Annotated in this window: 48 protein-coding genes and 1 pseudogene (2 of these 49 only partly in view); 23 read left to right on the top strand and 26 right to left on the bottom strand. The window is 47.3% G+C overall.

The window, feature by feature from the left end:
• The 4 genes from ACYVFD_RS29170 to ACYVFD_RS29155 all read right to left on the bottom strand — a co-directional run.
• Positions 1-2,490, bottom strand: the 5' portion of a protein-coding gene (locus tag ACYVFD_RS29170; RefSeq protein ID WP_461094113.1) for a TonB-dependent receptor. It extends 39 nt beyond the left edge of the window; only the first 2,490 of its 2,529 coding nucleotides appear in the window; it begins with the start codon at positions 2,488-2,490; the stop codon falls past the left edge of the window.
• Between the two features lie 190 nt (positions 2,491-2,680).
• A complete protein-coding gene (locus tag ACYVFD_RS29165) occupies positions 2,681-3,136 on the bottom strand; it encodes a PepSY-like domain-containing protein (RefSeq protein WP_461094050.1) in 456 nt (151 codons plus the stop codon).
• Between the two features lie 82 nt (positions 3,137-3,218).
• Positions 3,219-4,484, bottom strand: coding sequence for a sensor histidine kinase (locus ACYVFD_RS29160; RefSeq protein WP_461094049.1), 1,266 nt, complete (start codon positions 4,482-4,484; stop codon positions 3,219-3,221).
• On the bottom strand, positions 4,481-5,161 hold the full coding sequence (locus tag ACYVFD_RS29155) for a response regulator transcription factor (RefSeq protein ID WP_461094048.1): 681 nt from the start codon (positions 5,159-5,161) through the stop codon (positions 4,481-4,483). The genes ACYVFD_RS29160 and ACYVFD_RS29155 overlap by 4 nt, the downstream gene beginning before the upstream one ends.
• A gap of 220 nt (positions 5,162-5,381) precedes the next feature.
• Between ACYVFD_RS29155 and ACYVFD_RS29150 the strand changes: the two genes are divergently transcribed.
• From ACYVFD_RS29150 to ACYVFD_RS29120, 7 genes are all read left to right on the top strand, one after another.
• Entirely contained in the window at positions 5,382-6,119 is a 738-nt protein-coding gene (locus tag ACYVFD_RS29150) for a phosphatase PAP2 family protein (protein ID WP_461094047.1), read from the top strand.
• An 18-nt stretch (positions 6,120-6,137) separates the two neighbouring features.
• Complete coding sequence (locus ACYVFD_RS29145) at positions 6,138-7,214, top strand: BamA/TamA family outer membrane protein (protein ID WP_461094046.1); 1,077 nt, start codon at positions 6,138-6,140, stop codon at positions 7,212-7,214.
• Positions 7,215-7,216: 2 nt separating this feature from the next.
• Positions 7,217-8,362 (top strand): hypothetical protein, encoded by a 1,146-nt coding sequence (locus ACYVFD_RS29140; RefSeq protein ID WP_461094045.1) that lies wholly within the window; start codon positions 7,217-7,219, stop codon positions 8,360-8,362.
• Positions 8,363-8,371: 9 nt separating this feature from the next.
• Positions 8,372-9,631, top strand: a complete 1,260-nt coding sequence (locus ACYVFD_RS29135; RefSeq protein ID WP_461094044.1) for a TolC family protein — start codon at positions 8,372-8,374, stop codon at positions 9,629-9,631.
• A gap of 15 nt (positions 9,632-9,646) precedes the next feature.
• Positions 9,647-10,597, top strand: a complete 951-nt coding sequence (locus tag ACYVFD_RS29130) for an efflux RND transporter periplasmic adaptor subunit (RefSeq protein WP_461094043.1) — start codon at positions 9,647-9,649, stop codon at positions 10,595-10,597.
• Entirely contained in the window at positions 10,587-13,616 is a 3,030-nt protein-coding gene (locus ACYVFD_RS29125) for an efflux RND transporter permease subunit (protein ID WP_461094042.1), read from the top strand. The genes ACYVFD_RS29130 and ACYVFD_RS29125 overlap by 11 nt, the downstream gene beginning before the upstream one ends.
• 98 nt (positions 13,617-13,714) lie before the next feature.
• Positions 13,715-14,668 carry a YncE family protein gene (locus ACYVFD_RS29120; protein WP_461094040.1) on the top strand — a complete coding sequence of 318 codons (954 nt, stop codon included), beginning with the start codon at positions 13,715-13,717 and terminating at the stop codon, positions 14,666-14,668.
• An 83-nt stretch (positions 14,669-14,751) separates the two neighbouring features.
• On the opposite strand, the gene ACYVFD_RS29115 is transcribed toward ACYVFD_RS29120, so the two are convergent.
• Complete coding sequence (locus ACYVFD_RS29115; protein WP_461094039.1) at positions 14,752-15,468, bottom strand: hypothetical protein; 717 nt, start codon at positions 15,466-15,468, stop codon at positions 14,752-14,754.
• Between the two features lie 711 nt (positions 15,469-16,179).
• Here ACYVFD_RS29115 and ACYVFD_RS29110 point away from each other — a divergent pair.
• Positions 16,180-16,830 (top strand): START domain-containing protein, encoded by a 651-nt coding sequence (locus ACYVFD_RS29110; protein ID WP_461094038.1) that lies wholly within the window; start codon positions 16,180-16,182, stop codon positions 16,828-16,830.
• Positions 16,831-16,876: 46 nt separating this feature from the next.
• On the opposite strand, the gene ACYVFD_RS29105 is transcribed toward ACYVFD_RS29110, so the two are convergent.
• Positions 16,877-18,613 (bottom strand): porin family protein, encoded by a 1,737-nt coding sequence (locus tag ACYVFD_RS29105; protein ID WP_461094037.1) that lies wholly within the window; start codon positions 18,611-18,613, stop codon positions 16,877-16,879.
• Positions 18,603-19,208, bottom strand: a complete 606-nt coding sequence (locus ACYVFD_RS29100) for an RNA polymerase sigma factor (RefSeq protein ID WP_461094036.1) — start codon at positions 19,206-19,208, stop codon at positions 18,603-18,605. Before ACYVFD_RS29100 ends, ACYVFD_RS29105 begins: the two co-directional genes overlap by 11 nt.
• A 175-nt stretch (positions 19,209-19,383) precedes the next feature.
• Between ACYVFD_RS29100 and ACYVFD_RS29095 the strand changes: the two genes are divergently transcribed.
• The 6 genes from ACYVFD_RS29095 to ACYVFD_RS29070 all read left to right on the top strand — a co-directional run bounded on the left by ACYVFD_RS29095 (position 19,384) and on the right by ACYVFD_RS29070 (position 24,243).
• The gene (locus ACYVFD_RS29095; RefSeq protein WP_461094035.1) at positions 19,384-20,235 is read left to right on the top strand and encodes a hypothetical protein; all 852 of its coding nucleotides are present in this window, start codon (positions 19,384-19,386) and stop codon (positions 20,233-20,235) included.
• A 147-nt stretch (positions 20,236-20,382) separates the two neighbouring features.
• The gene (locus ACYVFD_RS29090) at positions 20,383-20,832 is read left to right on the top strand and encodes a hypothetical protein (RefSeq protein WP_461094034.1); all 450 of its coding nucleotides are present in this window, start codon (positions 20,383-20,385) and stop codon (positions 20,830-20,832) included.
• Positions 20,833-20,873: 41 nt separating this feature from the next.
• Positions 20,874-21,683 (top strand): LytR/AlgR family response regulator transcription factor, encoded by an 810-nt coding sequence (locus ACYVFD_RS29085; RefSeq protein ID WP_461094033.1) that lies wholly within the window; start codon positions 20,874-20,876, stop codon positions 21,681-21,683.
• A gap of 49 nt (positions 21,684-21,732) precedes the next feature.
• Entirely contained in the window at positions 21,733-22,338 is a 606-nt protein-coding gene (locus ACYVFD_RS29080) for a PepSY-like domain-containing protein (RefSeq protein WP_461094032.1), read from the top strand.
• Between the two features lie 165 nt (positions 22,339-22,503).
• Positions 22,504-22,803 (top strand): acyl carrier protein, encoded by a 300-nt coding sequence (locus tag ACYVFD_RS29075; RefSeq protein ID WP_461094031.1) that lies wholly within the window; start codon positions 22,504-22,506, stop codon positions 22,801-22,803.
• Positions 22,804-23,247: 444 nt separating this feature from the next.
• The gene (locus tag ACYVFD_RS29070) at positions 23,248-24,243 is read left to right on the top strand and encodes a metallophosphoesterase (protein WP_461094030.1); all 996 of its coding nucleotides are present in this window, start codon (positions 23,248-23,250) and stop codon (positions 24,241-24,243) included.
• A gap of 18 nt (positions 24,244-24,261) precedes the next feature.
• On the opposite strand, the gene ACYVFD_RS29065 is transcribed toward ACYVFD_RS29070, so the two are convergent.
• The gene (locus tag ACYVFD_RS29065) at positions 24,262-25,044 is read right to left on the bottom strand and encodes an ABC transporter permease (RefSeq protein WP_461094029.1); all 783 of its coding nucleotides are present in this window, start codon (positions 25,042-25,044) and stop codon (positions 24,262-24,264) included.
• Positions 25,041-25,952 carry an ABC transporter ATP-binding protein gene (locus ACYVFD_RS29060; protein ID WP_461094028.1) on the bottom strand — a complete coding sequence of 304 codons (912 nt, stop codon included), beginning with the start codon at positions 25,950-25,952 and terminating at the stop codon, positions 25,041-25,043. Before ACYVFD_RS29060 ends, ACYVFD_RS29065 begins: the two co-directional genes overlap by 4 nt.
• A 204-nt stretch (positions 25,953-26,156) precedes the next feature.
• On the opposite strand from ACYVFD_RS29060, the gene ACYVFD_RS29055 reads away from it, so the two are divergent.
• Both ACYVFD_RS29055 and ACYVFD_RS29050 read left to right on the top strand, forming a co-directional pair.
• On the top strand, positions 26,157-27,191 hold the full coding sequence (locus ACYVFD_RS29055) for a sensor histidine kinase (protein ID WP_461094027.1): 1,035 nt from the start codon (positions 26,157-26,159) through the stop codon (positions 27,189-27,191).
• A 12-nt stretch (positions 27,192-27,203) separates the two neighbouring features.
• Positions 27,204-27,914 carry a LytR/AlgR family response regulator transcription factor gene (locus ACYVFD_RS29050; protein ID WP_461094026.1) on the top strand — a complete coding sequence of 237 codons (711 nt, stop codon included), beginning with the start codon at positions 27,204-27,206 and terminating at the stop codon, positions 27,912-27,914.
• Between the two features lie 32 nt (positions 27,915-27,946).
• Here the strand turns inward: ACYVFD_RS29050 and ACYVFD_RS29045 are convergent, their stop codons facing one another.
• Positions 27,947-29,368: a S8 family peptidase gene (locus ACYVFD_RS29045; protein WP_461094025.1), complete on the bottom strand. Its 1,422-nt coding sequence runs from the start codon at positions 29,366-29,368 to the stop codon at positions 27,947-27,949.
• Between the two features lie 199 nt (positions 29,369-29,567).
• On the opposite strand from ACYVFD_RS29045, the gene ACYVFD_RS29040 reads away from it, so the two are divergent.
• On the top strand, positions 29,568-30,695 hold the full coding sequence (locus ACYVFD_RS29040; protein WP_461094024.1) for a sensor histidine kinase: 1,128 nt from the start codon (positions 29,568-29,570) through the stop codon (positions 30,693-30,695).
• Positions 30,664-31,368, top strand: coding sequence for a LytR/AlgR family response regulator transcription factor (locus ACYVFD_RS29035; RefSeq protein WP_461094023.1), 705 nt, complete (start codon positions 30,664-30,666; stop codon positions 31,366-31,368). Before ACYVFD_RS29040 ends, ACYVFD_RS29035 begins: the two co-directional genes overlap by 32 nt.
• A 6-nt stretch (positions 31,369-31,374) precedes the next feature.
• Here ACYVFD_RS29035 and ACYVFD_RS29030 read toward each other — a convergent pair whose 3' ends face one another.
• Both ACYVFD_RS29030 and ACYVFD_RS29025 read right to left on the bottom strand, forming a co-directional pair.
• Positions 31,375-32,082, bottom strand: a complete 708-nt coding sequence (locus ACYVFD_RS29030; RefSeq protein WP_461094022.1) for a LytR/AlgR family response regulator transcription factor — start codon at positions 32,080-32,082, stop codon at positions 31,375-31,377.
• A gap of 4 nt (positions 32,083-32,086) precedes the next feature.
• Entirely contained in the window at positions 32,087-33,124 is a 1,038-nt protein-coding gene (locus ACYVFD_RS29025) for a sensor histidine kinase (protein WP_461094021.1), read from the bottom strand.
• Positions 33,125-33,335: 211 nt separating this feature from the next.
• Here ACYVFD_RS29025 and ACYVFD_RS29020 point away from each other — a divergent pair.
• A pseudogene (locus ACYVFD_RS29020) lies at positions 33,336-35,775 on the top strand (TonB-dependent receptor).
• Positions 35,776-36,038: 263 nt separating this feature from the next.
• On the opposite strand, the gene ACYVFD_RS29015 reads toward ACYVFD_RS29020, so the two are convergent.
• The gene (locus ACYVFD_RS29015) at positions 36,039-36,326 is read right to left on the bottom strand and encodes a hypothetical protein (RefSeq protein ID WP_461094020.1); all 288 of its coding nucleotides are present in this window, start codon (positions 36,324-36,326) and stop codon (positions 36,039-36,041) included.
• 216 nt (positions 36,327-36,542) lie between these two features.
• On the opposite strand from ACYVFD_RS29015, the gene ACYVFD_RS29010 reads away from it, so the two are divergent.
• The 4 genes from ACYVFD_RS29010 to ACYVFD_RS28995 all read left to right on the top strand — a co-directional run bounded on the left by ACYVFD_RS29010 (position 36,543) and on the right by ACYVFD_RS28995 (position 43,128).
• Positions 36,543-38,936, top strand: a complete 2,394-nt coding sequence (locus tag ACYVFD_RS29010) for an ABC transporter permease (RefSeq protein ID WP_461094019.1) — start codon at positions 36,543-36,545, stop codon at positions 38,934-38,936.
• 204 nt (positions 38,937-39,140) lie between these two features.
• Positions 39,141-39,815, top strand: coding sequence for a response regulator transcription factor (locus tag ACYVFD_RS29005; RefSeq protein ID WP_461094018.1), 675 nt, complete (start codon positions 39,141-39,143; stop codon positions 39,813-39,815).
• Entirely contained in the window at positions 39,812-42,580 is a 2,769-nt protein-coding gene (omp85, locus tag ACYVFD_RS29000; RefSeq protein ID WP_461094017.1) for an Omp85 family outer membrane protein, read from the top strand. Before ACYVFD_RS29005 ends, omp85 begins: the two co-directional genes overlap by 4 nt.
• Before the next feature lie 134 nt (positions 42,581-42,714).
• Positions 42,715-43,128 (top strand): EamA family transporter, encoded by a 414-nt coding sequence (locus ACYVFD_RS28995; protein WP_461094016.1) that lies wholly within the window; start codon positions 42,715-42,717, stop codon positions 43,126-43,128.
• 41 nt (positions 43,129-43,169) lie between these two features.
• Here ACYVFD_RS28995 and ACYVFD_RS28990 read toward each other — a convergent pair whose 3' ends face one another.
• From ACYVFD_RS28990 to ACYVFD_RS28930, 13 genes are all read right to left on the bottom strand, one after another.
• On the bottom strand, positions 43,170-43,880 hold the full coding sequence (locus ACYVFD_RS28990) for an outer membrane beta-barrel protein (RefSeq protein ID WP_461094015.1): 711 nt from the start codon (positions 43,878-43,880) through the stop codon (positions 43,170-43,172).
• 3 nt (positions 43,881-43,883) lie between these two features.
• Positions 43,884-44,942: a hypothetical protein gene (locus ACYVFD_RS28985; RefSeq protein ID WP_461094014.1), complete on the bottom strand. Its 1,059-nt coding sequence runs from the start codon at positions 44,940-44,942 to the stop codon at positions 43,884-43,886.
• Between the two features lie 59 nt (positions 44,943-45,001).
• The gene (locus ACYVFD_RS28980) at positions 45,002-45,760 is read right to left on the bottom strand and encodes a LytR/AlgR family response regulator transcription factor (RefSeq protein ID WP_461094013.1); all 759 of its coding nucleotides are present in this window, start codon (positions 45,758-45,760) and stop codon (positions 45,002-45,004) included.
• A 2-nt stretch (positions 45,761-45,762) separates the two neighbouring features.
• On the bottom strand, positions 45,763-46,851 hold the full coding sequence (locus ACYVFD_RS28975; RefSeq protein ID WP_461094012.1) for a sensor histidine kinase: 1,089 nt from the start codon (positions 46,849-46,851) through the stop codon (positions 45,763-45,765).
• Positions 46,852-46,935: 84 nt separating this feature from the next.
• Positions 46,936-47,433, bottom strand: a complete 498-nt coding sequence (locus ACYVFD_RS28970) for an anthrone oxygenase family protein (RefSeq protein WP_461094011.1) — start codon at positions 47,431-47,433, stop codon at positions 46,936-46,938.
• A gap of 179 nt (positions 47,434-47,612) precedes the next feature.
• Positions 47,613-47,981 (bottom strand): DMT family transporter, encoded by a 369-nt coding sequence (locus tag ACYVFD_RS28965; protein WP_461094010.1) that lies wholly within the window; start codon positions 47,979-47,981, stop codon positions 47,613-47,615.
• A gap of 59 nt (positions 47,982-48,040) precedes the next feature.
• Complete coding sequence (locus tag ACYVFD_RS28960) at positions 48,041-49,264, bottom strand: BamA/TamA family outer membrane protein (RefSeq protein ID WP_461094009.1); 1,224 nt, start codon at positions 49,262-49,264, stop codon at positions 48,041-48,043.
• Between the two features lie 37 nt (positions 49,265-49,301).
• On the bottom strand, positions 49,302-50,468 hold the full coding sequence (locus tag ACYVFD_RS28955) for a glycosyltransferase family protein (protein ID WP_461094008.1): 1,167 nt from the start codon (positions 50,466-50,468) through the stop codon (positions 49,302-49,304).
• Between the two features lie 191 nt (positions 50,469-50,659).
• Complete coding sequence (locus ACYVFD_RS28950) at positions 50,660-52,105, bottom strand: metallophosphoesterase (protein ID WP_461094007.1); 1,446 nt, start codon at positions 52,103-52,105, stop codon at positions 50,660-50,662.
• A 124-nt stretch (positions 52,106-52,229) separates the two neighbouring features.
• Positions 52,230-53,663, bottom strand: coding sequence for a hypothetical protein (locus ACYVFD_RS28945; RefSeq protein WP_461094006.1), 1,434 nt, complete (start codon positions 53,661-53,663; stop codon positions 52,230-52,232).
• Between the two features lie 39 nt (positions 53,664-53,702).
• Positions 53,703-56,456 carry a TonB-dependent receptor gene (locus tag ACYVFD_RS28940; protein ID WP_461094005.1) on the bottom strand — a complete coding sequence of 918 codons (2,754 nt, stop codon included), beginning with the start codon at positions 56,454-56,456 and terminating at the stop codon, positions 53,703-53,705.
• Positions 56,457-56,484: 28 nt separating this feature from the next.
• Positions 56,485-57,447: a metallophosphoesterase gene (locus ACYVFD_RS28935; RefSeq protein WP_461094004.1), complete on the bottom strand. Its 963-nt coding sequence runs from the start codon at positions 57,445-57,447 to the stop codon at positions 56,485-56,487.
• Positions 57,448-57,476: 29 nt separating this feature from the next.
• Positions 57,477-57,671, bottom strand: partial view of a hypothetical protein gene (locus ACYVFD_RS28930; protein WP_461094003.1) — the 3' portion only. 1,701 nt of this gene lie beyond the right edge of the window; the window shows 195 of its 1,896 coding nt (coding positions 1,702-1,896); its start codon lies off the right edge, out of view; it ends in the stop codon at positions 57,477-57,479.

Raw genomic sequence — 57,671 nt, 5'->3', positions numbered from 1 at the left:
CACTTTAGCTCCGTTCAGATTACCGATCTTGTAGCTGAAGGTCAGCCGGATGCTGGAATTATAGATATACTGCCGAAAATCCTGATTAAACTGGGCCGAGTTCAGTACCGACGTGAAACCCATGCCGTTCGTGAGAAAATTCTCGGCGGCTAACCCCAAACTGCCCCGCTTATTGGTGAACGATTTTCGGGCTCCCAATGAGTATTGGGCAAACCCAATCCGGTAACCTTGCAACGCGATGTCTTTACCCCTGTAGCCAATGTTGGCCTGAATGGCCCAGCCCTTATCAAATTGTACCTGCGTATCCATTCGTCCACCCCACCGAATCCCTGTATTACTGAGCATAATGGACAGGCCTGATACATCGAGTGCCACCCCACTAATATAGCGGTACATAATATCAATATTCGTATTGACACTCCATCGTGGGGTAATGTTTACGGTAGCAAACAGGTTGGTGCCGTAGTTGTATTCCTTACCAATGTTTGACCGACGACTCACCACTGCGCCAATTAACGTATCCGATCGCTGACTAATCGACTGAATATCATCCCGGTTGAGTCGGGTGTAAAGCGTTAGGTTCAGGTACGTTTTTTTGACGTAGGTGCTATACCCAAATTCAATTCGGTCGGTAATTTCCGGTTTGAGGTACGGGTTTCCGATGGAAATATTGTAGGGATTGGCCGCGTTGAAATTGGGGTTCAAATCCTGAACATTCGGACGCTGAATCCGGCGGTTGTAAGCCAGTTTAAGGGTGGTCGACTCGCTAAGCTTTTTCGAAAGATTAATGCTGGGAACCAATTTGCCATAGTTCGGAATGGAAATTAGTCCTTGGTTCCCTGCAGAGGCCTGTATACTTGTATATTCATACCGTGTCCCTGCCTTAATCGTGATCTTATCACGCGTTGTAAACGTATACGATACATAAGCCGCTCCTATGTTCTGATCATACAATAAAGAACCATCGGGACGCTGACTGTCAACGGTGTAATCTGAGGTTGGACCTGCCAGTAAGTATTGATACTGGCTGTTTACCCTCCGGTAGGTTTCTTTGGCCCCAAACTCGAGTTGCTGGGTTGGACTAATGGGCGTCTGGTAATCCGCTTGCAGAACAAATTCCTGACTGGTGTTAAAATTCAGGTTCCGCTGGCGGGTAGTCAGGATACCTAGCGTATCCAGGTTATTGGCGTCAAAATTATTGGTCAGGTGGTTCTGGCTATACTGCGTGGAGATGCTCAATTCCCGCTGCGGTCCGTCGCCAGCTCCGGGATACGTATGCAGGTAATCGATATTCATATCGACCGAATTCGACAAATCCTGGCTGTTCACATCCCGTCGAGTTGGCGCTTTTACGATATCGCCATTCAATAGACTGGTCGCCAGATGTTGATCACGACTCAGATTACGAACCCCAAAACGGACGCCACCAGTCAGCGATTGATTTTTGGCGATATCGTAGTCCAGGCCCAATGCATACTGCCCAAACAGACCCTTATCGAAGCCGTCCGAATGTTGACGTGTCCGAACCGGCGCAATGGTTTCACCCAGAAAGGTAGTCTGGGCTAAATCCGAAGCCGATGGATTATATATTCCCCGGCCATTACCATTTAGGCTAACACCCAGTTTACCATGTCGAAAACTGCCATTCAAACCCAGCGTAGACGTTCGGTTACCAACCCCACCATCTACATCCAGATGCAAGCCCTGCAACGTATTTTTCTTGGTGATGATGTTGATAATACCGCCACTGCCTTCGGCATCGTACTTGGCTGACGGCGAGGTAATGACTTCCACTGTTTTGATCAAATCCGCCGGAATCTGCCGCAGCGCATCCGCCAGATTTCCCGCCAGAATCGACGAAGGCTTATTATTGATCAGCACCCGCACATTGGAACTTCCCTGCAAGGACACGTTACCCGTCAAATCAACCGAAAGCATCGGCACTTTTTTGAGAATATCCGTTGCGTCTCCACCCTTCGCGGCCAAATCGACATCGGCATTATAGACTAGCCGGTCTACCTTATCTTCTACCAGTGCTTTCGTTCCGGCCACAGTTACTTCATTAAGGGTGCGTGTGCTAGCACTGAGTCGAACTACTCCCAAATCTTTGGTCTGACCTTTTGTAATCACGACGTTGTCAATTGATCTGGCGTTGTAGCCCAGAAAGGAAATTAATAGTTTGTAGGTGCCAGGGGCTAATTTGGTGAGCGTGAACTTACCCTTATCATCAGCAACAGTGCCGTCAACCAGCTTATCGGTAGCTGTAATATACACGGCGATGTTCGCATACTCAACCGCTTTAGTCAGCGATGAATCAACGACGTAGCCCGAAATTTTTGCGTTGCCTTTTGCTGACGTTTCGCCAACTGGAGGAATAGACGATTGGCCTGATTGAGCGGAAACCGATGACCCTGACGTACTGCCCGGAATCTGGGCGAACGTCAGGGCGGTTGTTAGAAAAAATAGAAAAACGGTAGTTTTAAGCCACATCATGTGCTAGTAAATAAAAAACGGGTTGGAAGCGAGGGCAAAATTGCCGCTAGCTGTTGATGAATAGAAAACGATCGTGGCAGATGCCATGTATAGGTGGGTGAATGGCCCGAATGACTCGTTGAATAAAAGTCGTGGTTCGCTAAATGCAGGTCGTTTAACGAACCACGACTTCCGTAACTAAATCTGTTTACTTAATAAATTGACCTTTTTCGTCAAAGATCAAGTCCTTTCCGCCGACTTCGGTTTCATAGGTTTTCTTACCGTTGGCATCTATGAGTACAGCGGCTTCTTTAATTTTCTTGCCTGGATAATGTTTCGTTACATAATCCTGAACAGATGCAGGCAGCGCCGATATGGCGATCGTCGTTTCTGTTTCTAGTACATTTCCATTGGCATCGATCACCAGTGACAATTCCTTTCCATTGTGGGTCAGTCCTGCTTCATAATTTCCCGCTTCTTTCTCCCATTTCACGTCCTTCACACCTGGATATAACCGAGCTACAGTGGCTTTAACAGCCGCTGGCACATCAATCCTAGCTACAGTTATAGCGGGTTTCGAACCAACAACGTAATTCGTCAAGGCAACCGAAGCAACGTGTGCCGATGTGAATATGACCAGGCCACTTATCAATAAGGTGTACATCTGCTTAGTAGTTATGGTTACAGCGCAAACGTACGGCTGGATTCTAAAGCAAATTTGAAGTTGTAGCCAGTACTAGTTTTGCTCAAAAATCAACCTGAAACATGTGCCGTCGCATAGAGGTGGCATAATTGTAGTTGACGGTCATGCCATACTGCGCGGCAATTTCTTTGACTAAAGCAAGCCCCAGACCGGTCGATTGCGGAAGTGCCTGATTGCGGACAAATCGGCGAAAAAGTTGCTCCTCTGGAAAAGGCAAAGGATCTCCTTCATTTGTGATAATAAAACTATTGGTTCCCACTTGAACGAAAATAGAACTGTGTGCGTCGCCATGACGGATGGCGTTTTTGATGAGATTCGAAAAAAGCACCTCGGCTAATTGTCGGTTCAGGTTTCGGGTAGGGCCTACTTTAATCATCCGGTTGAGGGTAATGCCTCGATGTGCTGTATAATCCGAATAATTATCTATTAGTTGGTTGACCAATTCGCCAATATTCACCAAGTCATGGTGGGCAAACTGGTGATTATCAATTTTGGCTAGTAGCAACAAAGATTGGTTCATCGCCGAGAGCCGCTTAATTTCCTGCTGCGACCGGCCAATCCGATTTAGGTCAGCTTCATTTAACCCCGGCGACTGTTGCAATAGGTCTAGCTCGAAGGAGAGTACACTTAAAGGCGTTTGCATCTCGTGCGAGGCATTGTCGGTAAACTGCTTCTGCTGGGCGTACTGATGACGAGTCCGGCGACTCATTTCATCAAGCGACTGACTGAGTAACGTAAACTCATGCACATCACTGACCGGAAACGATGCCTCATCGGGTCCATCGACCCGGTATTGTTGCAATTGATGAATGATCCCGTAGAAAGGCTGCCAAATACGCCGGGTAACTACTACGTCGGCTAGTACCAGCAGGGTTATCACAATCAGGAAACAAACAATGACACCTACCGATACCGTACTGGCGATTTCATCAAACTCCAGATACGATTGCTGAAGCGAAATACTATATGTCTGACCGCCAATGGCATAAGTCGTGCGAAGCATCCGAACCAGTTCCCGCTCATGTTCCCGAGCGGTAAAGGCAACGGTGTCGGTATACGTTAGGGTTGTGGGCACTTTCACGCTAATCCGGGTAATGCGAATGGTAGGGTCCCAGCCTGGTAGGTCGGCGGTATCGGGTGGGTGCAAACGGAGTTGCTCTTTCACCTGGACCAGTTCGCTGGCCAGCAACTCGTCGATTTCATGCAGCATATCCCGGTGGATATAGGCCTTCAGCAGAAAGACGCCCCCTAGGGCAATTGGGAGGGCAGCCAGGAGCAGGTACAGGGTTGTTTTATGAAGCAGTTTCATTCGCCTACCGTGAAAATATAGCCAGCCCCGTAGCGGGTGGTAATGTAATCCGGACTTCCGGCATCCAATAACTTTCGGCGTAGATTGCGAACGTGGGTGTAGAGGAAATCGTGGGAATCGATGCCATCCATAAAATCACCCCACACATGTTCAACAATTACCGATTTGGATAAGAGTCTATTTTTATTGGTTGCCAGAAATAACAGTAGTTCATACTCTTTAATGGTCAACTCCACCGGCTGATTCGTCACCAGCACCTGTTTCCGGTTCGGAACAATCGTAATAGCTCCAAATTCAAGTTGCATTTCCCCTTCATGCTGACGCCGACGAAGGACGGAACGAATCCGGGCATTAAGTTCGGGTAGGTGAAACGGTTTGGTTAAATAATCATCGGCCCCTAACTCTAACCCGGTGAGTTTATCATCCAGTGAGTTTTTGGCCGATACGATGATAATGCCCGCCTGCGAATGAGCCGCTTTCAACTCTTTCACGATTGCCAAGCCGTTACCATCGGGCAAGGTAATGTCCACTACCACACAATCATACTCGTAATCATGCGCTTTCACGGAGGCAGTATGGAAATTATTCGCCGTGGATACGTTGTAGTGCTCGCCCTCCAGATAGTGGCGCATGGCCACCAGTAGCGACGGCTCGTCTTCAATCAGCAAAATTTTCATGGTCCCTGCTTGACTTATTTTTCCAAAGTACAGCCACAAATCTGAATACAATTTGAAGTTGCTTTTGCTCGTCCAGCTGCCTGATCACTGCTGCCCACTTCAGATTTGCTTTAGGTTTCCTTTTTTCCTTTACGGTATTCCTTCCTACTAGTAGGCTTACACCCCACCCTTTCGGCTTTTGACGCGTAGTGACTAATGAATACACCTTACGAATAACGGAATGACAAAACAAACTTGGCGACCCTATTCTTCCTATTACAGCCTGGTACTTAGCAGTTGGTTTTTTCTTTTTTCCCTACTCGCATCATTTGGGCAACCGCTAAATACGGTTTTCCAGCAGGCATCCTGGGATACGATTCCAGATCGGCCCGCTTCGTTTCGATGGGTTGCTCCGAGCGTACTGATTATTGGGGGATTAGCTTTATCGCCTGATTACCCAAACAGCCATTTTGACCGCTTTTATGTCCGAAGCGAGATTCAGGATAAGCTCCATTTCCGCACCCATGCCGACGATTTCCTGCAATATGGACCGGCCGTAACCTGGGCTGGGTTGAGTTTGGCGGGCGTGAAAGGTCGATCACAACCCCTTGACCGAATACTGATTGGGCTACTCGCTTATGGGATCAGTTCAGGCGTGGTGTTAGGGCTAAAACATACGACTAATGAACTGCGGCCCGATGGGTCCAATTATTTCTCTTTTCCATCGGGCCATACGGCCAATGCCTTTACCGGAGCCGCTTTACTGGATCGGGAGTTTAGGGGAGTCAGTCCCTGGATTCCCATCGGTGGCTATGCCATGGCTACCTCAACAGGAATCTTACGGGTCGTCAATGATAAACACTGGATATCGGACGTACTGGTTGGCGCCGGTATTGGACTGCTCTCCACCGAAGTAGCCTACCGTGTTTATCCCTGGCTGAAACGCAAATTGAGTCGGCGAAAAATGGCTTCGTATTAACTCATTTCCCTGTTGATCATGCCCAATCGACTATTGTTCGGCTTGCTTCTCTTCGCTATCCAGGGAAGGGCTCAGGATTCCAGGCCGGATTCTATTCCCACCAAACACACGCAGTTTATTCCGTTACCTGTCGTGTATTACACGCCTGAAACCAAGTTGGGCTATGGCCTTTTAGGCGTTTTTCTATTCAGAACCGATAGTACCGCCCGAACCTCAAATGTGGATTTTGCCATCATCCACACCCTCAACCGGCAAACTGTGGTAGAGCCAACCTACACCGTATTTACCCACCGTGAGCATTATTTAATTCGGGGTATGTTTCTCTACACACAGTTTCCGGAATTTTATTACGGCCTGGGTAATGAGACCACTGACAACCAAAAAGAACTGATATCCTATAAAAGTTTGCGGGCCTACAACCGATTTCTTCGGCAAATCAAACCTGGTTTATTCGTGGGATTGCAGCAGCAATTTTTTAAAACGTTCGATATCAGCCGATCGTCGGAAACACCCTTTCCGACGAATACGCTAATTGGAGGACTAGGTAGCGTCGTGAATGGAGTGGGTGTAGCCGCTGTGCTGGATACCCGGGACAATATTTATTCACCCGTTCGGGGTTGGTACGCAGATATATCCTGTATGCTATATGGTCAGGCGCTAGGCAGTCAGTTCTCCTTCACCAACTATACCCTGGACATCAGGCGGTACATATCCACGTCTCCCCGTACTGTACTAGCGGTACAAGGATTTGCCAACCTGAATAGTGGTGAAGTTCCCTTCAAATTGGCCGCTACGTTAGGTGGGTCATTTTTATTACGAGGCTATTACAATGGTCGCTATCGCGACAACAATGCAATCGCCTTACAGGCCGAGTTACGGCAACGGTTAATCGGACGGCTGGGCGGAACCCTGTTTGTGTCAGCCGGTGACGTAGCGAATGTACTGAGTGAATTTTCGCCAACCGACTGGAAAGTGGCCGGTGGTGCCGGACTCCGCTTCCTGATCAGCCGGAAGGAACACCTGAATCTACGATTCGATGCAGCAGTGGGTCAGCAGACGCATGGTTTTTACGTCAATATATCCGAAGCCTTTTAGTTATGTTGACAAGCCCAATCAACCCAAAGAGTCTGATTCTCATCTGTTTGTTCGCGCTGCTAATCAAGGAGGCTTTTGCGCAATATCCCATGATTTATAGCAATCCTACCGCCCGAACTTTATTATCAGAAGGGCTGGATCAAGTCTATGATAATCAGTTCACTGCCGCCGGAGCTACGTTCGCCCAACTAGAGAAATTAGTCCCGGATCATCCTGCGGTCGATTTGCTGCGGGGTGTCAGTTTATACTACCAATGGTTTCCCGCCCGGACCGACGCGAAACTGAAGAACCGCTGCGTACAGCAGCTAGAACTGGCGGCTAAAAAAGCTGACGATTGGCAAAAGGAGAAAAAGAATACCAACGCGACCGACCACAGTGTGACTGACCGACCCGAAGCCATGTTTTTGTACTTCACTGCTGAGGCTATGTTAGCCAAAATCAGCCATCTTGAACATGAACCGTTCGCAGCGATTCGACACGCTAAGAATGCGTACCCGTATATTCAGAAAGGCAAATCCTTCCAGCAACAATACCCCGATTTCTATCTCTCCACGGGTCTTTACAATTTCTACCGAGAGGTTTATCCGGAAATTCATCCGTTCTACAAAACAGTAGCCTGGGTCATGACGGCGGGTGATAAACAAGTAGGGATGACTCAGCTCCAGATCGCTACACAAAAAGCCCTCTTTGTGCGGACAGAGGCTGTTCTGTATCTGACGCATCTCCTGACTGATTACGAAAATAAACCTGCTGATGCGCTTCCTTACCTAGCTCATCTGGTCATCCGTTACTCCAATAATCCCTACTGGCGCTACAAGTATGCAGAGGCTCTACTGAATGCCAACCAATTAGCCGCACTTCCTCATGAAATCGCCCAATTGATGAATACCCAGCAGCTAGTTTTTCAGCAGATGGCCACCTTGTTAAAATCCCGATACGCTCTGGCAATGGGTCAGCGGTCAATGGCCCAGGCGCTGGCGAAAGAGGTCGTGCAAAGTTCGGTTCGGGACGAATCGGTTCGGGCATATGCCTACCTGATGCTGGCTCGAGTTGCTCGGCTGGAAGGCCAGACTAAACAAGCCAAACAGTACAATAAACAAATGCTTGAGTTGGCCGAATACCCGGTATTACGGAATGAGGCCTTTTAACTACGACGTATGCGATTAGATAAACGATTAGCCTGGCTGGGTATCTGGTTCTTGCTCCAAGCGATTCCTGGCTTTGGGCAAGATACACTGGTTCACCGCAACCTGGCCTATTATCTGGATCAGGGAATGATGAATAGTCCACTGTTGAAGGACAATCTTAACACCATTGTCTTAAATCGGCTAGACAGTCTACTGAACATTGCCATTAATAAACCCTATGTGCAGGCCATCGGTCAGTACCTCTACGCACCGGCTGGTGCTAACTGGGGCTATGATGTCAGTGCAACCAACGGTGGAGCTTTCACAGGTCTGATTCAGGCGAATCGGAACCTGTTGTATCGTCGGAATCTACGAATTCAAAACAACCTGAACTCAGCCCTGCGCGATTCGCTAGTCAATACTGTTCGCATCAATCAGAACGATCTTCAAAAATCCATTGTCGATCTCTACCTAACAGCTTTTCAGGACTATCAGCAGATGGTCATTTTTGGCGATTTGTACCAGATTTTGTCCCGGCAGAATGAGGTATTGAAAGAACTCCTTCGGAAGGCTTTATTCAATCAATCGGACTACCTGGCGTTTCGGGTCGACTGGCAACAGAGCGAAGTAAATTATGAAGGGGCCAAGGTGCAGTTTTTGCAGGATATTTTAGCCCTTAATACCCTCTGCAACATTCCGGAAACAGGTCTGGTACGGCTCGAAAAACCCGACCTCGCTCTACAGGCACGTTTCACACTTGACGACAATCCTTATTTATTACGCTACCGCTATGATAGCGTGATTGTTGAGCGGAATCGCCGGATGGTTGATATTTTTTACCGGCCTTCTTTGGATCTGGTAGCCAATGCTGGCACAAACGCCATTAGCGCGGATCTGATTACCCGGCGATTTGGATACAGCATTGGTCTGAATTTTACCATGCCTATCTACAATGGGAATCAGCGCAAGCTCCAATACCAGAAATTTGACGTATCACAGATTATCATTCGCAATTATCGGGCCCAGTATCTGAACCGATTCAATCTGCAATTACGAACGGTCAATGAGCAATTACGCGTCAATCAGAATCTGATCACCATTACCGAACAGCAAAATACCGACGTCGAAAATCTATTGACGATCAGTCAGGCCAGGCTCTACCGGGGCGACATATCAGCGATTGATTACCTGCTCATCGTACAGCGCTATCTGAATAGTAAACTGACGCTGAATCAATTAATCATTCAGCGGCAACGGTTTATCAACACCTTCAACTACCGCAATTTTTAACCCAGTCCTCAACGTATGACGAACCCGATGTATGCCTTAGGCTTTTCTCTAACGCTGCTCTTGACCAGTTGCGGCTCGTCATCAACGAATGATACGAGTACCCAGGCAACTGCCGATGCGCCTAAACCCAAAACACCCGTTGACGTAACGACGGTAAAACCAGATTCTTTCCGAGTAGAAAAAACCTTTAGGGGCATGACGTACTACCTCACCAGTGGTGATATTAAATCGCCAATTGCCGGTTACGTCACCAAGGTATACGTCAAAATTGGCGATCAGCTCCACAAAGGTTCGCCTTTATTTGGCCTGCAAACCAAGGAAGCCTATGCTTTGGGCGGCAAAAATTACCTGAATGATCCAACGTTGACCAACATCGGTCAGTTGACCATCCATGCTCCAGACGCAGGTCTGGTTACGCTGGTACAGGCGGAGGAAAATGAGTACGTCCAAGACGGCACGGTACTAGCGACGTTTTCGGCCCCCGATATGTTTGTCTTTCTGCTCGAAGTACCCGTCGAGCAGGACACATCCGTCCATGTAGGTAGCGTATGCCGGATTCAATTACCCAATGGTCGGCGCATTGGTGGGCGAATTTCCCGGACACTAGCCCTAACCGATTCGCTCTCCCAAACCGAGCGATTCGTTATTAAACCTGACCATCCGATGGTACTGCCAGCCCGGCTTCAACTGGCGATTACGTTTACCGAACAGCAACATAACCAGGCACAGTCGTTACCTACCGAAGCCGTTCTGGCTAATGAACTCCAGACGGAATTCTGGGTCATGAAGCTGATTAACGACACAACCGCCGTTAAAGTACCCGTCAAAATTGGTCTCCAGCGAGCCACTCGAATCGAAATTTTGAGCCCTCGTTTTAACCCGCAGGATCGCTTTGTTAGCAAAGGCGGATATGGCTTGGCAGATACGGCATCGATCACCATAAATCGCCCTACGCATGTCCGCTGAACAGCCTGGTTTTTTCCGCTTTCGCAAACCCATACTGGGGCTTCTAATCCTGCTGCTAGTAGGTGGCTTATTCGCCTACCGACAAATTCAGGTTTCCTTATTTCCAGAAAAGACGTTCCCCAAAATTAAAGTTATTGCCGATGCTGGGGAGCAGCCCGTCGAGCTCATGATGGTGGCCATCACCCAACCGTTAGAGAACGCGGTTAATCAGGTGGAAGGCGTCGAGATGGTCCGTAGTACCACCAGCAGGGGAAGTTCTGAGCTGTCAATTTACCTCAACTGGTCGGTGGATATGGACGTATCTTTACAACGCGTTAATGCCCGAATCAATCAGATACAGAATACCTTATTACCCAATACGAACCTGTCGGTAGAAAAGATGTCCCCGTCAATCCTACCGGTGATGGATTTCGCGCTCACTTCGAATAGCCGGGATTTAATTGAACTGCGCAAACTGGCCATGTATACCATACGGCCATTTTTGAGCCGGGTAACGGGGGTATCGAATATTCAGGTGATGGGCGGACGCACCAAGGAATACTGGATCGTACTCCAGCCAACCAAACTAGCGAGTCTGAACGTAACTCCATCGGCAATCACAACGGCGCTGGCTGCAACCAATTTTATCCAGGCCGACGGGATGGTATCGGGTTACCACCGCCTGTATCTGACGCTCACCGATGCTACGGTCCATTCCCGACAGGAGGTCGAAAACATCATCATTCGTAGCGATGGACAACGAGTTCTCCGCCTGGCCGATGTGGCAACAGTTGAACTGCATGAGCAACAGGAATACACCAAAATCGAAGCGAACGGCAAAGAGACAGTACTTATTAATGTCGTTAAACAGCCATCAGCCAACCTCATTAGTCTCAGCCAGGGTATTAATCAGAAAGTTCAGGAACTGAAGAAACTGCTACCGGCTGATGTCACGTTGACGCCCACCTATGTCCAGGCAGACTTTGTCAGTGATGCGGTTAAAAGTGTAACCGACAGCATTCTTATTGGATTGGCACTCGCCATCCTCGTTACCAGTTTGTTTCTGCGGTCACTCAAAGCCAGTGCCGTCATTCTCATCACCATTCCAATCATTCTGGCAGCTGCCATACTCGTCCTCTACGTCATGGGGTATACGCTCGACATCATGACGCTAGGCGGTATCGCAGCCGCCATCGGGCTGATAATCGACGATGCCGTCGTCATTGTGGAGCAAATTCACCGGGTAGAGGAAGAACACGAAGGAAAGTCGAATGCCCAAACGATCCAGCAGGCTATTAGTTACCTGTTTCCGGCCATGATTGGTTCATCACTGAGTACCATTGTCATTTTTATTCCCTTTTCGCTGATGAGTGGCGTAGCGGGGGCTTTCTTTAAAGTGCTGGCAGTGACCATGGTTGTTACCCTCACCTGCTCATTTTTGATCACCTGGCTGGGACTGCCCGTGCTATACGGTCTGTTAGGATCGAATACCAAAAAGCGAAACGATACCGCTACGCATCCCGCTATCGGCAAAATCCTCTCCGTTTTCATTCATCGACCCTGGATCGCCCTAGGATTAGTCAGTGCGATGGCGCTTGCTGTTTATCTGATTTATAGCCAATTAGAAACGGGGTTTCTACCCGACATGGACGAAGGTTCAATCGTACTGGACTATCACTCCGAACCCGGAACATCGCTGGGAGAAACGAACGTCATGCTTACCGATGTCGACAAAATGATTAGGACGATACCGGAAGTAGCCACCTATTCCCGGCGAACGGGGGCTCAGATGGGCTTTTTTATTACTGAACCCAATGGGGGTGATTACCTGATTTCGCTCAAAAAATATCGTAGCCGCTCTACTAATGAAGTGATCGATGATCTGCGAAGCAAAATAGAAGCTTCCCAACCGGGCCTGACTGTTGACTTTGGGCAAGTCATTGGTGATATGCTCGGCGATTTGATGAGTGAACCCAATCCAGTAGAAGTAAAAGTGTTTGGGGATCAGCCAGCCGAACTTCGCCCGCTGGCTGACAAAATCGGTAGTATCGTGGCTCAGGTCCCCGGAACGGCCGATGTCTTTAACGGCATCACCATAGCAGGACCTTCGGTGGTTTTTAGCCCAAAATCCAGCGTTTTACTCCAATATGGAATAACGCCCCAGGATCTGCAAAATCAGTTGACAACCTACCTAATTGGCAACGAAGTAGGGAATATTCTGGAGGGCAATCAGTTCGTCAAGATGCGGTTAAAATACCTAGGCATGGGGAATGATTTACAATTGCTCAAACAAAACCCTGTTTTCACCGCCGATGGCCGCAGTCGTCTCCTTTCTGATTTCGCTACCGTACGGATCGATTCGGGAACTGCCGAAATTCAACGAGAGAATCTACAGCCGATGGTTGCCGTAACGGCTAGCCTGTCGAACCGCGATCTTGGGAGTGTAATCAATGAGATTCAGCAAAAAGTAAGCAGTGGTATCCGGCTGGCCGCTGGTCAACACATCGATTACGGAGGGGCCTACGCCCAACAGCAGCAATCCTTCCGGGAGTTATTGATTATTCTGGTTTCAGCCTCCTTGCTGGTGTTCATCGTGCTGCTGTTCCTGTTTAGGGATTTAAAAGCCGCAGGTTTAATTCTGCTGATCTCGGTCCTGGGTGTATCGGGCTCCTTTATAGCCCTGTTTATTACCAAAACCCCGCTCAATGTGGGGAGCTATACGGGCATTATCATGATTGTCGGTATCATCGCCGAGAATGCCATATTCACCTTCCAGCAGTTCGCTATTCACCATCAAACGGCCCCAGTTGCCAAGTCGATTGAGTTTGCTATTTCGGCGCGCATCCGGCCTAAACTAATGACAGCTACCAGTGCCATTATAGCCCTGATGCCGCTGGCACTGGGCATTGGTACTGGTGCTCAACTCCACCAACCTCTAGCCATTGCCGTGATCGGTGGGTTCTGCGCAGCCCTGCCCCTACTGCTCTTGATTTTTCCCGGTCTATTGCGATTAGCGTACAAAGACGAACGAGTTAATTAATCCATTGTAACCCCAATAAACTAAATCAAATTCCTATGAAAGCGTTTTGGATTTCTGCCGCATGTCTCTGTTTAATGGGCTCTTTGTCAGCTCAATCAGTGAATTATCACCTCGTCAAAAAAACCACCATCGGGGGCGAAGGTGGCTGGGATTATCTGATGGCCGATCCTGAAGGAAGTCGAATTTATGTATCGCACGGAACGCAGGTAGAAGTACTGGACCTGAAAAGTCATGAGAAAATTGGCGTTGTCACACCGACACCGGGTATCCATGGCATCACGGTTGTTCCTGGTACATCAGTTGGCTATACAACCAACGGTCGCCCGAACACGGCAACGATGTTCGACACGAAGACACTCAAAGCCATTAAAGAAATTCCGACGGGCAAAAAGCCAGACGCGATTATGTATGACGCTTTCTCAAAGAGAGTATTCATCTTCAATAATGAAGGAGCTAGTGCTACAGTACTGGATGCAACTACAGGCAACATTGCAGGTACGGTTGAATTAGGCGGAGCACCCGAAGCCGCTGTCAGCGATGACCATGGAACGATTTTCGTGAATCTGGAAGACAAAAATGAAGTAGCCGTTTTTGATGCCAAGTCACTGGCGGTAAAACACCACTGGAAGTTAGGCAAAGGTGAAGAACCTACCGGCCTTGCGTTCGACAAGCCACATCACCAGTTGTTTAGCACCTGCAATAAGGTCATGGTCGTGATGGATTCGCAAACGGGCAAGGTGCTGGCCGAAGTACCAACCGGAAGCGGAACCGATGGAGCAGTATTTGATACCTCAACAGGTTCAGCGATTAGTTCCAATGGCGAAGGTACGTTAACGGTGGTGAAGGAAGTGAAACCGGGTAAATTCGAAGCCATTCAAACAGTAACAACCATGCGCGGTGCCCGAACCATTACTATCGACCCTAAATCCAATCACATTTTTGTAACAACCGCCGAATACGGACCCGCACCCGCCCCTACGACAGAAAATCCGCGCCCTCGACCAGCTATAAAACCAGGCACGTTCATGCTGCTAGAGTACACGGCTAGGTAATTATCAACGGGTTACGCAATCCCTTAACTGATGAACTAAGCCGTTCTAGGTTAAGGGATTGTGAACTCAATATTGGAAAGTCACTACCAGGGTTCAATTGGAATGGTAAAGCCAAGATACAGGAAATCAACCCGGTTTCGGAACCGATCATTATGGGTAACCTGGTCTGGATTACTCAGGACCATTTCTGTATTTATCCACTGATAGACAATCTTCAGCCTAAGTTGGTCCGCCAGACGAAACCGAGCATAGACTTCAGTACTGAGCATACCGTAATCATTATCTCCTAGTAGCCGCAGACTAAACCGATGAGGAGTCGCTGTTTGCATCGCGTAGGCTCCCTGAAAGGGTTTCAGGCTGCTTCGACCTGCCGAATCAGTCAGTGTAAATAGGCCGGTGGACGAACTCATCAGCCCTGTTCTGGATTTGCGAAAGATGGTAAAGCCGAGCAAATCTAGACTTGCACCTAATTCCAATCGGCCCAAATGTACCTCCGCTCGAATGCCAATCGTAAGTGCCGTTTGTCCCACCTGATTAAATCGGATGGTATCCATATTTTGTTCCAGCAACGGCGTAAACAGAGCACCTAGCCCAGACGTACCCCGCGTTAATCGCGCCGGAGCGGTATAATAATCCAGATCACGTCCGTAAAAACTGGATAGCCGTCCGGTCCATCCGATAAAAATGGTCTTACCTTGGGCCAGACTGATCAACTCGTAATATGTTAGCGAAGGATTGATGGCGCCGTTCTTAAAGGCAACTCCTACATCAACGCCACCACTCAAGCCGTGTTGGGCCATGGGTTGACCTAGCGCCGGAATTGACATATTGATCAATAAGCCAATAACCCATGATTTCTTGCGCCAACTAAAAAGAAGAACCGGCCTAAAAGTCCGGTTTTTACTTGCCTCCATTTCTACAATGCGGAAACTTCCTATCTACAATAATTAACCTTTCTATTTTTTAGTACGTACTCAACATGCAAAAGGTGGGGTACTGCTTATCAACAAGCTATAAACTTGTAATCCATTATAAATGAGGCTCAAATTAGGAGCAGATTCTAAAGGAATTTTGAAGTTTTCGTCGCCTTAGATTAATCAGAGTTTACTCGTCAAATGGCTTGAGAATGTTAGCCATTTATCCGTAACCAACCCCACTATTTACCAGCTGTATGCGTACTTATTAGTGGGGGTGTTGGGGAGGCCAATACTGCCCTTTGAAAGGTAGCTAAGCCATTCTTACTTGCATGATCCTAAAGGATGAATAGTTACGGGAATCGTTGAGCACACGAAAAGCAGAAAGCCTAATGGAAAACGAAATAGCCCAGTCAGACGACGATAAAATGAACCAGAAGTATCTACCCTTTCTCATCTTTGCCGTCCGTGCGCTATTAGCCTGGGTTTTATTTCGGTATGGTTAAGCCAAGTATGATCAACGTATTTTTCTGGATTTGGCAACCCGTTTTCGTCTACAATTCCGGGCATCAAAGACTGACCTAACCATCATTGAGTATGAATCCAACCGTATGGCTGATCGTCGCCTTCCTGGGATTAAGTCGGTTTGGCTACGCACAGCCAGTTGATGATTGGCATCTTGAAAAAAGCAAGGAGGGAATTCGGGTATACTCAAGGCACTTGATTGGTTCTCGCCTAAAGGAATTGCGTGTACAATGCACCTTTCAGGGTACATTATCTGCCTTGGTAGCCATGCTCTCCGATATTGATTACTACCCCACGTTAATGTACAAGACGAAAGCGACTAAACTCCTGCGTCGGGTCAGTGAGACGGAGCTGTATTACTATATTGAAACGGAATTACCCTGGCCCGTTGACAATCGGGATATGAACGTGCATTTGACATTTTCCCAGGATCCGGCCACGCACACATTGCAGATTCGAATTGCGAAAGCAGCCGACGAGATACCTTCCCAACCCCACATTGTCCGCGTTGCCGAGTGGTCGGCTAGCTGGGAGGTTCATCCAGAACCCAACCAGCAATTACAAATCAATTATCAATGTCAGGTTGATCCAGGCGGGAACTTGCCCACCTGGCTGATCAACTTAACAGCAACAAATGGCCCCTTCGAATCCTTTAAACTACTACGAAAAACGATACTGGAGGCCCGCTATCAAGTCCGTAAATTTAGCTTCTTGACTGACTAAGCTATCTAACCAATTTGGCTGACAAGGGAAATATTTACCACTCACCTCACTTGCCCAGTCGATAAAAAATCTGAAGATTTGCGCCCCAGGAAAGGTCGTCTCGTTTGTAATCAACCGAGCGAAGTTGTGGGCTAATAAATGGTCCCGCCCGAAATTGCCACTTTCGCCAGGATCGTTCCAGGGTAGTACTCAGCATGAGATTCTTAAAAGCATGAACGTGCTCATTACTCCGCGCTAATTCGTGCTCCGACGACCGGCTGTTTTCCCGGTAATCGAAACTAACGACACTACGTCCCCATAGATTCAGGTCCGTGCCGAGTCCTAATCGTAGTCCCCATTGTCGTCCAAATGGATAGTGATACGCTACCTGGATAGGAATCTGAGCAAGGAAAGTCATCTGCTGTATATCCTGAATAGTAGATGAGGAGGGTACCTGTGACGCATACGTTTCTCGGAAATCCTCTTTCTGATGCTCATTAAAGTCTTGTTCGTCCCGGTAGTTAAACCCCTGACTATAGCCTAGTTGTACCCCAGCCTGAACGCTCCAATGACGATTGAGCATAATTTCGCCCAGCAAAGCTCCCCCGGCCTGGTCACTGCCCCCGGTAAGCCCTGTCCCTATCCGGTATTGCGCATTTGGCACCGATAAACTAGGCATCGTCAAATGCCAGCTTCGGCGAGTAGCACGCACAGGTACTACATGCACAGGAATCGATAGCGGGCGACTAGGCAAAATAATTTTCCAACCAGTTGATGTCGTGTTCGTTTGTAAACTGGCTAACGGTTCGGCAATGATCGTTTGGCGATTAGCTTCGGCCATTGATTCGCCTGAATTAGCATTCTCTTTATTGGTAAGCGTGAAATCAGTTGGTAGTTGTCCAGAAATTGCCCCTTGATTCTGTTTACGAGAATAATTTGTTGCTAATTCTCCATGTCCATCATTATTAGAAGGAGTTTGCTCTTTGCCAAAGGCCGTTTGCATTCTAATCTTAGAACGACGGCTATTTACTCGCGCAACAGGCGACAGAGTACTATTTGGGGAATTGCCTTCCACGCCTTCAGTTCCTGCAGGCATAGATTTCAGTAGCGTTTCCGATCTTGTGGATTGGCCTACTTTTTCCGTCGTTGAACGCTCTACCGAAGCAGGCGACAACGAGGCTACTGACTCATCCGATTCCGTTCGTACCTGACCAGATCGCTCACCTCCTTCACTTTGCTGTTTACGTCTTGTCGATGGATTAGCCGTAATTGGTTCATCAGTCCTTGATTCCAAAGGAGAAGATGCTTCCTCTACTTGATTAGAAGTAACTTCTTGGTCTGGCTTAGATAATTTCGTACGCCCCATCGCTAATGAACCAGTAGGCTGGCTTTTGGTCGATGGATTTCCCACTACCTCCTCCAAAGGCTTTGGACTATCGGTTTGGATTGAGGCATTTGGGAATGATGTTGTCTCCGTAGTCTTGCCAGATCGGGTAATGTATACCGTATCATGGCGAATTACACTGCTGGACGAAGCCTGCTCCACTGAGCGATGGGATAGCGAATCAATTGATGACTGTAAATGCGTGTTTCGATAGTTTTGAATTACGTTATACGATAATGAACCGATTAGCAACAGACTCCCCCCTCCATATAGCAATAGTTTGCCCCAACCCAAACCCGGCAGCGCAGGCTTGTTCGCCTTAACGAAACCTTGTATGCGTTCGACGTCACCGGGATCAACCTCGGCGGGCAGGCCCAGCAATTTGCGCCGGAATTCCTCGTCAAATCGTTCAGTTTTCATTGAATCGGTTTTTGGGCCAGGTATATTGTTGATACAAGGCAGGGCAGTATAGTTTTACCATATGTTGCAATTTACGACGGGCATCGCGCAGATTCGACTTGGACGTTCCTTCCTGAATACCAAGCAGATCAGCAATTTCACGGTGAGAGTAGCCTTCTACCACAAACAGGGTGAAAACCATACGGTAGGCCGGTGGCAACTGTTGCACCAACGCCAGAATCTCTTCCGCCGAAATAGCCGCAATAACATCGTCGTTCCAATCAATGACGTCTAATTCATCCAAACTAAGCTGGTTAGCCCACTTCTGTTGCTTCCGGTAATAATCAACCGCTGTATTGACCAGGATGGTTCGTAGCCAGGCTGTAAAAGGCTGCGTTGGATCATACCGGTCTAAATGGGTGAATACCTTCAGAAACCCTTCGTTAATTATTTCCTCTGTTTCGTGTGGATTGGCCGTATAGCGCTGACAGATTCGTTTGGCAAAGCTTAAAAACTGGCTAATCAGGACACGCTGTGCCCGGTTATCACCAGCCAGACAGGCCGTTAGCACACTGGCCAGATCATCCTCTGAAAAGCGAGTTTTCTTTTTAAACAACAAGAGTTGCGCAGATTACTGTGAGACCAACCATCTAGTAGTACGATAGCGGGGAGACTAAGGTGGGGTGTGAATCTGAAGTTTTTCTGAAGTTTTTTTACGGAGCGACCCCACCCGCTTGCCGATCGCTCCGTAATCGTCAATGAAGAGTATCCAATCTTTCTTACTAATTTTTATGAACGCAACTCACCGACTTAGTGGACTTGCCTTGTGCGTGGGCTTGTTGAGTACGCCATTTGTGTATGGACAGGATAACATTATCCTGAAGAACGGCTCCGAAATTCAAGCTAAAGTGCTGGAAGTATTACCCGGCCAGATTAAATATCGCCGTCAGGATAATCCCGACGGGCCGGTTTACACGACAGGTACTTCGGATGTTTTACTGATCAAATACGCTAACGGCACCAAGGACGTACTAAATCCGGCCGCCACCCGACCTTCGCGCATGGCTCCTACTACTTTAGCGCCTACTGGGTCTGGAATTAACAATGCAGCAGGTACACCAGCAATCAATCGATTGGGTTATCATACCGGTCTTTTCAGCCGCTATTTTACCAATGGAGCCGGAGAACGGGTTGGCAATTCGGTCGTACGCACCTTACTGGTTGATCATCCCGATGCCATGCATGCCTACCAGCGTGGGCAGTCCCTGCGCCGTTGGACGTATGCGACAGCCGGTACTGGACTCGCCCTTATTGGCACTGGAGCTGTTGTTGCAGCCGTCGGTGACGGGGGTGGTGGCCAAAATGACAGCAATCGTCGGGACGGGACAACTACGAATTCAACGACTAATACCGACGGCAAAAACGGTTTCGACCGTCGAGGTGATCATGGTTCGGCAGAAGTTGGGATAGCTTTGGCCGGAGGGGGTGTATTACTGGGCGTTGCCGCCATCATCCTCGATCATCGAGCTACGGTGCAGTTTCGACGAGCCGCTGACCGCTACAATTCGACACAACCAACCACCAGCCTCCGATTCGGACCGAGTCAGCGCGGATTGGGCGTCGGTATGGTCTATACATTCTAATTCTAATTCCAATTCTACCATCCTCGCCGGATATTCCTCATTCCGGCGGGGTTTTCATGAATCTCCTCTTGTCTATGCGTGAAATCTCTACCCGTTTTTTTCTAATCTATTCTCCAATCAAATTTTCATTTAACGGTTGATTTACGCATGAAAAACGCATGGTATGTACTGCTGCTTAGCCTGACAATCGTAGCCTGTTCGAAATCGAATGAACCCACGCCCGATGCGGGCAGTCAGGTTGCAGGCACCTATACAATGAGCTATATTGAATCTGACTCGGCGGGTGTCATTTTATATAAATACACGCTTCCGGCCTCCAATACGGCGGGTACCCAAACCTTATCAGGGGTATTGACGGCCCGACGTGACTCGGCAAACGCCGTCTTTCTGACCCAAACGATCAAATTAACGGGTCAAACGGATCAAACAGGCGTCATTGGCGAGATCAGTCTGCGATCAAATGGCGCGGGTTACGATATGTACCTGAATAATCAAAAAATCGGGACGGCTGATGGCAAAACAATCAGTATTGACGATCAACAGACGGACGCGACAACGGGGGTTAAGTACCGGGACGTGATCACAGCGGCTAAATAGTTTCAATATCCAACCTACGTGACTAGTTCATCTCTTAGCCCATGTTACAAGCAATTGCTATCGATTCGGACCCCGCTTCGCTAGAGCGACTGAATTCGTTTTGTCAGCAACTGGACACCTTGGTCCTTATCCAAACGTTTACTGAAACGTCCCAGGCTCGTCTTTATTTACGTCACCAACCCGTTGATTTGGTTTTGATGGATATTCAACTGCCTACTGAATCAGGTGTTGCGTTCTGGCAATCCATTCGAAAACAACGAAAAGGCCATGCCGAGCTTGGGATACAGTCACTGCCGATGGTCATATTTACGACATCAACTCGCGAATACGCCCTGGTTAGCTATGAGCTGGAGGCTATTGACTATCTACTAAAACCGCTCGAGTTTAATCGGTTTAATCAGGCTATTCAAAGGGCCTCCACTTATCGAAACGGGCAACGAGTGTCCTCTCCCCTACCGGCCTACCTGGCTGTACGGGTTGATGCAGGCTTAGTTCGAATCAAACTCACCGATATAGCGTGGGTTGAATCGGTAAGCAACTACTTGAAAATTTACCTATCAGATCAGCGGTTCCTGCTCGTGCGTATGACCATGAAGGCGATCCTTCAGGAACTACCTGCCCATGACTTTGTTCGCGTCCATCGCTCCTACATCGTCCCCATTCACAGGGTACAGGCGGTGCACAATAAGCTCATTCGAATTGGCGAAAAACAAATCCCACTCAGTAACCACTACGACGAAGAATTTGTGTCGATTTTACGAACGTATCAGCCTTCGTCCCAGTTTTTGGCCCTTTCGTCACATAGACAATCGCCATTGCAACAGACTTACGGGATCGTCCGTACTAGCTAGAAAAGAAGGTTATCTCCAACTCTAGTAAAACAAACACAACTAATAGTCTATGAAACATTTGCTTTTGGCCCTTACGACAGCCTTACTACTAACAGGTATCATTGCAGCCTGCACACAAACTAATGTAGACCCGACATCATCCAGTCTAGCCAACGCCCGCATTGCCTCGGTCACTAGCTCCTCGGCCCTAAGCGGAACCTGCGTGAAAGGGAGTAGTGAAACCGTTGTCAGTGCGTCAAGTCTACCAGCCGCCGTGCTGACTTACCTGAGCACAACCTATCCAGGTTATACGTTGGTACAGGCTGAACAGGGGACAAATCTCAACGGTGGAGCGACATATTATGAAGTCAAGTTTACTTACAACGGAGCAACGAAAGAACTACACTTTGACATGACGGGTGCCGTCGTGGCTGAGAGTGGTCACGGAAAGGGTAAAGATAAAGGCGGTTCAGGCGGTAACTCGGAAGTAGTCATTACCGCTGATAAGTTACCAGCGGCAGCACTTACCTATTTGAGTACGAACTTTTCAGGTTATACACTTGTGCAGGCTGAACAAGGTACGAATAGTAGTGGAGCGACGTACTATGAAGTAAAGTTCACATACAACGGTAAAACCAAAGAGATTCACTTTGATGCCAATGGCGCTTTGCTCTAGCGGGCAGTTTTTTCATACGTTCGGTTTTGTTTAGGAATTAGGTATCGCTAGAAACGCCAGGTCGCTTGATCTGGCGTTTTTTTAAATAGATGCCTTACTAGCTTGGAAACGAGGTAGTGCTAAGTCCATACATCCACGTGTCTTTTGTTTACTAACCATTCGCTTATGACTACGTTCACCCATCTTTGCAGATACATAAACCAGCAGTTTACCTTACCCGTTGCCGGAATCAAATCGGCTCACCGCTTGCAAAAAGATTTAGGACTGAACGAAATTGAAGTAACGGAAGTGGTCGTTTTCCTGGAATTATTGTTCGGGTTGACCTTTCCTGATGAAGCGCTTACCACGTCTCTTTCAGTGGGACAATTGTGTAAACTCATTGAGCAACATCCAGAAAAAGAACAAGGCGACTCGGCCTTTCTGATTTATCGAAATCCCCGGCAGGTATTCTCCAGAGCTAGTTAATAGGGTATTCGCGCCTACTAAAATCCAGTTCTATGGCTTTCCTAAGAAGATGGTTTTCAGTCTATCGGTTCTTCAGCAGTATCTGTTAACAAAGCATGGCATTCTCCCAGAACGTGTAGGTTGGCAAACGCAATTTGTGCAGGATTTAGGACTGAATTCAATAGATATACAGTGCCTGTTGGAGGAAATAGTGCAGGTCATGAACGGAAGGATTTTCGTGGATACGGAGCATCATCTAACCGATGTTTTGGATCTGGCTATCTATATATTGCTTCGCTCGACCGAGGAATTTCCCCAATTACCTGATTTCGATTTAAGCCTTGTCGCTTGCCTGTCTAAACTCCCAAATCCGACAACTTCAGATTGTTTTAAGTTTTCCCCATTTGCTTGCCATACAGGAACGAGTAGAGACTGCTTTTCAACTAAAAAATCGGATGGCGCAGTATGAAACGTAAAAGTATATCCCAGATTGTTAGCCTGCTTTTGTTTGTGGGCGTAACCAGCAGTTTAGGCATCCATGCCTGTCAGCCGGTTATCTCAGTGCCAAGAGTAAACGGCAACTCAAAAACTTTACTCATCAAAGAACTCCCTAATTCATTGACGTTTTTTGCCATGGGCGACTGGGGCGTATATGGACAATTACACCAGCAACTGGTAGCCAATCAGATGGAAACTTATGCCGCTGAGATGAACCCTACTTTCCTCGTTTTGGCCGGTGATAATTTTTACCCGGCAGGTGTCAGCAGTGATACCGATCTTCAGTGGAAGGTGTCCTTCGAGAACGTCTACACTGGATCACACCTACCAACCTCATTCTATGTAGCGCTCGGTAATCACGATTATCAGGAGAGTGTCCTGGCGCAGATTAACTACGGCCGTCAGCATTCCCGTTGGGTCATGCCTTCCCGCTATTATACGCAGCGGATAGCCATCAACAAGCAGAGTGCGCTACGACTAATCGTCATCGATACTAATCCATTTATTCAGGAATATCGGAATAATACGACCACGTTTCCTGATATTTTACAGGATACAGGAAAGCAGGTACGGTGGATTGATAGCGTATTGGCGAACAGTTCAGAGCCATGGAAAATTGTCGTCGGTCACCATCCTTTGTATTCCGTGGGGGGCGATCATGGCAACCAACCCGAATTACTACAACAACTTGGACCGCTTTTACAGAAATACGGCGTTCAATTGTATTTGTGTGGCCACTCTCACACGCTCCAGCATTTGCCGCCAGTAGGTCAGACAGACTTTATTATATCTGGGGGAGGTGGAGCTCCTTTAGGACCGATCCCCGATTCAACAAAGGCCCAGTTTGCTCGGTCGAGTGGTGGCTTTTCCGTCTTTTCACTGAATACAGACAGTTTAAGCATGGGCTTTATCGATACCAATGGAAAACTACTTTACCGTTGGCAACGAGGCAGAACTCGGTAAACTCAACCTCTCGTAGCGTCAATCAATATCCTGGCGATACGTTGCCAGAAATCCGCTAATTGCCACCACTGCAAACGTGAGTAACCCGGCCCACACGTAGTCGTTGGTCCAATTTGTTGCATTTGCCTGATCGCGGACGGCGAGATACACCCAGAGGTAAGGCGATATGTAACTGTGTTCCCAGGATTTGATAACAACCCCAATCACGCTGACGAACACGCCAAAAGCGGCAGGAATGATAAAATTGCGGAATCGGAAACTTAGATAAAACTGGATGGCTGTCATCCCAAGTCCAATTAGAAACGTTTTCCCAACGTTTCGTACTAAAAACCAACTGTCCGTCGAGGGGTCGATGCCTAATTCCGGTTTCATCCAGTAGAGCAGCCAACCTGCCAACTCCGTGCAAAGGATCAGGCCCAAGGTGCTGAGCAGGAATAAGCCGACAAAAAAGAAAAGCTTACTGAAGTAAATGCTCCATTTGGGTACGGGTAAACTGTAAATATGTTTCCAGGCGTTGGCCTGATGTTCCAGCGCCGTGACTAAGGCCGACTGCAAACTGATATACATTGGCAGCATCAGCATCGTCCACATCACCAGCATATGGAAATTAAAATGTTGCCACGGCGTATGTGATTGTTTTACCCGGAGAATATCATCCCCATTCACCGCATAGGCCGTTATATCCAGCCCTGCCGTCAGCAGAGGCACCGCCAGCGCAAGCCAAAAAACCAGCGTATGTCGGGCTTTACGCTGTTCTACCTCTATCCCACGAATAAAATAGCCAAATGAAGCGTCTATCATTGTTTTGCATTGGTTAAGGTTAAAAATAAATCTTCCAGGGTATTCTGCTGGGTCTGTAGACCATACACGTCAACGCCTTGTCCGACCAAAAGTTGATTGATTCGGGCTAGTTGACCAGGCTCGTCAACCGATAATTCCACTCGTCTGGAGGCTGTTTGCTGTGCCGTATAAGCTGCGCCCGCTAGCAAGGCAACCGCTCGCTCGGGTTCAGTAGTTTGGATGACGACGTGGGCTGGCTGCACCTGTTGAAGCTGTTCTGTCGTTCCCTGAAACAGCAGGCGCCCCTGGTGAATAATCGCTAAATGCGTCACTATTTTTTCGATTTCACTCAACAGATGTGACGAGACAAAAATGGTTTTACCCAATTCCTTATTCAGCCGAAGAATCAGGTCTCGGATATCGCGAATGCCAGCAGGATCGAGCCCATTAGTCGGCTCATCCAAAATCAGCAGTTCCGGTTCATGTAGCAACGTCATTGCCAGACTTAACCGCTGCTTCATACCCAGTGAGTATTCCCGTACGGCCCGATGCGCGTCGCTCGTCAGTTGTACAACCTCTAGCACCTCATCAATACGGGTTGATGAGATCTGAAGCAGTCGTCGGGTTAAGTCCAGATTGGCATAGGCCGACAGATGCGGGTACAGGGAAGGCAATTCAATTAGTGCTCCAACCCGCCGGAGAATGGATAGCCGGTACGTGTGGATAGACTCACTAAATACAGAAATGTTGTTTTCTGGAGAGCGAATCAGCCCGAGCAGGAGTCGGATTGTCGTGGTTTTTCCTGAGCCATTCGGGCCCAGAAATCCGAAAATACTGGCTGCAGGTACGTTTAGCGATACACCCCGAAGCACGGGGCGCGTCCCAAAGGAATAGTTTAGTTGATCGGTTTGAATAATGGCTGTCGACATGATTCCGTTGTTTTCGGTTCAAAGCAACCAGTTCACATTCAAACGAAAAAAGGAAATGGGCCGATAGGCTAAACGCATCGACCAATTCTTAACCTGCCCAGCTCAAAAAATTCGTCGGTAAAAAAAGCCTGTTAAGCGATAAAAAGTAACGTTCCGGGATAAACGTATCCACTCCTGAGTGAGAATTACTAAACTCGTATTCAAATGGCTACTGTTTTTCCAAACGATCGTTTCAAAGGGCTACTACACTATGGTTTGCCCATGCTACACGGCCTGGGTTGGCTGCTCTACGTCGGTATGGTTCTCTACGTTGTCATTCCACGGGTGAGCTGGCCATTTTTTATCGCTTATCATGGCTGTTATCTGGTATGCCAGGCCGTGGCATTTTATATAACTTATCTCTATACCGTCCCCCGATTACTAGCCCGACAAAAATTCATTTCCTTTTGGCTCACTACCCTACTGCTGCTGATTAGCTTGTCAGTACTGTCGATCATTTTTTATAACTGGATGAGTCACCAGGCCCCTGTCAGCGAATTTCGGGTCAATCCCCTCGCCTTCCAGAAGCGAACACCAGCCCGTCTTTTAGGCTTAGTGATCGTGACGGGCTTAGCCCTGTTCAGCCGATTAGGGATTGATTGGGTCATCTATCGGCAGCAACAAATAGAGCAGGAAAAAGATCATCTCCAGATTGAACTGGCTTTTCTGAAGGCCCAACTGAATCCCCATTTCCTGCTCAATACCCTCAACAGCTTATATGCCCTTTCGCTGAAACAGTCGCCCCAAACGCCCGAAGTGATCATGAATCTATCGCAGTTGATGCGGTATCTGCTCTACGAAACCGGCGATGAACAAATTCCCTTAGCGAAAGAACTGGAAGCGATTCAGCATTACATCGATTTACAGGAACTACGTTTATCAGCTCCAAAGGCTGTTTCGATAACGATGAGTGGGCCAGTGGCAACAACTCAGATTGCACCATTTCTACTGCTGCCCCTAGTCGAAAATATGTTTAAGCATGGGCGACTGCCGATGGCGATTGAGTTGATTGTCAGCGATCGTCAGTTGCATTTTCAGACCCGGAACGGCTTGCGCGACCAGTCCATTTCTGATTCGGTAGGCGGCATTGGTTTGCGTAATTTGCGCCGACGGCTTGATCTTTTATATCCGTCCCAGCACGAGTTAGTTTGTGCCTCGGAAAATGGTTTTTTTCTCGTATCGTTGAGGTTAAACTGGTAATCTTAGAAACGTATGATCCGCTGCATTGCTGTCGATGATGAAGCGTTAGCGCTGGAAGTCATGGAGAATTATGTTGAAAAAATACCGGATCTACAGTTGGTACGTACCTGCCAAAGTGCCTTGAGTGCGCTCCAACTGCTGGCGCAGACTCCTATCGATCTGATGTTTTTAGACATTAACATGCCAGACCTAACGGGTCTACAACTCCTGCGAACCCTGAAAGAACCACCCGCCGTGATTCTGACAACGGCCTATCCGCAATACGCCCTGGAAGGTTTCGAACTGGATGTTGTTGATTACTTAGTAAAACCGATTCCATTTGATCGATTCGTAAAAGCCGTTCAGAAAGTAAAAAACCGCTTGCAACATAGTGAAGCTTTAGCCGATAAAACCGTCGAAACAGCTACAGTAGATGAACCAGAATACATCTTTATCAAAACGGAATACAAAACCGTACGAATTGATGTGAAGGAAATCATCTATCTGGAAGGGATGAAAGACTACGTACGGATTCACACTAGCCAAACTCGTCTGATGACGTTGTTGTCCTTAAGTCGACTACTGGAAAAATTACCTGCCCGCCAGTTCGTTCGGGTGCATCGCTCCTACATTGTTGCGGTTAGTCGAATCGATAGCATCGAACGTAACCGAATCCGCATTGGTCAGACACTGCTTCCTATTGGCGAGTTATATCGGGATGAACTGATGAAACGAATTGGTTGAGAGACTCCGCTCAACATAGTTCTTTTGGCAATTTACTTTTTAGTTTTTTCTATAGCGAAAGCCATCTTAACCGCATTAAAGGCATTTACAATCCCTCCGGTTACGGATAATTCATGAAAGGCTACTTTCATTTTTGACCCAGGTTTATTTACGACTAAAGCAGGTTTACTGGTTGACCTCAGTAAAATGTCTTTGATCTGAGTAGCCGTTAGCGAAGGGAAATAAGACCAGAGTAAAGCGGCCACTCCGCTTACAAAAGGAGTCGCCATACTCGTTCCTGACTTTTCGCCGTATTGATTGCCCGGTAGTGTCGATACGATATCACTTCCCGGCGCAAATAAATCGACCGTAAGTGCCCCATAATTTGAATAGTACGCTACTAGACGTTCATCGTAAAATGGCTTCGTCCAACCAACAGTAATAAAATTGCCAGCCTTCTGACCATTCTTGTACTGGGCAATCGGATAATGATTGGTCGTGTCATTATCACTTCCGTCATTACCTGCCGCATGAAAAATCAGCACACCATTCGTTTCGGCATCCTGAATAGCCTCATCTACCACTTGCTTGAAGGGTGAAAATGGTTTTGAGAAACTTAGGTTAATCACTTTAGCCCCATTTCGAACGGCATACCGAATCGCATTCGCGACGTCCTTATCCCGCTCATCGCCTAAGGCAGTGGTCGCCAGGATGGGCATAATCAAGACGTTATCGGATATTCCCTTCATGCCAATCTGGTTTGTTCGCAGAGCCGCAATAATGCCCGCAACATGGGTACCATGCGTCAAATTAGGGGTTAAATTAAACAAGGGACTTCCATAATTATGCTGGGTTAGATTATCTGGATCATCCCCTATTCGCAGACTTGAGTTATATCGAAGATTATACGTGAAGGCCAAATTTGCCGTATCTGTAGTCTGTTTTGTTGCGGCTAAATAGGCGGCTTTCGCTTGCTGATACATACGCCATTCTCGTTTCTGATCACCCCGTAATTGAGTGGAATCCACCTGGTCATATATGGTTTTCCAGAGGGCATAAACATGCGTGATTTCGGCCTGTTCATGCTCTACCGTAGACCCATTCTTGGCACCTCTAAAGTTCCATCCGTGGACATCATCGACATACCCGTTCCGGTCATCATCAATCCCATTAGCCGGAATTTCAGCCGTATTCGTCCAGATCACCTGTTTCAGGTCTTCATGGGTGATATCTACACCATTGTCGATCACAGCAACGATAACGGGCTTTGACTTCCTACCAGCCAAAAGCCGATACGCTTTATCAAGACTAATCCCCGGAATCGAATCATCGGCCAGATCGCGGAAGTACCAGTCACTTGGATATTTACGGATTGATCGGCTGCTTGTGGGGAAGGTGGTCTGCGCTTGTACTATTTCAACTCCGGTTCCTATTAGTAGGACCAGGCAAAACCCATAAAAAATTGATGGCTTCATCGTTTTGATCGTTTATCAAAACTCATCCTTCCACTGGCTCAAAAAAAAAGCTGCCTATATAAACTCGATTCTACCAGCCCAACGGGTCAAACCACCTGACAAAGCCAGCTAAAGGGATGGTTTGCAGGATTCAGGGGGTGTTTTTGCCTGTTGGTCGACTTTAGCCCGTGAATACACCTAAAAGCAGTAAACTTGCTATATGATGATAGTAGATAAGCTGCTTCAATTTCATAAAACGCATCGAATTGCCAGTCACATTCTTTTCTGGCTGAGTGTGTTACTCGTTGCTACGCTTACCGATAGCTATCAATCCCATGAGCGTTGGATTCCGCTCACAACGTTTTCATATTATAGCTTAACGCTCATCACGCAAATACCCACAGCGTATTTCCTGGCGTATTTCATCATTCCCCAGCTTTATACAACGAGGAAGCCGGTATGGGTAGCCGTTTATTTTCTCCTTGGCCTCTATAGCATCTGCGTGCTTTCCCGAATAATTTACATCTATGTACGGGAACCCATGGTGGGTATTCCAGCCAACAGTACGGAGACACTTGGCGAGATTTTAACGAACCTGTCCAAGCTATTTTATATCTACTTTTTTCAAAACCTCTCTATAGCCGTCGTTTTTCTGTTTCTGCATCTACTGATTAGTCAGTTTACTACGCAGAAGCGAACACTGCTGTTAGAAAAGCAAAAAACACAAGCCGAGTTAAAGCTGCTGAAAGCGCAGTTAAACCCACATTTTCTGTTTAATACGCTCAATAATATCTACACACTATCCCTGCTAAATTCTCCAGCAACCTCCGATTCAATTGCCCGTTTGGCAGACATATTGGACTATATTCTTTATCGATGTACGAGCCAATACGTGCCTCTTAGCAGCGAGATTACGTTAGTAAAGAATTATATTGAGTTGGAAAAATTGAGATACGATGAGCGACTCCAAGTGACGTTCACAACTTCGGTAGATCAATCCATAGATATAGCTCCCCTAGTTCTATTAACCATTGTCGAAAATGCGTTTAAGCACGGTGCCAGCAATGATCTGGGAAACCCGGTAATTACGCTTGATTTACATGTGGCTACTGGTTTGCTCCTTTTTAGCGCGGTTAATTCTGTGGCACCAAACCAGGTTACTAGTTCGGATCAAGAAAGAGCAAAAATTGGTTTGGCTAACTTAAACCAACAATTAGAGCTACTCTACGGAAACGCTTATCAGTTGCGCATCAAGCAAACCAATACGATGTTTGGGGTTACTTTACAGATCGATCAACACACGCACACGCTTAGCCATGAAAAAGATACGGTGTCTGCTAGTCGATGACGAGCCCCTTGCGTTAACGCTGCTCCAAAAACACGTAAGCCAACTGGATTTAATGGAAGTGGTGGGGACCTGTTCCAATGCCGTTATGGCACTTGATCTCTTAAACCGGAAAACAATTGATCTGATGTTTCTGGATATTCGGTTACCAGCCATCAGTGGCGTTGATTTTCTGAAGACCTTGCGTCATCCTCCTAAAACGATACTGACGACTGCTTACCGCGAATATGCCCTGGAAGGCTATGAGTTAGACATTATTGACTATTTACTAAAGCCCATAACGTTCGATCGATTCCTTAAAGCCATCGAACGTTATTTTAGGTCAACCAGTCAACTTACTACGCCATCACCGGAAGAAGAAGTACCTTATATTTTTATAAAATCAGCTCATAAATACCTGAAAATAAACACTTTCGATATCCTCTATATCGAAAGTTTAAAGGATTACATTAAAATTCAGACGAGGGAAAAAGAGATTATCGCTAAATACAAAATCAGTGATCTGGAAAACGACCTAACAGCAAAAGGTTTCCTACGAATTCACCGCTCATTTATCGTGAATCTAAAAAATATCACTGCCTTTACCGCCACCGATATTGAAGTTGATACCCTTGAACTTCCTATTGGCGAAAGCTACAAAGCGTATTTATTTAAGCTACTTAATAAGTTACCGTAAGCAGCATCAATATAAACCCAACTTGTTTATAAAGGCATCCCGATACGTCTCGGCAATGGGGATTTCTTTGTTTTGAATGTACACCCGGTTACCGTCAATGTGATGGATCATCGATTTATTGATCAGGAAGGATCGATGCACTCGGATAAACAATTCATCAGGTAATAGGGTGATTAATGGGGTGAAGGCCATTTTGGGTAAAAAGGTGGAGTTGACCGTCACTACTTTCGTGTAGTTGCCCTGCGCTTCGAGGTATAGACAGTCCTCATAAGCTATCCGGTAAATCTTGCCGTCTGCCTTGATAAAAAAATACGTTTGCTGAGTTTTCGAATTGGATTCGTCAATCGGCTTTGGACTTGCCTGTAGCTTTTCTTTTGCTCTGTCTACTGCCATAATAAACCGCTCCAGTGAAAAGGGCTTGAGTAAATAATCACAGGCAGCTAGCTCAAACGCCGTTACAGCATATTCTTCATAAGCCGTTGTGAAAATTAACTGAGGTGGATTTTTTAACGTATTGACAAAGCTGATGCCGGTTAATACGGGCATGTGAATGTCCAGAAAAATCAGGTCTATTGATTGGTTAGCTAAAATCGTTTTTGCTTCCAGCGCCTGACCGCATTCGGCCACGATGTGCAGCTCCGGTAGGTGGCTACAATAGTTTCGGATGATCGTTCGAGCAACCGGCTCATCATCGACGATCAGACAATTGATCATGGCGTTACGATTTTATTTTTACCCGAAGCTCAACGGTATAGACATTATTGGCGGCCTCCTGCTTCAACTCATAATCCGTTCCATACACTAGGTCCAGCCGCCTAAGCGTATTGGCTAGTCCTACCCCTGATTCTTCGTTCAGCAATTGATCACTTTGGTTTTCAGATTGATACGAATTACCTACGGCAAAGCAGATAAAATTATCGGATATTTTTAAGGAGATCGTTATGTGAATTTGCGGCACCAGCGTGTTCTTGGCGTGTTTAAACGCATTTTCCACAAAAACAATCAATACCAGCGGAGCAATCTTAATCGTTGGCACAATCGCTGATTCGATATTCGTTTGCAAGACGAGCCGATCACTAATTCGAATTTGCTCAAAGTCAATGTAGTTTTGAATATAGTCCAACTCTTCTGTAAGCGGTACAAATGGCTTCTTTGCGCTGTACACCGAGTACCGCAAGAGGTTCGATAGCTTCAGTAGTAAAGCCGGAACCCGCTCATGTTCCTCAATCGAAATGCCGTACAGATTATTCAATACGTTGAACAAAAAATGTGGACTTAACTGGGCTTGTAATACGTTGAATTCACTTTGCTTTTGTTCGGCTTTGATCTGAGCCTCCTGTACTTCCTTTTGAACCGTCGCCCGGATCAGTTTCAGTAACATGCCCATAATGAGGCCGATCAGAAAAAAGGGCATGATGGCAACTCCTAATTCCCAGAGTTCCGCGAATGGATGATGAAAAACGTACCGAACCGCTAGCCATTTAAGGACAAGTATCCCCAAACTGGATAGCAGGGCGTAACCGATGAATTGAGCTAACTGCTCGTTCAGATACCATCGGCCAAACAGCCAGCGCCCTGTATAGATGCAGAGTAGGAAAAATAAACAATCGATCCCCGTCGACCAGAGATTCTCGAACCGATACCCTTGCCAATGCATCAGATACCCCCCCATTCCCAAACCGGCCAGAACGGAGGTCGAGAAAATCAGGTGAACGGTTAGCTTGTTTCCGCTAAGGATCTGCTGAACAGTTTTCATGGGTCAAAGATCGACGAATCTGATTCCCTGCAAAGTTCGGGTGACCATTGCAACTACCTAGGGGACGGAATACCAGTAATCGGTGATGAAATGGCTTATCCACCGAAAAGACCATTCCACACCCCCTTCCCCCCTATCTGTACCCTAAAATTGAGAGTCTTCGAAAGAGAATAGACGTTTGGACAGAATTTTTCACGAATACGTCTGTCTTATGAAACGAGATTCTTTTGTATTGCTAGTGCTGATGGCGATACTCCCATTACTCAGTAAAGCCCAGATAAACAATGGAAAAATTAGTGGTTTAATCCGTGATGCTCAAAATAAAGCCCTTCCTGGAGCTACTCTTATCTTACAGGAAAAAGGGGATACTACTATCAAAAAAGCCAGTCTTGCCGATACCGATGGCGCTTTTGATTTTAAGAATCTGCCTCAGGGGGATTATGTGTTGATCTGCTCGTATGTTGGCTTTCATCCTTACAAAAGTGGTCTTATTTCGATTAGTGAAACCCAGTCTGTCCTACGGCTACCTGTCATTGTCTTGTGGTCTTCCACCCCAAAGACGTTAAACGAAGTTGTTGTTACAGCTAAAAAGCCGTTGATCGAACAAGAAATAGATCGAACCATTGTCAACGTTGATGCGATGCTTTCCGCTGCGGGCAGTCATGCGCTGGATGTATTGTCCAAAAGTCCCGGTGTGATAGTAGGATCAAATGATGACATTAGTTTAAATGGAAAACGGAATGTGCTGGTCCTCATTGATAATAAGCCTACCTATATGTCGGCGCAGGACCTAGCCTCGTACTTACGATCCTTGCCGGGGGCTATACTGGATAAAGTCGAATTGATAAGTAATCCCCCAGCCCGGTACGATGCCGCTGGGAGAGCGATTATTAATATTGTCCTGAAAAAGAATCGAGCAGCTGGTTTTAATGGTAGTGTCAATCTAGGCTATAATCAGGGTGTATACGGTCGGCAAAATCACTCCATACTGTTAAATTACCGAACCAAACGATTTAATCTATTTACTAATAACAGCTATAATCTAGATCGAAATTTTAGCGACGAGACCTATACCCGCTACTTTTCCACCGATAGAGGTTTATTACAATCTACCATCCAGCAGTCTAGCCAATTCAGCAATGTATCCAATGGATGGAACGGTCGGATTGGTATGGATTATTTTGTATCGCCAAAAACCACCCTTGGCATCCAGATTACAGGCTCTATACGACCAAGAAGAGACCGACTTGATTATACCAGTAGTCAATATTCTAGTTTGCTACAACCAGACTCAGTAACCAGAGGTTATACCGATGGGCAGTACCAATTTACCAATTCCGGGATCAATATGAACCTGTCCCATAAATTCCATAGTACGGGGAAACAACTGACGGCGGATTTGGATGTTCTTCAATATAAAGCTAATACGGCCCAGCAATCACCAATCTACACCTATTTGCCTTCCGGGTTGTTAGTCAACTTGCAGCACCAGGCCTTTGTCATTCCTTCCACAGTTCGAATTATTGCTGGCAAACTTGATTATACGCACCCGTTAGCTGGTAAAGCTGAATTTAGCGCAGGCTTTAAAACAAGCGTTGTAGCGACTGATACTGAGTCAGACTGGTTCAACCAAGCTGGGGATGGTCTGAGGCAGGATTATAGAAAAAGTAATCATTTTCAATACACCGAAAACATTAATGCAGCCTACATAAACCTGAAAAAATACTGGTCGCGCTGGGCTATTCAAACGGGTTTGCGTCTGGAGAACACGCAAGCGAAGGGTCATCAACTGACCAATCCATTTACCGTGGATTCCACTTTTCACCGAAACTATTCCATCGCTGTATTTATCCTATAAACTTGACAAGGCCGGTGATAACACGCTCGTACTGAGTTATAGTAAACGAATTCGGAGGCCTGGCTACCAGCAACTTAACCCATTTCTATTTTATCGGGACCGCTATTCCTATTCCGGAGGCAATCCGAATTTAATTCCTGGCCAGGCCCAATCCATTGAACTCCGCTATTCCTACAAGCAGTATCTGGGGCTTACCTTCTCTTATAGTTGGAATAAAGATGGTATCGAGCCAGTTACGAAAGTTGTTGGTGACCAGCTGATTACCCGCTTTCAAAACTTTTCCCAAGGGCGATTCATGGGTATAATCCCAAATGTATCGGTGTCGCCCACCCGTTGGTGGTCGCTTAACCTCAGTGCTGTTTTGTTGTCGATCCGAAACCAGGGGCAAGCCGATGGCGTCTCGATTGACCAACCTTCGAACCTTCATGAAATAGAAACCGTCAATCAGTTTAAATTGGGCAAAACCTGGAATGCTGAACTGACTGGCTTTTTTCCCGGTAGTCAATTCTTTGCCCAATCCAAAAATAGTTCGATTTATAACATTAGTGTGGGTATACAGAAAACGATGCTTCAGGGACAGGCAATGATACGGTTAAACGTCAATGACATCTTCTATACGATGGTGGTGCATGGCCAAACCGTCGCCCTGAATCAGGTTTCAGCGTTCTACACCCGACAAAGTGATACGCGTCGAGTGGGAATCTCCTTCCTATACCGCTTTGGCAAAGAGGCTAACGCCCGAAGACGAAATACAGTAGGCAGTGCAGAAGATGAGAAGATGCGAACGAATTAAGATTTCCTATGAACCAAGCTTCGATCATCAAACGCTTATCTTTTAAACCACTCTTTGACCGTTTTTGGTCGTATGGCAAGGTACTGTAAATAATCCCAAATAGCCCGTTGACACTAATGCCAATGATCCAGCTTGCCCGTCGATCATGCGCATGGGTAGCAAACACCTCTATAAAAAGGGTTCATGCCCAAATCAAGAACATAGCTACAGTCATTAATTGTTTAATGTGTTTTCTCACTATCAGAATTGAACGTAAAGTAAGGCTAATCCGAAACGGTCAACCTACTCCTCAACCCATCTAAATCAATTCCTTGTTGATGGACCAGTTGGGAACGTCTGAATTTCTGTTTTTCAGCCAAACGGAGTACGTCTCGGCCTAGTTGACAGATCATCTGGCCCCGTTGATCTTCATTTTCCAATTGGGCATAATCCAGTCGGTAAGAAGCGAATAAATCATCTTTTTCTTTTTGGTCCAGGTTAGCATTTCCCTTTATCTGACTCTGATGCTTGATTCTAAGCTTTATAAACAAACGATTCCAGGCTGATTTCATACCTAAATTCCTGCTAAAAAAGATTGGAATTAAATGGAGATGTTGTCAATGATAGATACGTAAGTGGGTCGTCATGAGTGGGGTCAAACAGGGAGCGATTTATGGAATACGTGAGGGCATTGCATCTAAAAATGCATAAGCCACCCTTCAGTTAATAGCCTTCTTATGCTCGACAATTATTTTAGAAATGCCTGGCGTAACCTAAATCGTCATAGGTTGTCTTCGTCGATAAATCTGCTCGGATTAGTGGTCAGTATGGCTAGCTGTATCCTGATTATCCTGTATGTTCAGCAGGAACTGAGCTACGACAATTACCACCAAAACGCGAAACGAATTTTCCGGCTAACCACTCGCTTGACTGTAGATGGCAAAGAAAACCATACCGTCTGGACACCGAACTTTATCGGCCAACATGTACAGACGGACTACGCCGAGGTAGAAAAGATTATCCGCCTACAAGGCAACCTGGGTAAAATGACGTTTAAGTCAGTGACGAAGTCAACGCTTAAAGCACCCCGATTGGTAAGCCTTGACCAGGTATATACTATCTTCGATCCGTCCTTTTTCCAGGTCTTTACCTATCCCATGCTGGCCGGTGATCCTAAGACAGCCTTGATCCGGCCTGGATCAATGGTCATTACGGAAAGTGTAGCCCGGAAGTTTTTTGGTCCGAACTGGCAAACGGGTAAAGGCGTGCTCGGCGAGATGCTACAATCGGGCGAAAACACCTATCAGATCACCGGCGTACTTCGTGATATACCGCCAAATACAGATATGCCCTTTCAAATGTTGATTTCCCAAGTGGCAACGCAGTTAGAGAAACAAGCCTGGTGCATTACCTATGTCTTGTTTAAGCAAGCGGTCAGTGGAGAGAGATTTCCTCAAAAACTGGCTCAGATTGCCCAAAAGATACAGCCTGATTTTGCCAAAAGAGGAGGGCATATTGACTTCGCTTTGGAAAATATAAGGGACATCCATTTAGGTGAACCAAAACTGTTCGACACCCCAAAGGCTAACCGGACCTATTTACTCATTTTCTCCCTGGTCGCTGCTTTTTTACTGCTCATTGCGTCAATTAATTACATAAACCTTTCCTTGGCCCAATCGGCCGGGCGAAACCGGGAAGTAGGCATTCGCAAAGCGATTGGGGCGGGTCGCTTCCAATTACTGGTTCAGTTTCTAGGCGAATCGCTCCTGCTGACCGGGGCAGCCATATTTCTCTCGCTGTTATTGGTGATCCTGCTATTACCGATCTATAACCAGCTAGCCGATACGCACTTTACGCTCGTTTCGCTATTAAATTGGCCAATGGCGGGCTTATTGGTGGGGATTTTTATCATCATGGGCGTTTTAGCTGGTAGTTACCCGGCCTTTTATCTGGCTTCTTTTGAGCCGGTAATAGCAGTGAAAGGTAAACTTCGTCTGAGTGGAAAATCAGCGAAAGCGCAGGTAGGGCAATCGCTAATGGTGCTCCAGTTTACTATTTCGGTCGCCATCATTATTGGTACGTTGGTTGTCTACAAGCAGTTACGTTATCTACAGCATAAGGATTTGGGCTTTCAAGGAGAACAGGTGCTGGTGGTAGACATTCCTCAAGCCGCGGCTAACGGGGCTATCCCACTCAAAAAGGCCCTTTCCGGTTTAGCTTATCTCCGCGGGGTAACTCTAATCGGCTCCAACTCCCTACCAAGTCAGGAGATGAATCTCTCGGCATTCAACTTGGAAAAGGATGGGAAAATGCTACCCCTCCCTCAACGCACCATTAACGTAGACGAAAACTACTTGACCGTCTTAGGCATTCCCCTAGTTGCTGGTCGAAACTTCACCACCTCGACGTCCAGTCTGCAGAAGAATGGAGAGGCTATCCATGAAGTAATCGTCAACGAAGCCTTAGTAAAGAAGATGGCTTGGGGGATCGAACCAGAAGCAGCTATAGGCAAAGACCTCAGTCAAGGTCCAATTGGCCAGCAAACATGGCGCGGCAAGGTAGTGGGCGTGGTAAAGGATTTCCATTTTCAATCGCCCCAGAAGCCCATCGAGCCAATGGTATTACAGAATACTATGGGGCAATTCCCTGAGAAAATGCTCGTACGATTATCCGTCGGTCAGTTGCCCGATCAAATCAGCCTGATCGAAAGTCAGTGGCGAAAGATCGTACCGAATCATGCCTTCGATTTTGCTTTTCTGGACGCTACGTTTGACAAGCAGTACCAGCAGGAGCGTCGGCTAGTCACAATTTTTACTTATTTCAGTCTGCTTACGATTTTAGTCGCTTGTCTGGGCTTATACGGATTGGCTTCGTTAGCCACTTCTCAGCGAACCAAGGAAATAGGCATTCGTAAAGTGATGGGTGCTAAGGAGCCTGGTTTAATTTACCTACTATCAAAGGAGCTTCTACTACTGGTCGGACTTGCTATTCTACTGGCGAGTCCATTGGCTTGGTTTGCCATGAATTGCTGGTTACAGGATTTTGCCTACCATATTTCGATTGGCTTAGGGGAGTTTATGCTGGCCGGAGGAGTAGCCTTTTTCATTGCTGCTCTGACCACGGGTTATCACGCCATTCGATTGGCCCGCACCAATCCAGTAAGGGCTTTGCGGTACGAATAACTTACGCTATAGCTCTATCGTCTACTTTCCGTTGTCATCATTTTTAAATGAGCTTTGCAGCATTTTGTTAGACCGTAATATGATAAATTATAGTGCTTCGGGTTTATTCTGAGTATTTTATAGAAACGGAACGGCGGCAATAGCCAGAATCATCATCAGAGTCGCTTCAAAATTTCTTCAAAATTGGTTGGGTATTTTGGGTTGATGAAAATCCTGATCATTGAAGACGAGCCGGATCTGGCGAATAGTATTGCCGACTACTTGATAGACGAAGGCTACCGTTGCTCGTTTGCTAATACATTCGGGCAAGCGATGCAAAAGATTGCCGATTATACTTACGACTGCATTCTGCTCGACCTCATGTTGCCCGGTGGCGATGGAATCACCATTCTGGAGTCCATAAAGCTGCAGGGAATTCTTAACGGTGTCATCATTATTTCAGCGAAGGGCGCACTCGATGACAAAATCAAAGGTCTTCAACTTGGAGCGGATGATTATTTAACCAAACCATTTCATTTAGCCGAGTTGGCCGCCCGGATCTACTCCGTTATCCGCCGAAAGCACTTTGGACACGCCAATCGCATTCAGCAACATGAATTGACGATCGATCTGCTGGCAAAAACAGTACACATACACGAATCCGCCATCCTGTTAACCAAAAAAGAGTTTGATCTACTGGTCTATTTTCTGAGCAATAAAAACCGGGTCATTTCGAAAAGTACATTGGCCGAACACCTTTCGGGCGATTTGGCCGATATGCTGGATAATCATGACTTTGTGTATGCACATATCAAAAACCTGAAGCGAAAACTGGCCGAAGCTAATTGTACTAATTACCTCAAAACAGTCTATGGAACAGGATATAAATGGGAGGTATGAAAAAGCTACTAACTCGAACACTCACCTCATTTACCCTATACGCGTTGGTGGTTCTGGCCGCCAGCATTCCCGCTTATTATTATCTGGTCAATAGCATTTGGCTGGAAGAACTCGATGAACACAATACTATCCTGGCGGATCGGTCGGAACATGAACTTAACCAGATAACGCTCAGCGATCGCGAATTAACCGAGGGGATTGCGCTATGGAACAAAATCCAGCCCGGAACAAACCTGGAGAAAGTTGCGTCGGGAGTCGATCACGGCGATAGTACGTACACGGTGAGTAAGCGACATCCGGCCGTTCAGAACAACGAACTAAAGCGATTCAGAGGTTTAGCCCGCATCATTCGAATCAATGGCCAATCTTATCGTCTGGTAGTCGAAACCAACGTCGAAGAATCGGAAGAGATTGTGATAGCCATTGCGGTCTTAACATTTTTCTTCTTCTTGATTCTGGTTATCGGTTTTTTGCTGTTGAACAAACGGCTGTCTGTTCACGTATGGAAACCGTTTCAGCATACGCTGGCCGAGTTAAAACGATTTAGGCTGAGTAGTCAAACCGAGCCAACCTTTGAACCGTCGGATACACTGGAATTTGAAGAATTGAACGTAGCGTTACGAGGGCTAATTCGGCAAAATATTTCTACGTATCGCTCGCAAAAGGAATTTACCGAGAACGCATCACATGAATTACAAACTCCGCTAACGATCCTTAAAAACAAACTGGATTTACTCCTCCAAAGAGAAGCGGTATCGGAGCGGCAGTATCAATTGATTGAAGAAATGAACAGGATGTTGACCCGCGTTTCCCGTATCAATCAAAATTTACTGCTGCTTGCTAAAATAGAAAATCGACAATTCGACGATCACCAATCCATCGCGATCAGTGAACTCATTGAGCAATCGCTGGGCCAACTCGCTGAGCCCATCGAGAGTAAGAACCTTATGCTGTCTAGCTCAATTTTACCAGACATTGAGATCGATGGAAACAAAACATTGACCGAATTGCTGATCAATAATCTGCTAGCAAACGCTATTCGACATACGTTGCCTGGAGGAAGGATTCAAGTTAAACTCAAGGAGCAAGAACTGTGGGTAGCCAATACGGGTAGCCAATTGCTTAATGCCCGTACGTTGTTTCATCGCTTCAGTAAACAATCCAATGATCGATCAGGAAGTGGTTTAGGGCTGGCGATTGTGTACGAAATCTGTCAGTCGCACTATTGGTCGGTACAATACCACTTTGCTAACGGCTACCAGCAATTTACCGTCTGTTTTGACAATTCAAAATTTCTACAAAATCGCCCCTCAGTTTTACCGGATAACTTATTCAGTTCATCCGTTATGAGACGCCCTATTGTTATTTATTTGCTATTTCTGTCAGCTTCAGTGGCTTACTCACAGGAAGTTAAGCCAGCACCTATCTTCGAACCTGACACGCTTTCCTTTATCAAATCAAAACGTATGTCCGCTGACGATCTGGCGAAAAAGCGGGAAGGGACCTTCATTACGGGCATTCCCGATTTTTCGTCTGACCCGGTCACGGGCTTTGGTTTTGGGGTACGGAGTAATATTTATTGGAACGGAGAGCGAACTAACCCTCTGTTTGCCTACACCCCGTATCTGGTTCGGCTGAAGGCCAATGTCGCCTATTATACCACTAATGCAAGGGAGCTGATTTTATCTCTGGACGTGCCGTATTACCGAGGAAGTCGCTGGCGATACCGGATTGACTTCAAAGCCCAGCAAAATCCAGCCAACCTATACTTTGGGTCTACAGAAAAAACACTGGGGCCACTGCGATTGCCTTCAGCTCAATCTGACGATCATTCCTTCCCGACCTATGAAGCATTTGAACAGGCCCGAAAAACGCTACGTCCCGGTAGTGTGGGCGAAGCTGCTCAAGTGACGGACGCGCTGTCGAATCGCTTCCGGGAGACCGAATGGATGCTCAATCTGAAAGCAGACTATGCGATTGGCAAAGGGAAATGGCGCGTGATGGGTGGCTATGAGATCCAAAACCTGAAGTATGCAACCTTTGAAGGATTGACGGCTGAGGCCATTGATCCAGCAACAGGTCAGAACACCACGGCACCGAATGGTACGTCATTGTTACGGCGCGATTTTGAGCAAGGTTTGGTGACGGGCCTAAATGGTGGCTGGGTATCCATTATTCAGGCGGCTCTGATCTACGACACGCGCGATTTTGAACCCGATCCAACGCGGGGGGCTTATGTAGAACTGGCCAATGAGTATTCCAGCAAGTATATCGGTTCGCAGTTCGACTTCAATAAATTGTTTCTACAGGGGCGTTATTATCAAAAACTACCCTGGGGTTCCCGAACCGTACTGGCCGGACGAGTTGCCGCTGGAAACATTTTTGGCGATCAAGCCCCATTCTTTGAATTTCAGGATCAGTGGAGTCCAGATGGAAGCATCAATGCGCTCGGGGGGAAGCAATCACTTCGCGGTTACCGGGCGAATCGGTTTTTAGCCCGATCTTTATGGTTTGCCAACGTGGAGCTACGAGTTCGGTTAGCGGAAGCGAAGTGGGGCAAGCAACGATTTGGCTTTGGTGTAGCACCATTCGTTGATGCAGGGACGGTGCGTGATCGGTGGCAGGATCTAAACCTATCGAACATTAAAACCTCCTACGGAGCGGGCCTCCGAGTAGCCTGGAATCAATCGACAATCCTGTCGTTAGATTATGGAAGATCCCGCGAAGACCAACTTATATTCTTTGGGATTGGTCAGGCATTTTAGTTGACTAAACCACGCCCAATGCTGTCCTGAAAGCGTATTTGAATTAACTTCCAGGATGGCATTGGACGTCATTTGATCTTTGCTTCAAAAATGCTTCAGATTCTAGGGTTTCTTTTAACTTTAAAAAGTTAACTATGTGGTGGATTTATGCGTTACTCTCAGCCTTGTTTGCAGCCCTGACAGCGATTCTGGCAAAAGTCGGCATCAAAGGGGTTAATAGTGATTTGGCGACTGCCATCCGAACGGTTATAATTTTGTTAGTTGCTTGGGGATTAGTGTTTTGGCGGGGCGGAATCGAAACGTTGCCTAACCTTACCCGCCAGAACTGGCTATTTCTGATCTGTTCGGGGCTGGCAACAGGTTTCTCCTGGATATTCTATTTTAAAGCTTTACAGCTTGGTAAGGTTTCGCAGGTAGCACCGGTCGATAAGTTGAGTGTTGCCATTGCCATCGTCCTTTCGGTTGTGTTTCTGGGCGAGGCCCTAACCTGGAAAGCCGCTATAGGAGCCGCCCTGATTATTAGTGGTACGCTGGTTCTGATTTTGTAAACGACCGTTCTGGCTCTCAAATGGATAGCAGGCTTCGAAACTTAAAATCGCCTTGATAATCCAATTGTCAAACCACCAGAATAGAGATGCTCCCGAACAGCTAAACCAGGCCTTAGGGGCGTTACACCATACTGAAAGTTTGGCTCAAGCTTTACGTTCATTCGTGGAGAAACCGGATATCGAATCCCGGCGCTTACTAAGGCGAACAAACTGAATCGGGAAACACCCACCTCTTTACGACTCGTGGATTCGGTTTGCCGATCCGCATAACGAGCGATAAGCTTGACCTGTTGACCGATAAACACATTCATTGCCAAACCTACCTCAACGAAGCCCTGTAGTTTACTATGCCCAAACGTATAGGTTACCTTTCCAGGAATACTTAGAAATTTATAGGTAAAACGAGTCGTGCTTGAAACAGGCATATCTGTTGTTGTACTGGGCCATTCCAGTGTCTGCGGGCGAGTTTGGTAGCCTCTTGAGACATAGAAGATTCCCGATTCCAGCGCAATCCGTTTACTCATCGGAACAGATATGGTAACGCCAGCATCATAACCCCATTTGGAAATTTCACGTCCATTTCGGTCGGCAATTACTAACGCATCGGTGGACGTAGCACTAATCGTACGGTAGCAGAGTGAAGGCGAAACATTTATGCCAATCGATGCCCGATTTGGCTTTATGCTTGCTGGTTGCTGGCCAAACACCAGGATTGGCATCAGGAAGGTCAGCATGAATGAAATAGCGTTCATCACTTAGGGTAAGCTTTTGATGTACGATTTAAGTAAAGCTAATCCCGGCTGATCGACCACTGTTGTACCCAACCGGGGCATGGTGCCCGATTCCATCAATTGGATAATCTTGTCTTTGTGGCTAGCAATCGTCGTCTGATCGTAAGGAAGATCATACCCAAAAAATAACTTTGTGCTGGCTGCGTATCCCGCAGCATTGTGGCAGTGGGTACAATTTATTTCGGCATACGCGCGAGCTCGTTCCGACAAGGGTAAAGCCGAATTTGAATAGTCGGGTAAGGACGGCACAGTAGCCGGGGTAATTGAACTCAATACCCCGGCCTGTTGCAGGAAATCAAGTTGATTGATCGTTTGGTTATTTCGATTTACAGGCCGATTCAGGTTTCGCAATTTGGGGCCAATTGGTAAGACTTCACCGCTTAACTGGTGGCAGGTTGTGCATTCCCGGTTACTGGGAACATGGTAGGAAATTATCTGTGCATTTCCACTTGCATCGATCCAGTTTACTGTTTTGTTGAAACCACTCGTAACCAGCGTTGCATCTTGCTGATCATCATTCCAGAGATAGGTCGCTACGTTCCAGCCTAGCTCTGTTTTAATTAGGAGCCGCGTTTCAATGATTACTTTTCCTTTCGACGTATCTCGTTGATCCTTGTCATAATAGAATGTCTTCACAATCATCGTACCGTTGGGAAAGCCAGGAAGACCCTTCCCTTGCGAGGTCAACGTAGTACCTGGGGGAAGCTTAATCAACCGCTGCTTCTCTGCATAATCCGTAAAGAGCGTAGCCGATAATTCATAGAGATGGAAGCCAACGGATGGGGTCAGGTTAGATGGCTTTCCTTGGAAAATGCCGTATTGCGAAAGTTTGGACAAAAACGGGCTAGTATTCTCTATGGCAATCAATCCGTCGTTCTGGCAGGACACAATTAGTCGAATCAGGACTACCCCCAACAGGATACATACCCCTATTATCAGCTTCCTGGCATGTAGATTCCTTTTTTCAAGGCACAAACGAATCTGTACCAGCTGAATCAGCCGGTTGAAACCGTGATTTTCCATAAAGGCCTATTGATTAGTTCAGGGCTGGTCGCTTACTCATCTGAATGAGTGCCATCGGTTTACAATAAGTTGAGTTGAGCTAAAATTTCCCGGCCATTCGTACTGGTTTCCAGTATCGACCCTTTCGTATCGCCTAAGGTCAGTAAATAGCTGCCATTGAGTCGTTTTCGGAGTTGCCGAATGAGGAACGTATTGACTATACAGGCGCGACTGATCCGAATGAACTGATCGGGAAGTAAATCAGCCAATTCGGTAAGGGCATAATCAACCAGATGCTGACCGCCCTCAAGCGTATGTAGTAAGACGTATTTACCTGCTGCCTGAAAGTAAGCGATTTCGCCCAGCGCTACCAGTTGTAACGTATCCCCATTTTTAACCATCATCCCCTGAATGGGCTTAGGCGGTTGTGCCTGAGTGAATAAGGTTTGCAAGGTTTGCTGCGTCAAGGGAAGAGGCTGTTGATATAAGCTTATTTTCGCTACTGTTTTTGCCAGGCGAGTGGCATCAATAGGCTTCAATAAATAATCCAGTGAATTCTCCTCAAACGCTCGTAAGGCGTACTGGTCATACGCGGTAGTGAATACGACGTAAGGTTTGTAGGGGAGCTGAGCCAGCATCTCAAAACCCGTCAGTTTGGGCATCTGAATATCCAGAAAAATAACCGCCGGTTGAAGTGATTTGATTAAGGTAATACCGTCAAAACCATTGGTCGCTTCCCCGCAAATCGACAGGCTATCCCTGTAGTCAGCCAGTAGGTGACGAAGCCGCTCTAACGCCAATGGTTCATCGTCGATTAATACAATAGATGAGGTTGCCATGCTCAAAGGGGAATCTGAATAAGTACTTGTTTGTCAGGTGCATTTTGCAGCATAAGGCTAGCCCTTCCTTCATAAAGCAGGCGAAGCGTTTCGTGAATACTCATCAGTCCATACCCATTCACTGCCTGAGAAGGGAACGAGTCCCCGTTGTCCCGGACGGTAATGTGCAAATTCGATCCTTGCCGACCAATCGACACCAGGATTTGTCCAACACCAAGCTGGTTGCTGATACCGTGTTTAACCGCGTTTTCGACGAGTGGCTGAAGCAAAAAGCGGGGTATTTCGACCTGACCTACGTCGGGGTCAACTTCAATGGTATATTGGAGTCGATTGCCAAATCGATACTGCTCAATCCGCAGATAGCCAGTAACAAAAGCCACTTCGTCCGTTATAGGTGCTACAAGCTGAGCCGACGCGTTGGTTGCTGCCTGAAATAGTTTGCTAAGTTCAACGACCATCTCATCGGCTTTGGCAGGCTGTTTATAGACTAAACTGCTAATACTGTTTAACGTGTTATAGAGGAAATGTGGATTGATTCGGGCCTGTAAGGCTGTTAACTCGGCCTGCGTTTTGAGTTGGGCTAAACGGGCTAGTTCATATTCCTGTCGACGAATGATCCGGCTGGCCGAATTTGCCCGCTGCCAGGAATAAAAGTAAAGGCAGACCGCAATGGCGGGTGAAAACAGGTAAACTACATTCTGTTGGAAATGCGCTGGGCTTGGGTGATGCAAGAGATGTTTGAAGGCATATACCCACATCAGTTTCTGAACACCTAAGGTAAGCAGGCAGGTAAGTCCAAACAGGACTAGGTACTTGATGGCATTCGTTGGCAGTTGGTTTTCAATCTGGACAAAAGCAGCTAAAATACCCAAAGCCATTCCGGCGCTAAGTAAGCTACTGAGCACCCGAATTAAGTCTGTATCATCATAGAGTGAACCGACTCTGATTAGCATCTGGGTTAGATACAGAATCGCACTCATTCCGTACACTGTCAGCAGGAGAAAGACGAGCGAAAAAGCAATTCCCCGAACCGGATCAGAAAACATGTCGAGCAGCTGACTCTTTTCCGATATGGGCGGAGACAGTGGCACGGATGTAAGAGATGTGTGATTGACCATTGGAAAAAGCCGCTAAACCAGTTATATCGATTATAAAGCACTTGGCTTCTGACTAAGTTAACGAATATCCGAAGGTATACTCGACAATTTGTTGTGGCTTAAGGTATCCGCCAGAATCAGGCAGACAAAGCCCCCTATTGCGCTGATCGTCCGGTAGGTATGGAATCGATCCCACCGAGCCATAATGTCCAGCCAATTAGCCGGTGGAGTGGATAGATTCCAGGTTTTAATAACCAGGTTGATCGGTACATTACCAAGTCGAGTGATTAGCAGCGTCGACAGGCCCAAGCACACTGCCAACAACGCGAATGATCGGCTTAAGCGCGAATGTCTAACCGTCCAGGAAAACCAGATTGACATACCAATAGCGATACCCATCGATAGTTGCATAGTGAGCGCGTTATGACGCATCAAGGCCGTGCGAAACGCTAAATGAATTGGCGTAGGAACCTCCCAGAAGGTCGGCAAAACGTTGACGGTGGCATAGAAAAAAGTACCTGCCAACAGGCCGGTAGACAATAAGGCGATGGGTTTAGCAATTTGGTTTGGGTTCATAAAGTAGGCGTAGGGTTGCTAGTTTGGCGTCGTCGTCTGACAAAAGTAGCCCGCTTGCTTATTGAACGAAAGTCTATTCCGATGGGTGAACCTATATTGGGATTGACTGAACCAAAAGCACGAATGAGTCATCGTTAGTCACTATAAATTGACCGCCTAAACGCCCGTCGAAAACACTTTTAGACTGATAATTCCCACGGTAATCCTCCGATTGAAAACAACTCCGCAAATGACCAACTAGTTTTGAGAAGGACGATGTCTCCAATCTTAATGAATACCAGCGACAGGGCCATCCAGACCGCGAAGGCCGTTGCTGTAGGGATGGTACGCATTGCTACGGACAATAAAACCGAATTAACTGCGCCAAAAACAATGTAGCTAAGCCAAGGACCTAAAATAAGCCAGCCTTCAGAAAGCTGGTAGAAACTCGACCAGCACAGTGTTTTGAGTGCGGTGATTTGGATAAATTTTAAGGAATACGTCCAACTCATCTGGCAAATTGCAGCGCCTATCAGACAGAGCCACGACAGGGTGTTTTGTTGTATCATTTGTGTTTTTAGTGGAATAGAATCCGATCCGTATGATGGATAGAAATGACTGTGTTGAATCAGAAGAGTTCACCAATGTTGAAATAGAGGCTTCGGGAACCATCGGCCCCAATGCCATAATCAACCGCGAAGTTGACGCCGGAGAGTTTGTTGAGTTTCACTCGTAACCCAGCACCAGCCGCTGGTAACAGTTTAGCGAACTGTTCTGTGATGGGTTCGGAAATCATCTGTGCATTGGCAAACGCAACTCCGCCCAACACGCCATTGCGCATCAGGCGAAACCGGTACTCCACCTCACCATACAACAGATTCTTACCCCGAAATCGCCCCTGAATATACCCTCGAGCAACATTGCTGTTGGCATCCCAACCTGTACTGGGTAAATCTAAATAAGGTGGCGTTCCCTGCAATGTCAGGTTAGTATAACTCCAGAATGCCAGAATATTCGGGGTAGTGACAGGCCAGTTGATGTATTTCCGAACATCGACAAGCAACGACTGGTAATTCGTGTCGCTGCCTAACAACTGGAAGTTGGTACGAAGTTGAACGTTCGCAAAAAAACCAGCTTTCGGGTTCAGCATGTTGGTACGGCTATCATACAAGAGATTGATTGTCAGACCCGACGACACGGTCTTAGTTGTACCATCTAACATATACTCTCCGATTGGCACCGGATCGCCCGTAGCTTCCCCAGGCCGAATAGCCCAGTGATAATCCAGGCTATAGCCACCACCCACATACAGATTAGGTGCAACTAATCGGCTGACCGTCTGGTAAAACCGAACATAATTGTAGTCAATTAATCGAGAGTTCTGTAGGTTTGTGAATCCACCCAAGCCGTAGGTTAGTTGCGGATAATGCATGACGCGCAAATCGCCCGTCAGGTTGAGCCGATTACGAGGAAACCATAGGTTAGAAGCTGTATGAAAAATAAGTTGCTTGTTCTGCGTGTAGGCCAGAATCGGATAAATTGACGATACGTTCGCATCAGTAGCCCGGTACGCCAGATTCCCTCCAAGATAAGCTGCTAACCGGGTTTGTGGTTCGTAGCCAATGCTGGGTAATATCCAGGCAAAGACTTTTCCCACAGGCATTGCAACTGAATCCTGATTTTTAAACTGGAGCTTAGGAAAGAGTCGTTGGACGTAATACAGGATATCGCGCTGATTGCTGAATTCGGGCGTCTGATCAGGCATACTCGCTTCCTGAGCAAGGCCTGAGTATGCTCCACACACCAATAGAATCAACAATAGAGACGAACGAATCGGTAGCGAATTGGTCATGGGCCGAACAGAAAAACGTATAAACTCAACTACCGATTCAGAACGTTGTGTCCGAGTTTAACTTGATGAAACGGGATAAAATCGTTTGCGCGCCAACGCCTTTTTTTGATTGGTCGGTAACTCGCTGGAGTGCCGTTAGAAACAAACGCTGCCCCTGGGCATACCATTTCCGAAATTGCTCGCTTCGTCGTTCATCATAGGTATCTGTATAGTCCATGAGCCGGTCCAGATCAAACGTACAATCCGCAATCCCGGCTCCTACCCGCTGACCGTCGAGTGCATTACAAGCCTGTTCATAATGAGCGGGTTGTGGCATCATCAGTACGGGCTTACCCAGATAAAGTGCTTCGCAAACGGATTCAAAACCAGCTGTTGTCATTACCGCCCGGCAATGTTGCATGGCATCGAGATACTGCCTGCCGTCGATGGGTCTGAATTCTAACGTATCCGACCGCTTTTCAACCACCTTGGTTTGGGGATGAAAATAGCGGATGGGTATATCAGGACGCTGTTGATTGGCTTTCAGTACTTCGGTTTGCAAACCGGGCTGTGTCGTATACGCCAGCACAAAGGGTTCGGAATCGGCCTTGCTGACCCGGTGGCGAACGGTTAATTCCTGCCGAAGCAGGGGCGGCATCACTCGCAACCGTTGACCGGGCTTATCGGGCAGTTCGTCAAACGAGAGTCCCCAACGTTCGGTCGCCCCCCAGGCGTTCAGGCGAATTAGTGCTTTAAAAAGTAACCGGTCCAGCCACTGACCCAATGGAAAAGGGAAAACCGGATGAAAAGCCATACATTGATGGCCCACGCAAACCATAGGCACGTTCGGTCGGTAGATACCAAACGTTAGCCCGCCCAGCAACTCGAAAAAATTAACGACGACATCGGGCTGTTGTTCCTCAATTGCGTCGCGTAGGTAAATCAGGCTTCGCTGGTAACAACCCAAATTACCAAGGATACCACGCAGTGTATTTTTTAAATCAAGCGCGTTGGTTTGAGGGTTGTACACCAATAAAGGTCCGGCAACGGCTGTAATAGGCCCCTTGAACTGTTCCCGAAAAAACGCGGGAACTGGTCGCCCGTCCGCTACGTTGACCCAGGCTCCTACAAGCTGATGCCCAGCCTGCTGAAGCAATTGCGCCAGCGAAATAGCCTGTGTAAGATGACCTCGACCTTCTCCCTGGACAACAAATAAAACCCGCATGCGCTATCAGTTTGGTTGTATTCGTACTGGATAAATCCGCGTTCTCAATACGGCGAGTGAGATTCACTTATGTATTTATCCATACGTCTACAATCAACTGTGGGTGGGGTGCGCTCATGAAAAACGGGTGGCCCAGTGGCTGTTCATACCATCAAGGCACCCGTGCACATTTTGCTTTTATCGATATAAAGCTACTTGGTCACTTTAAATGAGTCGAGTTCCTTGCCATTCACATCAATCTGGCGAATTGTCAGGGTCTTGCCATCTACGTCAGCAACGGTAAGGGAATGGACATTCGAAAAAAACTTGTCGGTAAACCGCTGCCACGAGTCAGGATCGTTGTTCTGCTCAGGGTTATAGAGTGTTTGCCCACCAGCACCCGTTACCAGATATATGATGCCTTTGGGAGAAGTGTTCGTTTTTCCATCGAAGGATTTGTCGAGCGTCCACTGGCCGTTGACCACCCGGCCACGAGCCAGTTTAGCGCCCATATTGGACACTAAGAGCACCCCCTTTTTGTCAGGGACAAATGTCAACGGAAACGAGCGTTGGTAGTTATGCACATGTCCTGTAAATACCACATCGACTTTGCCCGCTTCAAAAATGGGCGATAAAAGCCGTGTATGTTGCTGCTCGTAATGCTCCCTGGCTGAGTTGAAACCCGGATGGTGGAACATCACGAACCGCCAGGTAGCCTCTTTAGCACTGGCCAAATCAGCCGCAATCCAATCTTGTAAAGATTTGTCGGTAAAATCAACGTAGGGGTTTGAGTCAATCACCGTCCAATGGGCATTCCCGTAATCGAAGGAGTAATTCGACATTTTCAAATAAGCCTCACCAGCGGCATCAGTAAAGGCTTTTCGGTTATCCGCCGAAGCCGTCATCGTGGGAACCAAGGGGCCACCTTCCGTGCCGGTTATGCCGTTTAACGGCTGATTCCAATAATAGTAATACGCCAATGCATCGGGGTATTTATCCAGATCGCGGGTATCCGTGTCGTGATTACCGGGGGCTACAATCATCGGCACCGACCGCAATAAAGGCGCTCCCGCCGTATCGACCTGATTGGCGTTGTAGATGGGCCAGAAACGGGAACGATACTCCGAAATCAGTCCCCGTTCATAGACGATATCACCCGGAACGACCACGAAATCCGGTTTTGCCAGATAGGCACGAGAGGCTAGTTTTTTCTGAGCGGGCGTTTCGGCACCAATATCGGCAAACGCAACAAATCGGTACGACTGATCGGCCTTTTTCGAGGCCTGTCCTTCAGCCGTAAACACAACCTTTCCAGCTTTCAGCACCCGGTAATTGAATTTACTGCCCGGCGTTAGACCGGTCAAAGCCGTTTGAAAAACCCGGTGCGGTTCAATGCCAGCCACGGCCACACGAACGGAAGTAGGTGTTCCCGTTTTCTTCCACGGGCCGTTTGCGTTAGGTTGATACTCAACCGTCCAGTCCATACCTGTGTCGGGGGCGTGCCAGAGCAGCTGAAGGCTTTCCGGCGAGGGCGTACGTCCAATCTGAAGATAGGGCCGGGCAATAAACGGGTCGTCCATTTTATTGTCTTGCGCCGAACAGGCCTGTGCGACTAAAAACTGACCTAGTAACAACAGAAGTATAATGTTTTCTTTCATTAATGGCTAGTTTATTAGGAGGGAATAGTTTTATTCCAAGATGCCCTGCGGAAAATGAGATTCACCGCATGAGTAGGCTATCTCTTTTCACCGCCGGGCATCTTGGTATAAATTTTCGTGATACTTAATGAAGATTTCCCTTTCCGTTGCTCGGATAGGCACCAACATCGGTGCTTGGTGGCGTGATCTCGGTGGAGCCATACCGTTCGCTAACGGGCACGACAGTCAACGGGCTAAAGCTTGTCGTTCCTTTGCCAAGCGCGGGCGATGTGGACTGCAATCGGAAGTTCCAGGTACCGACAAAGCTAGCATCGGCAATTTTTTTCGTCGCTACATACGGCAGCGGGAAGTTGACGAACATCGGATTGTTTTTCTGAACGACCGCCGATCCGTCATACACAGCCCCTGGTTTATAGCCAGCAGGCAAAAACGAGGATGGGGCTGGAATATCGGTCGTCTGCGGCTTGGTATAGAAGCCCGTTGGATAGATCTGATTCGCCATTTTCAGTGAATCGACGTAGTTGTAGTTGTAGCCATACTTGATGTTGGCTGTGTCAGCGATGACCAGTGCATTTCCTGCGTAACTGGCTGTGGCACCGACCACCCGTGGGCCATATTTACAATCGACCATCAGGTTGTTGTAATAGCCACCTTTCGCGCCGTTTTCGAAGTTGATCGAACCCCCACGACCATCCGCCGACCGGCGGTAACCGTTGGCAATCATCGTGTTGTTATACATCAAAATATTCGTTTGAGGCTGGTTGGTAGCCTGGCCATCATTCGAGGCTTTGGGGCCGTTGGTCGCCATGCCAATGATCAGGTTGTAGGCAAAGTTACCAACCGTACCACCCTTTACATTCCAGGCTTCGCCCCCAGTAAAGCCGCACTTCTCGAACGTATTTCGCATGACGTTGTACTTACCTCCGAATGGGCGCATGGGATCGTCAATCGACCCATATACCCAGGAGTCTTCCAGCACGACAATACCATCCGAGTTTTTCGACGTTAGCGTATACGCATTGGCGCCGTTGGCGAGGAAGGATACGGGCGACGTACCCAGTTTACCACCCCCAAAATCGAGGTGTGTCCACTTGATGATGATATTTTTAAACGTGGTTTCGCCGGCAATACCACCCCAGAAACCTTTATAGGCTGGGTCGGCCGTAGGATCAGAGCCTACCGTTTCGTTCTTGACGGCTACTGAACTTGGTACGGTAAAGTAAATGGGTTTATCCTGCGTACCTAGCGAAAGCAGCGACCCTTTCACCACAAAACACCAAGCCCCTTTGCCATCAAACAGGACTTTAGCACCTGGCTGGATCAACAGCGTATCGCCTTCGTTGATAAACACGTCGCCCGTTACGTTATAAGTCGAATCGGCTTTCAAGGTTCCTTTAATCGATCCCGTTAATGGCGTTTTGGTACTAACGGCCTGCCCAACCTGATACAGAGGAGCCGATACCTGTACATTTTCGGACTTGCTACAACTAAGCAAGCCGGACGTTAAGCTGGCAATCATCGCAATGGCTAACCAGCCGAGTTGAATCTGACGTTTCATTCGGTTTGAATTTTAACTTACTAATTGATTGATCGTTTATTATCGTTTGTAGCGTAGTCCAATCAGGTACGACTGTTGAAACACGTCTTTCTGTACGGTAATCCGGTCGCTTCGATCCTGATCGGGGTAACCAGTTAGGGTATTAGGGCGCAGGATATCGACGATGATAGGGTTATTGAGCAGATTGGCGAGCTTGGTAAACACGCTCAGCCGACCACCGTGGAAGCGTTTTTCCGCTGAGAAATCCACCTGCGAGGTACCCCGCTGCCAGTAGTCTAGGTCTTTATAAGCCGATACAATATTGATTCGCTTGCCCGTATAGACCCAGGCCAATTGCGCATCGAAGCCAATTTGCTGATTTTTATACATCAGCGACAGGTTCGCAATATGATCCGACTGCCCCTGAAGTGGCCGGGTTTGCTCAACATCGGTTACTACTGTACTCCCATTGGCATCGCGGCCATATACCCGCTTGGTGGTTGTGATGCTCGACTTGGTATAGGTGTAATTACCGGATATACCCCAGTTGCTAAAATATTTAGCAAACACCAGCTCTGCTCCGTAATTAATGGCCGTACCGTAGTTGATCGGCTGGTAAACGATATTGTTCTGGGCTAACTGGCTGAACCCATATTCAATAGGATTCTGGATATTTTTAACAAACGCTCCCAGAAGAACCTGTTCATTGCCCCTCGGAAAGAGTTCGTAACGCAGATCGATATTATCGGCTACTGTATGCTTGAGATTAAAATTACCCGTCTCAGTGAAAAAATCGCCGGGGAACGAAGCCGGTACAATCTCAAAGTAACCTGGTCGGCTGATACCCCGGAAGTAGGACAAGCGCAGGTTTTCACGGGCCGATAACTGATATTTCAAATGCAGGCTAGGTAATAGATCCAAATAGCTGATATTTCCCGTTTTCCCAGTTGCGGTAACCGGCAGCTGCGACACGTAGGATTGATTGGTGTTTTCGACCCGAACGCCACCGACTACCTGCCAGTTATCTCGTGAAAACTTGCCCTGTATGTACCCAGCTGTTACCTGTTCCTTCGCTGTATAGTTGTTGGCATTGGTACTATCTGGATACGCGTACGATTCGGGCCGGAATGAGAAAATGGCTTTATCAACGCTTGTAAATACTTGTCGATCACCACCTGGTAACACCGTCGCTAACTGGTAATCGTTATAATAGTTATCCCGAGCTTTATCCCGATACATACCCCCAACTGACAGATCGAACGTTGGAAATAGCGTATACGTTAGATTCACATAACCAGCTATATCACGGTCGTTGTTGCGCGTCCAGATATAGCTCATGTCGTTGATATACAGCGTCGACGTAGACTTGCCATCCGCGCCCTGACTCGTGCGGCTGGTCACCGAAAGATCGGTCCAGCTCGGCGTCTGACTTTTCGCTAATGAATACACTGCTGACCAATTCAGCTTTAGTTTGGGAATGAGTGCATGATCGCCCTGAAGCGTAACGTTGTAGATGTTCTGGCGCCGGAATACTGAGCGATCGGTGGTGGTCACGTCGCCAATTTGCACCAGTTGATTCCCCAGCACGGTGCGGTGCTGTTTGTCATCGAGCTGCATAAACAGTCCGTACAAGCTTAGCTTATTGGCCGACGAACTTCCATTTCGACTTAGATCATAGTCGAGTTTAAGGTTGACGCCCGTCCGGGCCTGTTCGTTGGAATACGTACGCTGCTCGACGAATTCGAAAATAGGCGTATTGGGAACAGGATCGGGCGAGGGTTGGCCATACAGTCGTAAAAACGACGACTGACTGCCCCGGTAGGTGTGTTGATAAGAACCTCCGACCAGAAATCCCAATCGTTTATTCAATACTCTGTTGCCAATTGACAAACTCATTAACCCATTAACAGGTAATGGCACATCCTGATACTGGGCTATTCGCGTGGAGAAATCGCTCGGTTTAGCCGCATACCGATTGCTCCCGGCTACTTCGGAGGGCGAGCGAAAATTAATATCAGCCGTACTGAATCCCGAAAAGGGTCGGTTACTAAACAACTGGCTATACCCGCCTGATACGGTGGCATTCACCACCAGGTAATCAGGTGCCGAGCGCATAATCATGTTCATCGAACCGCCAATGGCATCGCCTTCCATATTGGGCGTGAGCGCTTTTACTACCTCCAGGCGTTCGAGCAAATCGGCCGGGAAAATATCCATCGGCACGAATCGGTTTTTGTTGTCTGGGCTGGGGATTTTGATCCCATTAACCAATGTATAATTATACCGGCGATCCATGCCCCGGATGATGGCAAATTGCCCATCACCCGTCGCGTTTCGCACGACTGATACCCCTGATACGCGCTGCAACACATTCGCCACCGTAACGTCGGGCAGAAGCGAAATCGCTTTGGCGCCAATGATATTTAAGACATTATCGGCTTTTTGTTCGGTCTTCCGAACGTTGTTATCACTCTCGCGGTCGCCGGATGCAGTGACTACCACCTCGGCCAGATCACGACTACTTTCCGCCAGGGAAAAGTTCTGAACAACTACTCCGCTCGTAATGACAATCGTTTTCTCTGTTTTCTGGTAACTCACGTACTGCACCAGACAGGTATAGGTCCCGGCAGGAACGTCTTTTATGTGGTAGTTACCATCCAGTCCAACCGTACCGCCGTATTTGGTATTGGCCAAACTTACCGTTGCACCGATAAGTGGTTCACCCGTGCGTGCATCCATCACGGAACCTTTCAGCGCTCCTGCCTGCACCGCGAATGAGCCAAGTAGTAGTAATACGTATAAAGTGAATTTCATTGCTTTGGCGTCAAATCGTTACTAGTTATTAATTCCCCTTTATCATGAGTGGCTCAATCTGAAACAGCCCTGGCGTGGCCGGATTGATCGTTACCTTGACGGCGTGGATGTTATCCTCGCCGAAGAGTTGCAGCCGCGTGAAACTATCCATCGCCTTCTTCTTGCCGCCTTTCACGTAGATTGGTTTGTCCACCAGAAACACATGCGAATCCCCGTTAACCAGAAGCACTGGCTTTTTGAAATCCTCAGTTCGAGTCTGAAGTTTTTCTTTTAGGCTCGTGAACGCATTTGCTTCTTTAGCATCTTTGGCCGAATTGTACATATCAGCCTGAGTAAACAGTACTACAGCGATGGCATTGCTGGCTTTTGCCTGGTCGAACACTTCGTCGAGCCAAACTAGATTCGCCTTATTGCGATCATAGAACTCGGCATTATTGCCCTTCGGATCTGGATAGAAGTTGTTGTTGGTACCCACAATATGCACCGTTCCGAACTGGACATTACCATACTGCCAGCGGTTATTCTCCACGTATTTGGCAAACGCTGGATCTTTCGACTGGGACGTAAAAGCAAGCTTGGTTTTACCCAGGCTGTTCTTGCCATCGAAAAATAGTTTTCGGATGGTGGCTAGCCGCTCGTCGATGTCATATTTGCCTGGCGTATGTTTATTGCAATCGGTCCACTCATTGTCACCGGGGGTATAAATCAGCGGCTTATCGAACTGATTGAAATAGCCGTGAATTTTTTGATAATACGCATCGGAACAATCATTCTCACTCGACTTAATATCACCGACATGCACATTGAACACCTGATTCTGTTTGTTCACATCCCGAATCAGATTCTCGAAGCGCCCATAGTCTTCAGGAAGGTTATAGGGCATATCACCGAAAGCGACAAAACTGAATGGGGCCTGTTGCGTTTGGGCAACGGAACCCAATGCGAGTAGGAAGCAACCAGCCAGCAGCAAAGAAAATCGTACTTGTTTCATCAGAATAGAATGGGTTATTAAAAATGGGTTCACCGCAGTTTTACATTACGGCAAATGCTCCCAAACGTTTCGGCATTGAATGCTTTTAAATTAACAGTCGGGCCATTCACCGAAATCAACGCCAGCACCGGCGGCTCGGTAAAATACTGAAATTGGTTCATCCAGGGCGTTGCCAGCATCGCATAAGGAGCCGAACCTCCCCCACCATTGTTGATGTGATAAAA

Source organism: Spirosoma gilvum, assembly GCF_054776815.1.
The sequence above is the reverse complement of the archived record's forward strand: the minus strand, read 5'-3'. Positions and strand labels throughout refer to the sequence as shown.

Excerpts from the sequence above, each read along its gene's own strand:
- ACYVFD_RS29130 (WP_461094043.1), top strand. The coding sequence starts at position 9,647 with ATGACGAACCCGATGTATGCCTTAGGCTTTTCTCTAACGCTGCTCTTG.
- ACYVFD_RS29090 (WP_461094034.1), top strand. The coding sequence starts at position 20,383 with ATGAAAAACGCATGGTATGTACTGCTGCTTAGCCTGACAATCGTAGCC.
- ACYVFD_RS28940 (WP_461094005.1), bottom strand. The coding sequence starts at position 56,456 with ATGAAATTCACTTTATACGTATTACTACTACTTGGCTCATTCGCGGTG.
- ACYVFD_RS29115 (WP_461094039.1), bottom strand. The coding sequence starts at position 15,468 with ATGGCCCAACACGGCTTGAGTGGTGGCGTTGATGTAGGAGTTGCCTTT.
- ACYVFD_RS29155 (WP_461094048.1), bottom strand. The coding sequence starts at position 5,161 with ATGAAAATTTTGCTGATTGAAGACGAGCCGTCGCTACTGGTGGCCATG.
- ACYVFD_RS28990 (WP_461094015.1), bottom strand. The coding sequence starts at position 43,880 with ATGAACGCTATTTCATTCATGCTGACCTTCCTGATGCCAATCCTGGTG.
- ACYVFD_RS29160 (WP_461094049.1), bottom strand. The coding sequence starts at position 4,484 with ATGAAACTGCTTCATAAAACAACCCTGTACCTGCTCCTGGCTGCCCTC.
- ACYVFD_RS29150 (WP_461094047.1), top strand. The coding sequence starts at position 5,382 with ATGACAAAACAAACTTGGCGACCCTATTCTTCCTATTACAGCCTGGTA.
- ACYVFD_RS29125 (WP_461094042.1), top strand. The coding sequence starts at position 10,587 with ATGTCCGCTGAACAGCCTGGTTTTTTCCGCTTTCGCAAACCCATACTG.
- ACYVFD_RS29080 (WP_461094032.1), top strand. The coding sequence starts at position 21,733 with ATGAAACATTTGCTTTTGGCCCTTACGACAGCCTTACTACTAACAGGT.
- ACYVFD_RS28965 (WP_461094010.1), bottom strand. The coding sequence starts at position 47,981 with ATGATACAACAAAACACCCTGTCGTGGCTCTGTCTGATAGGCGCTGCA.
- ACYVFD_RS29085 (WP_461094033.1), top strand. The coding sequence starts at position 20,874 with ATGTTACAAGCAATTGCTATCGATTCGGACCCCGCTTCGCTAGAGCGA.
- ACYVFD_RS28955 (WP_461094008.1), bottom strand. The coding sequence starts at position 50,468 with ATGCGGGTTTTATTTGTTGTCCAGGGAGAAGGTCGAGGTCATCTTACA.
- ACYVFD_RS29075 (WP_461094031.1), top strand. The coding sequence starts at position 22,504 with ATGACTACGTTCACCCATCTTTGCAGATACATAAACCAGCAGTTTACC.
- ACYVFD_RS28995 (WP_461094016.1), top strand. The coding sequence starts at position 42,715 with ATGTGGTGGATTTATGCGTTACTCTCAGCCTTGTTTGCAGCCCTGACA.
- ACYVFD_RS29095 (WP_461094035.1), top strand. The coding sequence starts at position 19,384 with ATGAACGCAACTCACCGACTTAGTGGACTTGCCTTGTGCGTGGGCTTG.
- ACYVFD_RS29060 (WP_461094028.1), bottom strand. The coding sequence starts at position 25,952 with ATGTCGACAGCCATTATTCAAACCGATCAACTAAACTATTCCTTTGGG.
- ACYVFD_RS29140 (WP_461094045.1), top strand. The coding sequence starts at position 7,217 with ATGTTGACAAGCCCAATCAACCCAAAGAGTCTGATTCTCATCTGTTTG.
- ACYVFD_RS29040 (WP_461094024.1), top strand. The coding sequence starts at position 29,568 with ATGATGATAGTAGATAAGCTGCTTCAATTTCATAAAACGCATCGAATT.
- ACYVFD_RS29045 (WP_461094025.1), bottom strand. The coding sequence starts at position 29,368 with ATGAAGCCATCAATTTTTTATGGGTTTTGCCTGGTCCTACTAATAGGA.
- ACYVFD_RS28960 (WP_461094009.1), bottom strand. The coding sequence starts at position 49,264 with ATGACCAATTCGCTACCGATTCGTTCGTCTCTATTGTTGATTCTATTG.
- ACYVFD_RS29135 (WP_461094044.1), top strand. The coding sequence starts at position 8,372 with ATGCGATTAGATAAACGATTAGCCTGGCTGGGTATCTGGTTCTTGCTC.
- ACYVFD_RS29005 (WP_461094018.1), top strand. The coding sequence starts at position 39,141 with ATGAAAATCCTGATCATTGAAGACGAGCCGGATCTGGCGAATAGTATT.
- ACYVFD_RS29070 (WP_461094030.1), top strand. The coding sequence starts at position 23,248 with ATGAAACGTAAAAGTATATCCCAGATTGTTAGCCTGCTTTTGTTTGTG.
- ACYVFD_RS29165 (WP_461094050.1), bottom strand. The coding sequence starts at position 3,136 with ATGTACACCTTATTGATAAGTGGCCTGGTCATATTCACATCGGCACAC.
- ACYVFD_RS29145 (WP_461094046.1), top strand. The coding sequence starts at position 6,138 with ATGCCCAATCGACTATTGTTCGGCTTGCTTCTCTTCGCTATCCAGGGA.
- ACYVFD_RS28985 (WP_461094014.1), bottom strand. The coding sequence starts at position 44,942 with ATGGAAAATCACGGTTTCAACCGGCTGATTCAGCTGGTACAGATTCGT.
- ACYVFD_RS29055 (WP_461094027.1), top strand. The coding sequence starts at position 26,157 with ATGGCTACTGTTTTTCCAAACGATCGTTTCAAAGGGCTACTACACTAT.
- ACYVFD_RS28970 (WP_461094011.1), bottom strand. The coding sequence starts at position 47,433 with ATGAACCCAAACCAAATTGCTAAACCCATCGCCTTATTGTCTACCGGC.
- ACYVFD_RS28980 (WP_461094013.1), bottom strand. The coding sequence starts at position 45,760 with ATGGCAACCTCATCTATTGTATTAATCGACGATGAACCATTGGCGTTA.
- ACYVFD_RS28935 (WP_461094004.1), bottom strand. The coding sequence starts at position 57,447 with ATGAAACAAGTACGATTTTCTTTGCTGCTGGCTGGTTGCTTCCTACTC.
- ACYVFD_RS28950 (WP_461094007.1), bottom strand. The coding sequence starts at position 52,105 with ATGAAAGAAAACATTATACTTCTGTTGTTACTAGGTCAGTTTTTAGTC.
- ACYVFD_RS29015 (WP_461094020.1), bottom strand. The coding sequence starts at position 36,326 with ATGAAATCAGCCTGGAATCGTTTGTTTATAAAGCTTAGAATCAAGCAT.
- ACYVFD_RS29025 (WP_461094021.1), bottom strand. The coding sequence starts at position 33,124 with ATGAAAACTGTTCAGCAGATCCTTAGCGGAAACAAGCTAACCGTTCAC.
- ACYVFD_RS29035 (WP_461094023.1), top strand. The coding sequence starts at position 30,664 with ATGAAAAAGATACGGTGTCTGCTAGTCGATGACGAGCCCCTTGCGTTA.
- ACYVFD_RS29050 (WP_461094026.1), top strand. The coding sequence starts at position 27,204 with ATGATCCGCTGCATTGCTGTCGATGATGAAGCGTTAGCGCTGGAAGTC.
- ACYVFD_RS29110 (WP_461094038.1), top strand. The coding sequence starts at position 16,180 with ATGAATCCAACCGTATGGCTGATCGTCGCCTTCCTGGGATTAAGTCGG.
- ACYVFD_RS29030 (WP_461094022.1), bottom strand. The coding sequence starts at position 32,082 with ATGATCAATTGTCTGATCGTCGATGATGAGCCGGTTGCTCGAACGATC.
- ACYVFD_RS28945 (WP_461094006.1), bottom strand. The coding sequence starts at position 53,663 with ATGAAACGTCAGATTCAACTCGGCTGGTTAGCCATTGCGATGATTGCC.
- ACYVFD_RS29105 (WP_461094037.1), bottom strand. The coding sequence starts at position 18,613 with ATGAAAACTGAACGATTTGACGAGGAATTCCGGCGCAAATTGCTGGGC.
- omp85 (WP_461094017.1), top strand. The coding sequence starts at position 39,812 with ATGAAAAAGCTACTAACTCGAACACTCACCTCATTTACCCTATACGCG.
- ACYVFD_RS29065 (WP_461094029.1), bottom strand. The coding sequence starts at position 25,044 with ATGATAGACGCTTCATTTGGCTATTTTATTCGTGGGATAGAGGTAGAA.